The following is a 57,671-nucleotide window of genomic DNA, read 5'->3' as shown; positions in this document are numbered from 1 at the left end:
TTGATCGCCCATGACCATTAAGGAAATGGGAAATTTTTGACGTAGTGTCTCAATGGTAGCGATCGCTTCTTTTGCTAGCGCCACCTCATGATAATACAGTTGCCGATCCAGTCCCATCACCGCTAAACCACACTTATCTCGACCTGGATCAAACCCCAAAATCACTGGTTGCGTTGGTGAAAATTCACGAAAATTCATAAGAAATTAAAAATAAGAATTCTGACTTCTCTTTTAAGTACTAAAAATAATTTTTCCGTTGACTATTGCTACTAATTTTACTCTCAATGGCCCTGCTGTATAAGTGTCCTCTGCCGCGATCGCCTTGATCTCCAATGGTTGATTGTACTGTCTTAATTGGGTGATAAAGCGTAGAAAAGTCCCATCTACTTGCACATTTTCGACAATTCCCACGTTACGGGCACGAAATTGGGAAGCAGAAATCAGTATTTCTAGCCGCTGCTGTAACTGATAAGATGTCATAGTTTTGGAATCAGCAGTAGTCGTGGCTAGTACCGCGCCTTCGGAAAAAACTAGTTGATTCCTGGCTGTATCGGCAAAAAATTCTATCTGCTTTTCTCCTCTGACGTAATTACCAGCCGAGAAAATTCGCACCACGTATTCTTGACCATCGCCAATCTGTTTGCCTAATTGCTCAATCCTATCCTGAGTAACGCGCAGTAGCTCGACATTTGCCGGATTTGCACCAGGCTCGCTTAATTCCAGGCTGGCGTTGCGATTGGCTTCTTGTAAAAGTTGTATCACTGCCTGACGAGCAGCAGCAGGTTGGGTAACACGAATTACACTAGCAGACAGAACTTGACCACGAACTAAGGCTAGCTTACCCAGACGCAGGTCGCGGTAGGATTGATAATATTTTTCCAGCCTGGCAACTTCTAGTTCTAGTTGCTCTTGTTGTGCTTCCAATTCTTTGAGGCGCGATTCCCGTTTGGCAATCACTTGCTCTCGCGCGGTAATTTCGACATTACGCTTTTGAATTAGTTGATCCAGTTGAGAAATTTTTTGATCGCGCGCTTCTATAACTTCTTGACGGTTAGCGAGTTCGCGATCGCGTTTTGCGATCGCTGTTTTGGCTTCGTCAATGGCTTTTTTCGCTTCCGCATACAATCGTTGACGTTCTGTCTTCAGTAACTCAACTGCCGCCTGTAACTCCTTTCTCTGGTTATAAACGCTTTGCAATTCAGCTATGGCTTTTTGGTACTGAGTTACAACCTGATTTAGCTGACCTTGAGTGCGTTGGAGTTGAGTTTGGGTTTGAGCTTGTTGACTAATAGTGCGGTTCAGCTGGGCTTGTGTTTGCCTCTGTTTGGCATTGGCCGCCTGCAAGGATTGATTAATTGCCTGCAAGTCTTGTTGTGCCTTTGCTTGGGCAATTCTAGCTTGGTTTAGCTCACCCTCTACCTGACTTTTCTGAGTTTCTGCGGTTTTTAACTGTTCCCGCTTCTGTCTGAGGTCTGTTTGAATATCCTCTAACTCAAAGACTCCCTTTCGTAAGCCTTCGTCGGCAGCAAATAAAATCCCTAAAGTTGATGCGGAAATTAAGCCGCCCGTAAAAATTGTTACCAGTACGGCGGTATTTTTTGGACGTAGATTAAAAAGTGAGAGGCGGGCTTTGCCAACTCGTGTGCCGATGCGATCGCCCACGGTTGCAATTACGCCTCCCAGAATTAAAATTGCAGCGATGAGGATGTATCCGGTGGTCATCTTTAGCTACCGAAATCCTTCCAGATACAGCCTACTACTTTTAAGCATTGTCTGGAAAGAAGTGGAAATTGGCAATAGCTGAAATTATTCAATTTTAGATTTACCTCTAGCTATTAGTGTCATTTTTCAAAACACAACACGCGCCGACTCCCCTTCCTCCAATTGTTTTTATGTGAATTGCCTACTTAAGGTAACAGGTTTATGCACAGTAATCTTCTTTTTGTGGATAGAAATCATCTTTTTCTCACGCAAGTCTCCCAGTAGCCTGGTAACGGTAACACGAGTTGAACCAATTGCTTCTGCGATCGCTTGATGAGATAACTTCAAATCAATAGTGATCCCATCTGCACAAGGAACGCCAAAATCTCGACAAAGAATTAATAAAAAACTCACCAACCGAGAACCCATATCTCGGTGAGCGAGAGTTTCAATCATCATCTCCGTTTGTAAAATTCGCGAAGACAGACCTCGCAGCATTAACATTGATAATTCGGGATTTTCCTTGAGTGCTACCTCTACCTGTTCAATTGGTGCCGACAGTAATTCCACAGGAGTAAATGCAACCGCATGGTAAAACCGATCCGATTTATTTCCTGTCAGCAATGACAATACACCAAAAACACTATTTTCTCGCAGCAGCGCTACCGTTATTTCCTCTCCTGCCTCGTACACCCTGGAAAGTTTAACAGCACCTTTCAAAAGAAAATAAACTCGTTCGGCAGGATCGCCAGGAAAAAAGATCGTTTTATTGCGTTCAAACGTTTCCACAACTGGCGGAAACGCCCCGGTCGCCATCTGACGAAAAACATTTGCTAGGGCTTTATCTTGTGTCACGATCATCTCCCTTCCCCTACCCAATGCCGGAAAAACAAAAACTCATTACCTAAGAATACACCTGAAAAATGAATAAAGCACCGTCAACCTTTCTGTACTTTCCTATACTCCAACTAATCTCTTCATAACTCTTTGTTTATAATGATACATAATTGTTGATCCTTTCAGCTACTAATTGTTGATAAGTAGTTCCAATAGCTGTATTTAAAAGGTTTTTTGAAGAACAAATAAAGATATCTTGAGAATATCTTTATAAAAAATCAAGATTTTTACACGCAGCAAACACTCTTACCAATATTCATTTTTACAAATCCTGTATAAAACAAAGATAAATTAGCCTCAGATTCTAGTATGCTCCTAATGATCGATCGCATTAACAATTTATATGCTAAATCTGACTGGAAAAAATGCCCTTGTTACAGGTATTGCCAATAACCGCTCGATCGCCTGGGGCATCGCCCAACAACTGCACAAAGCTGGAGCAAATCTGGGTATTACCTACCTGCCGGATGAACGCGGCAAAATGGAGAAAAAAGTTGCGGAATTGGTAGAACCTCTCAACCCGAGCTTATTTCTTCCCTGTAATGTCCAAGATGAAGACCAAATTAAATCTACTTTTGAGACAATCCGCGAACAGTGGGGAAAGTTAGATATCCTTATCCATTGCCTAGCCTTTGCCAGCAAAGACGATTTAACTGGAGATTTTAGCCAAACCTCTCGTTCTGGCTTCAACACCGCCTTAGAAATCAGTACCTATTCGCTGGTGCAGCTAAGTGGTGCAGCCAAACCTTTGATGACAGAGGGAGGTAGTATCGTCACCCTGACATATTTAGGTGGTGTCAGAGCAATCCCCAACTACAACGTCATGGGAATTGCCAAGGCGGGTTTAGAAATGAGTGTGCGCTACCTAGCTGCCGAACTAGGACCACAAAATATCCGTGTGAATGCCATCTCCGCCGGCCCCATCCGCACTTTGGCATCTTCAGCAGTGGGTGGGATTTTGGATATGATTCATCATGTAGAAGAAGTAGCTCCCCTACGACGCACCGTCACTCAGTTAGAAGTCGGCAACGCTGCGGCTTTCTTGTGTAGTGATTTGTCCAGCGGCATTACCGGACAAATTCTATATGTAGATGCAGGATATGAAATTATGGGAATGTAGTTAGGGACTGGGGATTGGGTATTGGGTATTGGGAAGAATTCAGTCCCCAGTCCCCATTCCTCATTCCCCAGTCCCCATTCCCCAGTCCCCAGTCCCTAATACTTATGCAAACAACCAATCGCCAACTTAATTCAAACTACGATCGCTTAACTGAAACTCCTCGGATTGCCACTGTTCACCGTACCACTGGTGAAACTGATGTCCAAGTTACCATCAACCTGGATGGTAGAGGAACTTGCAAAGCAGCAACAGGCATTCCGTTTTTAGATCACATGTTGCATCAAATTGCCTCCCACGGGCTGATTGATATAGATGTCCAAGCCAAGGGAGACTGGGAAATTGATGACCATCACACCAACGAAGATGTAGGCATTACTTTAGGCCAAGCTTTGAATCAAGCATTAGGCGACAGAAAAGGTATTGTCCGCTTTGGTAATTTTCTTGCACCATTGGATGAAGCCTTAGTTCAGGTAGCGCTAGACTTTTCTGGACGACCTCACCTTAGCTACGGCTTGCAAATTCCTACTCAACGGGTAGGAACCTATGATACCCAACTGGTGCGAGAATTTTTTGTAGCTTTAGTCAACCATAGCCAAATGACATTGCACATCCGGCAACTGGATGGTATTAATTCCCACCACATCATTGAAGCGACATTTAAAGCCTTTGCAAGAGCAACCCGGCTAGCTGTAGAAATAGACCCCCGTCGTGCTGGCGTAATTCCCAGTTCTAAGGGCGTTTTATGAAATGGGCATTGAAAAGAGGCAGAGGGGCGGGGTGCGGGGGGCGGAGGAGAAAACTCTTCTCCCTTGCTCCCTCATCCCCCTATTCCCCAGTCCCCAGTCCCTAGTCCCCAGTCCCTAGTCCCCAGTCCCCAATAAATTGACACACCAGCAGTTGATGGTTATTATCAGCCTACCGGGTAACTTCTAATTAATCTTAAGCTGATAAATAGTGATTTAACCGAGATGAAGTCTGTTGCAGATGACTCTAATTCTCAACTTAATCCGATAGACATTCCACCAGTAGTCCTAACTTCTGAGTTGCGAAAAGTCTATCGCACTGGTTTTTGGCTAAATCAAAAAGTCGTATCTCTCAAAAACTGTTCTTTAACGGTTTACAAAGGTGAAACCTTTGGGTTGCTAGGGCCAAATGGTGCGGGTAAAACCACCCTTTTAAAATTGTTGCTGGGAATTATTCATCCCACCTCTGGACGGGGATCGTTGTTGGGTAAGCCAATAGGCGATCGCACTGTTAAGCAATATATCGGCTATCTACCGGAAAATCCCTATTTGTATGACTATCTCACTGGCTGGGAATTTTTGCAGCTGGCCGCTGGGCTATTCCAAATTCCCCAAAGTGTCCAACGCCAACGCATTCCCCAACTGCTGGAATTAGTCGGTTTATCTCAAGCTGATGCCCGTAAAAAGCTCCTGCGTCGTTATTCCAAAGGAATGCTACAGCGTGTTGGCATGGCACAGGCGCTAATTAACGAGCCAGATTTAGTTTTTCTGGATGAACCTATGTCTGGGCTTGATCCGGTGGGACGCTACCAAATGCGGGAAATTATTCTGGCACTCAAAGCCGCTGGTAAGACAATTTTTTTTAATAGTCATGTTCTTAGTGAAGTAGAACAGATTTGCGATCGCATTGCCATCCTCGCTCAAGGTGAACTCATTTGCTCTGGTTCCCTCCATGAACTCTTAGGCGGAAAAGACACCTATCAAATCAAAGGTCAAGGTGGGGACTGGGAAATTCTCAAAAAATGGATACCCACTCTCATCTTTGAGCCTGATGGTTCCTGGCACGGTACACTACAAGATGATTACTATGATTTTCTTGCTAGTCTCCGTCTTATGGAGGGCAAAATTATTGCCATGAACTTGTCGCGTCACTCTCTAGAAGAATTTTTTATTCAACAAATCCAAAGAAAAAATGACTCGCTTAATTAGTTAGTCTTGTTGACAAATACTAAATTATCGGATGACTTGAAGAACTAAACTCCAAATTTCTGCTTTTTTGAGTTGATCTTTGCTCAATCCAACCCACAAAAAATAAAATTACGACCTCTTTCTAAGTCTATTTGGACTTAATTAATGAAGTTATTCATAATTTTACTACTCCCTGGGTACTGATAGTAGATTTAAAATCACAGTTTCAATGTCATATAATTGACTTATGGCAATAAATATTGTTCGTAAGTGCTTGATTGGAGAAAAGATAATTGTTTCTATAAACTGGCTTTAGTTGCGTAAGTTTTATACTTTTTGAGAATTGCTCTATTCAAACAGCATTAACTTTAAGTTAACTTCACTAAAAATTCAAATTCAATGAACAAATTTATTCCGGAAAATCACACTTTTCTAGGAAAATAAGAGTGTTGGGGAACTTGAATACTTAGGTATAGTCAAGATAAAAATGTTTAGACAGTACTTTATTGATTGTAGTTTCAGAGTCTCAGGTAAATATGCTTAACAAAAGTTTGTCTAAATTCATAATTAAGCCATCTGTGGGTATGGCTTTGTTAACTGCTTTCAATGCCGCTGTGTCATCTGCCAGTCTCGCTCAGGGACAACCATTACCACCAACTACACCATCACCAAGCATACAAACACAAATAGATACTAACTATTTATTAGGTGGTGGCGATCTCGTCCGTGTAAATGTATTTGAAGTACCTGAATATACAGGTGAATACCAAGTCCCCCCAGGTGGAGCAATTAACCTACCTTTAATTGGTAGTGTGTCAGTCCTTGGGCTAACAACTGAACAAGCTTCTGACGAAATTGCTAGAAGATATGCTCGCTTCCTCAAACGTCCCTTGATCTCAGTTAATCTGTTATCACCTCGTCCCATCAATATTTTCGTTGCCGGAGAGGTGACACGTCCCGGAGCTTACACTCTGAGCTTGAGTGGAGGCGCCGGCAACAATCCAGGGGTACAATACCCTACAGTTTTAGCCGCATTAACAACAGCGCAAGGAGTGACTTTAGCTGCGGATGTCACTCAAGTTCAATTACGGCGTAAAACAGGACGTTCCTCAGAGCAAACCGTCACCGTTAATTTGAAGGAACTCATTCAAACAGGCACGTCATCACAGGATATTACTTTGCGGGATGGAGACACCATAGTTGTGCCAACAGCAACCAACTTCAACATTGCAGAATCCCGCAATCTATTTGCAGCTAACTTTGCCGCCAGCCAAACCACGCCCCGCACAGTAACAATTATTGGTGAAGTTAACCGTCCCGGTTCGTATCTTGTCACTCCAGGCAACACAGATGCTCAGGCTCAGGCAGGTGCAACTGCTGGCACTGCCACTGCCAGTCCTACAGGTCTACCAAATGTGACGCGGGTAATTCAACTAGCTGGGGGAATTACAGCACAGGCTGACGTTCGTCATCTCAGGCTACGCCGACCGACAAGAAATGGCTCAGAACAAGCTATAGATATAAATCTTTGGCAATTATTGCAAAGCGGTGATGCCAATCAAGACATCATTGTACAAGACGGAGATACAATTGTTATTCCGACGGCCACTGAAATCAACCCCGCAGAAGCTACTCAATTAGCTACAACTACTTTGTCTCCTGCACGCATTCAAGTTGGTGTAGTAGGCGAAGTTAAAAGACCAGGGTTAACAGATGTTCAGCCAAATAGCTCTTTAAATCAAGCTATACTCGCTGCTGGCGGATTTAATGATGCTAGAGCTAGTAGTAGTGCTGTCGATTTGATTCGCCTCAATCCTAATGGTTCTGTCACTAAACGTATAGTAAAAGTGGATTTCTCCGCCGGGATTAATGAGCAAACTAATCCGATACTCCGCAATAATGATGTTGTAGTAGTTAACCGATCTGGTGCCGCTAAGACTGGTGATACCATCAACACCATAACTGGGCCTCTAGGTATTGTCCTTAATCTTCTGAATTTGTTCGGACTCTAGTTTAAGATATAGATGCAAGTTGGGGGCGTTGGTCAACCCTCTTTGTCCCTAAAGTTGCACTATCCTTGAATCAAAGCTCAATAGTCAAGAGTTAATATAGCCCTACTTAATCATTCGTGAGAGAGAAAAAAGCTAAAAAGCTTACTCAATAAGTATTTTTATCTCCGTATTTTCTCACGATTTATTTAATTTAAATACCTATAGAAAATAACTATAGACTCATCGTGGGAGCATTAAATTAACTCTTGTATTGCTTTTTGAAAGCAAGAATAAATGACCCCTAGAACCTACTCTTAGACAGAAGCAAGGTATACAAAGTATCTCTTATTCCAAAAAAACTTTTAGCCTAAAATAGGCACTCACTAAATATAGGCAAGCTAGTTACGCACTGTTTCGACTACAGAAGCAGATTAAGAGCAAAGTTAAGAACTGGCTTTCCCTTAATAGTAGTGTAGGCCGCCATACCCCAATACGCTTGGGTTAAGAGCTACTGGCAACAATTTCGGGTTTTCTAGACGCGATAAATCGCCGTCTCTACAAGTGTTTTGGGCTTATCTGAACTGTATTACGCCATACCCTTCTCTACGGAACGGGATCTTGCTATGCGTAGCGTCTCACAGAGAATGCATCTCTTCTTCCAAAATTGTATTTTCTATCCCCATTATAAGAAATCAAGTAATATTACTCATTGACAAATTGGTAGACTCTAAGAGTTTCACTAAAAATTCTTAATGTGCATTGATAGGCTTTTGCAAACCTTGTTATATATACCCAGATTGATTATGATAATGAGAATATTTAAGAAGGTATGAGCGACAAAATTCCTCTATAACTGACTTTTTAGCATTTCTTGATTCTCATTATCATAAGAATTATTTAAGTAAATTAACTAATTGATGACAGATATACTATCTTAACCACAGATACTGCGTATACACAGTAGAATGATGTGCAATTGGAAATGACGCTATTTGTACGGTTGCTTAGTGCCCATTAATAGAGTAGCTCTGGATACTGATAATTCTTTTTCAGTACTTTTACTAGATACTTAATTTTTTTGGAACACAAGCTAAAAAGGCAGTTCAGCCATATTTACGCGAAAATCCGCAGGTGTAAACCTAGAAAACCGTGTATAAACTTACAAATAGCAGTTACACGACCGTATCCAATACTGAGTTACTGACTAAGGCTAGAGTTACTGACCGTTGACAATTGAGTTTTTGCAACATACCCTATTTTTCCCTATGATGATTCATGGTTTAGGTTTTCTCAGTTTGAGTGCATCTCTTGTACTTCCCTGGGCATTAACAGGTCTGGTTCAAGGCCAGAAAATAACAGAATCTTTAGTTAAAGATGTTCGTCAGTCATCCCCTGTTCAGCAAATGCCATTACCTAGCCGCAAGCTGATCAGCCAAGTTTCAACTGCGACAACATACTATGTGAGTGGTACTGGAAATGACAGAAATAGCGGACGCACTACCTCATCCGCTTTTAAGACAATTCAAAGGGCCGCAGACCTTACCAGACCTGGTGACACAGTACTGATTATGAACGGGGAATACAGGAATGCACCCGGACGTGGGGCTGTACTAGGTATTAGTCGTTCTGGAACTGCAAATGCCTGGATTAAATTTAAAGCGTATCCTGGTCATTCTCCAAAAATTCGCCACAATACATGGAATGGTATCGGGTTTGCAAAGCGAGTTGCATATATTGAGATCAGCGGGTTAGAGGTCGTAGGAAACAATGCCAATGTCACCCTTAGTTATGCATTAAGTCAGAAGAGTAACTCATCAAATGTGCTTACAAACGGAAACTGCATAAGCATTGACGGACGCAATGGTGGTGGTGTTCATCACATAAATATTCTGAACAACAAAGTGCATGACTGTGGAGGAGCTGGTATTTCAATAGCCGGAGCTGATTATGTGAGAGTGGATAATAACACTGTATATAATAACTCCTGGTACACTGTCTATGGTACTAGCGGCATTTCCTTCTTACAGAATTGGAATTCTGACGGCAACCAGGGATACAAGATGTTCATAACCAACAACAGAGTCTACAACAATCGTATGTACGTTCCCTGGATTCAACGTGGAACTATCACAGATGGTAATGGCATTATTGTAGATATTTCAAAACGTGGTACAAATGGTGCATATAAAGGACGGACTTTAATTGCAAACAATATTAGCTACAGGAATGGTGGTTCGGGTATTCATGCCCATGAAAGCGAGCATGTCGATATTGTCAACAACACGGCATATTTGAATCAGCAAAGTCCAGAGATTACAAGGAAGGGGGATATTTATGGTGGTTATTCATCTGATATCAAGATTTTAAACAACATTATATATCCTTCTCCTGGCAAAAATGCGAACACCAACGTGATGAATAGCAACGTCACCTATGACTACAATCTTTACCCCAATGGTGCCGTGGTCGTTGTGAGAGGTACTCACGATGTTGTTGGAGATCCACAGTTTGTGAATCCCTCAAGTGGTGACTTTAGAATCAGATCGAGCAGTCCAGCAATCAATAGAGGTTACTATTGGAGTGGTTTGACAACTGATTTTGAAGGTACTCCTCGTCCTAGTGGTAGTGGATATGATATTGGGGCAGACGAATATAGGTAACTGCAATCTCATATCCTGTTATCTGCTCATAGTGATGTCAAACTGAGGTCTACGATTACACAAAATAACAAGCCTGCTTCCACAGGCTTGTTATTTTGTAGCTAATTAAATAAACATGATATAGCGGTGTGCAGTTCAGTGAGATCCAAAAAATTTACTGAAATGATGTGACAGCAAGAACTTTGGTGTTTTCATACAATCGATAACCGTTATATACCAGTTATGATCTTCAGTTCACTAGTAAGACAAAATCCTACTTTATCAAGTCAGGATTCAGAAGCCAGAATTTAGTATGAATTTTGTGTAATTGGTAGATACATAACATACTTTTAAGACTCTCACTAAATCGGAGATTTAGTGGTAAAAAAGAAAGTTGCAGGTCTGAATCCCACACTAATTGATTCTGAATTCTTCAAACAGAGCTTTTGTTCGGAATACGTTTTTGTTTCTTAACCTCTCTTCTTAAATCTTGATCGGTAAAGTATTCTTTAGCATGGTTCAAATAACTACTAGATTCATTTTTATCAATGATACCGTTCACAACTAAACCTAAGATGTTGTGACTGGATCTCTCTAGCATTTCTTGAGCAGCAGCTGCACTGTTAGAATCAATTACTCCCGGTCGGGCTACTAACAAAATACCATCAGTCATTTGGCTTAAAGTCAAAGCATCGGCTGCTAAAAGTAGGGGAGGAGCATCAATGATGACAAAATCATAGTTGTATTGAGATGAGACATTTTCAATTAGTGATGCCATACGTTTCGAGTCAAGCAAAGCAAGTGGGTTGGGAGGTCTAACTCCAGCAGTTAAAACATCAAGGTTTTCCATTACCTTAGATACAGCAATGTCAAATTCAACCTGACCTACAAGAACTTCACTCAACCCAACTGCATTGGTTTGTTGCCAGAGATGATGCTGAGAAGGAATCCGCATATCTGCATCAATTAGTAAAACTTGACGTCCTAGTTGAGCGATCGCCGCTGCCAAATTAGCAGAAACCGTAGACTTGCCTTCTTTAGGAACTGCGCTAGTTACGACGATAGTTTTGAGTACCTTATCTGAACTCAGGAATTTCAGATTGGCTTGAATCATCCGGTACATTTCGCTCGTTAAAGAGTGAGGCGTATCTCTAACGGCAATTGTTTGAGATATTGATTCTGCATTGGAATAACGGGAGCGAACCTTTTTAACAGATAAAGGAATAATTCCCAGTAAGGTATATCGAAATACATCTCTAACTTCTTTAAGTGTTTTTAGAGATCTATCTCTCATAGCGAGGAAGAGTACGGTTGTAGTCGCAAAAAATAAACCGAACATCACTCCTAGCACCAAAACAATTATTTTTTTAGTTAATACTGGGTCTTTGGGAACGAAAGCCTGAGCAATAATTCGGGAAGTGGCTGTATTTGTATTCTCAACTAACTGTAATTCTTGAACCTTTTTCAATAGAGTTTGATAGGTAGATTCTGCGACTTCAACTTTCCGTTCTAACTCCCGCTGATTTTGTGCCAACTGGGGTATGATTTTCATCCGCTGTTCGTAGTTAGAACGAGAATTATATAGAGAGGAGAGTCTTTGAGTTAAACCCAAGCGCTGTATTTCTGACTGGACAAAATTTTGTATCAGACTTTGTCTGAGTTCTCCAATCTGTAATTGACCTTGGGGAACTTGTGTTTGATTGCCAACAGTCTGACCAATTTGCTGTTGCAGCAGAGATTTTAAACTAGCTTTTTTTGCTTCTAGGTTAACAACTACGGGGTTGTCATCTAGGAAACGGCTGCGTTCAATTGCTAACTGCCGCTCGGTCTCTTGAAGTTGTGTAAGGACTCCCTGTACTGCGGGTGACTGACTGAGGGCACTCACTGCGATCGCTTCCCGAGAATTTAGCTCTACTTTCTGTCGCAGTTCATTGGTTTGGGCGTTTACCTCATCCAATTGAGCCTTAACAGTATTCATCTCATTGTCTAAATTTCCAATAGTCGCAACGGCTGTCTTTGTCTCCTCTGTTAAATCTGCAATCTGATACTTTTGTTTAAATATACGTAGCGCTACTTCCGCATTATTAACAGCGGCTTGAGTTTTTGGCAGCTGCTTGGCCATAAATTGACGAGTTGCTCCTGCTTCAGAGCGATTTGTCAAAATATCATTTTCTAAATACGAATTCATAATTGTGTTGACCACTGCCGCTGCTTCTTCAGGGTCACGGCTGCTATAGCTAATTCGCAATACATCTGTCCCACCCACAATTTTGAGGTTCAGGGATTTTTGTAGCGCTTTTATTTGCAGAGGTTCACCTTTATTGTCTTTAAGTTGTAGTTTGTCTATTGTCCTCTGCAATATAGTAGGGGAAGAAATAACTTCTATTTGACTACTTATGGGATTTTGAGTTGCTACCAAGGGTTTCAAATCTCCTGAGTCTCCCCCTTCCGAGGAACCAGGCGAAAGATTAGTTCCTGCTACTTTAAAAGAGGGAAGTTTGAATAACAGTTTTCCTTCTGCTTCATAGGATGGCTTCATCAATTGTGTAGCTACAGCACTCAGCATAACTGTAGCTACAAATATCGCAGTGGCCGGTAACCACCATCGTTTCAATCTCAATAAGTAATGATTAAGGTCTAAATCAATAGATTCTCTAGATTCCATAGATTTTTCTGACATAAATCTTCCAAAGTATATGTTTTAAGCAAAAAACTAAAAATTGACTTAGATCACTCACAAATCAGTACAATTGACAAGCAAGACTGATACAATTTTACAATATAAGTTACAAATTTAGTTCACATTTGGGCACAATTGTACACAGTGTTCTATTTCCTTCTATTGAGCAAAAACTTTGGTATCTTTTGGATTCCAGGTGAGTTAAGGGTGTCCTAATCATACTGCACTAGGATAAATGAACACTTTAGCACTCACTTAATTTAATAGAGATTCTTAAATTTAAAGTAGCTAACTAGCTTTGCCAAATTTTATCATAAGCCTCTAACAGTTTCGGAGCTTGATATTGCCACTCAAGGATCTCCTCCATTCTGCGTCGCCCCTCGGCTCCTATCTTTTCTCTACGTTCAGGAGCATCTAGAAGCTCCAAAATTTTCTCCGCAAATTCGACCTCATCATTAGGCTTGGCATAAAGAGATGCCTCTTGTGCAGAACGTCTTCCCTCTCGTAAATCAAACTGGACAATTGCTTTTCCCATCGCCATGTATTCGAGGATTTTATTCATGGTGCAGTTTTCGTTATAAGCAGATGTTGGAGAGGGTTCTACACAGACGTCGCAACTTGAAAGCCGCTCTAGAAGTTCTTCCCCTTGCTTAAACCCTGTAAATTCTACAAACTCAGTCACTTCTAACTCTTTAGATAATGCCTTGAGTTTTTCAGCCGCAGGTCCACTACCGATTAGCATAAAGTGAATATCAGAGCGATTTTTTTTCTGGACAATATAATATACCATTCTCAGAAGATAATCGATTCCCTCTGGTTCCCCCATGACACCCATATACCCTATCAAATAGTTTCTACCTCTACGGTAATTAGGGTTCGGGGGCATTCGGTGGAAGCGCGAAAGGTCAGGCGCACTACGAACTACAAAAACCTTCTCTGCTTTCTTGTGCCCACGCTTAAGAGCGACTTCTCGGTGTGACTCGTTCGTTGAAATTACTATGTCTGCTGTGGCATAGGTCAAGCGTTCAGCCCAGCGTAATCCATGATAAAAAATATCGCGCCGTTGATACTTAGCTTCGTACATCTCCGGACTCAGGTCATGATGATCAAAGATAACCCATCTGCCATGAAATAATTTAAACCATCCTGCTACTAAGAAAAGTAAATCTGGCGGATTACAAATATGTATAACATCAAAACCACGCTCTCGCCATACCCTTTGAGCTAGACGAAATTGCCAGTTAATTGCCCAACTGTACTCTCGGAGATAGCCAATGACTGAACTTTCTTCTGGTGGTAGAGGATGACGGTAGATGTGAATCTGCTCAATAACTTCATAGTCTTTTTCAAAACCATTACCTGTCGGTGAAATTACGCTAACTTCATACCCAGCTTTTTGTAAAGTAGTTGCTTCCATCCATACCCGCCGATCAAACGGAACTGGCAGATTTTCAACGATAATTAGTACTTTCTTCGGTGATGCCATAATAATCCCAATTTTTAATTAGTTTAGTAAAACACTCACTTGTCAATTCTAAAATCTACCTTCTTTCGATAACTTCTAGTCATACCTGGTGAAACTGGGGTTAATAAGCTACATATCTGCATCTTTATAGCTTACAGTCTTGTAGTTATTGGCTGTTTACACTCACATTATCATCTCTATTTAAAACTGAACGATATAAATCAAGGAAAGAAACCCAATGATTTTTTATATCTAGAGGAAAAACACTTGTTCTAGCCTTCGTTCCTAGAGAAAGCCTCAAAGCCTCATTTTCAATCAAAGACTTAATAGCATTTGATAATTCCTCAATATTCCCTGGACTAACAATTAATCCATTTTCAGATTGAGTAACTATCTCAGGTATACCTCCCACTGGCGTAACGATGACTGGTAGCTCCCAAGCCATTGCTTCTAACATTGATAATGGAAGACCTTCATTGTAAGAAGGCAATACAAAAATATCTGCTTGAGTTAGAAGAATGTCACGTTCACGTGATCCTATCCAGCCAGGCAATTTTATATAATTCTCCAAATTTAGAGTTTTAACTAAATTACCTGCTTGCTCTACCTCTCCGTCTCCTGCCATAATGAGAGTTAATCTAGTTTGATCTTCAAGAGGCAAAAGAGAGAAGGCTTTAATCAAATCAAATGCTCCTTTCCGCTGACCAATTCGCCCTAAAAAAAGTAAGTTTACTTGATTAGAAACTGAACGCTGTGGAACTTCATCAGGAACTTTTACTGGGTTATAAAAAACTACAACTTGTTCGGTTTTAAGACCAAGATTTTCTATGTAAAAAGTTTTCCAACTTTCTGATAAGACAATTAATCTTTGACACTTGCAAAATAGCCAACTTAGCAAATTCTGTAACCATTTTGGAAGATCAGTATAGAAAACATGAAATTGACTACCATGAGCATGTAGAATTATTGGCTTGTGAAATATCCAAGCTAAAAATATCATAATTCCTTGTCGTAAAACGCTGCCGCGCTGTGAAATTTCCAGTTGAATAATATCAACTTCTTCCCTTAGCAGCAGCCAAACAAATCTCCATATAGCTTTCAAAAATACCATGACTTTGATTGCTATATCTCCTTCTTCGTGAGTAATAATATGACATATATTAACTTCAGAAGGAGCATACTCCAAAAAAAGCTTCTCGTAATTAGAAATGCCACCCTGCTGTAGTAAGCTAGGACCCAACAGAATAATATTGAGATTTTTAGGTTTAGACATCGGCTGTACTGTTTCTATAATTGTTCTATCCTTATAGTTAGAGTTGCTCATTTTATTTTTTTCAATGAATGAAAATAAGCGCATAGAATCTTAAACTGAAAATATTTATTATTTTTCAATCTTATTGGGCTGAAATATTTTTTTCAAGAATGTGTTTACACAATTCATATTGTTTTTAGCATGTTTTGAATGACGACTTCAAAAAAACTACTTTAGAACGTTTTTATATTTTATAAAATCTATGCTGTAACTTGTTTTTTTGCATTTATTATTCTTGTTTCATGTGTCATTCTCACTGAGAAAGATAACGCTACATAGAGAATCCAATTCAAGCTATTAGATTCAAGCAAAGCAGATTCAGTAAGGCTAGCTAAGGCTATATATGTCATATGTATCAGTGGCCAAATATCTAATGCTGTTTTACTACCACGCATCCAAGTCAATGCTTGCAGATAAGTACGCCAAAATCCTAATAAGAATACCCCCAACCCTAAAAAACCCAAATCAAGGCAAAGAGCAAGATAACCATTGTGGGGATGAGGTGCCAGCCATCCTGCATTAAGCCAAATATATGCAGACTCACCATTCCATCCTTGCCAGAATCCACCATAACCATAACCAAGCCAAGGACGTTTCCAAATCATATCCATCACTAGTGGCCACAAGTCTGTTCGACCCGTTAGTGTTGAATCTTTACCAAGTGCAGTAAACACGACATCAGCACCATTAGACAACCAAAAATATAAAATTTGACTTATTGTTGCCATTATTATTAGGGTTGGTATCATGATGGAGTACGACCATCGCCAAACTTGAAAAGCAAAAAATGCAAATATTAAAATTACTAGATTTACTAATGATGCAGTTGAACCAGCAAGTATTAATAGCAGTATTGACAAGCTAACCCCACACCAGAAAAGCCAACCATGTCTTTTACTTTGATAACCAAGGATTAAAAAAACTATAGTACTAGTAACCATCCTTGCCCCTAAACCGTTTTTGTGAGTGAATACTCCACGCCACTTTCCTGCATCAGATTGTATTCCGTACTGAGGCAAAGCTATAGCAAAAAAGAAACTCAGTATTACAATAATTCCAAAAACCCAAGCTAATAGATCGAATTGCTGTTTTAAGCTGTATCGCGAGGCAAAATAAACGCCAAACAAGCTGGAGTTAATGAGAGTAAAACTATTTTTTAATGTTGTTGAGGGTTCAGCAGACCAAATAATAGAAACAGCTGCTAATATGAATATTGGATAAAACCAGAGTCCTTTGCTCAATATATAGAGAGTTTTCTTCCAACGCAAAACCAGTAGTAAGAATGTAACTGCGTAGATTAAAGAAAAAATAATCCGAATCGAGGAGCTATCATATTCTACCTGTTCCTGCTGTAATGCTCCTCCTGAAAGGATAAGGGTGAAGATAGCGCCTGAATAAATCAGCAACGTTACAACAGTGAATGCCTGCTCTCCAAAAATTAGTAGTTTTCTCATAAATTAGCTAATATTTCTTTTGGATATTCATTTCTTTATAATAAACTTGGGCTGTTTGAGCAGCAATATTTGACCAATTTAAATCTTCTTGACAACGAGCTAATGCCGCAGCTTGCATACGTTGTTGCAATTCACGATCACTTAGCAAATAAATAATGGCATCAGCTAGAGCTTGGACATCACCAGGTGGAACTAACAACCCATCTTTTTTATGCTGAATTATTTCACTCAATCCCCCTACCTCAGAAGCTACAACCAAGGTTCCCATCCCATAAGATAAAGCTGCCACACCACTTTGAGACGCTTCGATGTATGGTAGAACTGTTACTGTACTGCGCTGAAATAGATTACCTACTTTTTCGAGGGGGATAAAGTTATTGATAATCTCGTAGCGTTTCTCATCATAATCATCAGGAAAATATTGTCTGATGTTTTCTCCACGTCCAGCAATAATCAGCTTGACTTCAGGTACGCGTTCAGCAATTAAAGGCATAGCCTCAAGCAAATATTTCAATCCTTTATAGGGCCAGATACGTCCAAAAAATAGCAATGTATTTGGGTCGCGAGTTTGACTATTGTGATTACCCCGACGCTGATACAAACTACCAAGTTCACCATGCGGCAAAACATTAACTCGCTCTTGAGGTATAGAGAATTGTTCAATTAGAATCTTTTTGAGTTGATGAGTATGGACAATCAATTGTTGGGAACGGTAAAAGGCAAGACGCCTGGTATACTCTGAACCAAATGCAGCCATCCTATCGCCTGGGTGGCGGAATACATCGTGAATTGTTGTCACCAGTGGTGGCATCTTATTGAGTAACAAAGTCCAATCGTACCAAAAATCGTTAGTTTCTTGCACATGTAAAACATCTGGCTGTATGTCTTTGATAATACGCATCATAGCGTACATAGATAACAGGTTGCGCGGGTCACGCATTCGTGGTTTTTTAAAGCTAATGACGCGGATACTTGAATCAAGAGAATTTCTACAAAATTCTGAGACTTTTTCCGGCTGAATTAGCGTTAAATCAACATATTTAGCCAGACTATTTGCTAATTCGATAGTGTAGTCTTCAAAGCAAAAATGTAATAGGGCAACTTTGATCATAATTAAATATTCTCGCTTGAATTACTTATTTTATAAATATAGAAACAGCAAGATTTTATTTTATATTTATTAAAATTATTAAACAATTATTGCTCTCTTAAAAACTTTCCCCACAAAAAACGGAAACCGCCAAACGCACGAATACCCAGATAACTCATAAATAAACTATATGCACAAGTTGCAATAATTAGGGTTAGCATAAAGTCTAATTGAATTCTTTGGAGTAACACGAATATAGGTAACATCGAAATAGTTATTACTAAAGGGCGGCGTACAATTCGCCATAGATTTAATGAGAATAGGCGAACATAGGTGAAGTAAGCATACTGGCTAAAACCAAGAATAGTCATTAATAATGACATTAAAGCTGCACCTAACAAATGATAATGCGAAACTAATGCCACACCAACTAAACTCCCTAATGTAGTGGTAATAACCACTTCACGTAGGTTGACTATCTCAAGACCATTAGCTACAAGTAGATAGGATAATGAGCGGATGAATGGCAAGAAAAGGAGGGTTGCAGCAGTTAACTGAAGGGCTATATCTGCTTCAGCAAAGCTTTTATTATAGATAAAAATTAGTAAATCTTTGCCAAAGAATAACAGTCCAACAAATAATGGTAATGCTATCATTAGTAGCACTTCGATAATACTTTCACTAATCTGCTTCTGCTTGTCTCGTCCTTGCCCTACTGCCTTTGAAAACCTGGGAAATATTGCTAAAGTTATGCTGTTAGCAATAATCAAAAACGGTTGTAGCAATTGTGTTATCCCACCAAAAAGACCAACTAAAACCTCATTTCCTAACAATGAAAGAATTAGGATTTGAATTCTACCACTGATTACAGCCATTGCTTCAATAGCAAAAAATGTGCGCGCACTTTTGATTGTCTTGAATACGAAATTTCTATCAATTTCCCATCGTATTTCGACTAACAGTGTAATAAAAATCCACTCAATTAGCCAAATTAGTGTTTCTGAAAAAACTAGGATTGCCCCCAAATATTCAATTCCGTATTTCAGTCGCATCGCCCAAATCATTACTATCAGGCGTAAGATATAAACTGGCACTGTAGCGATTGCAATCAGATGCATCTTTTCTTTAGCTTGAAAAATTGCCTCTGTGATGTTGGAAAGAGCAAAGGGAATGACCGTCAAGCCTATTATATAGCAGAGAGTCGATGTTTTAGAACTGTAGGGAAGTAAATATACTACAATTACTAATGCTCCATAACTGAATGAACTAAATATTAACTGCAGCCAAGTACCGCTCATTAAATAAATTGGTGTTTTTTCTGGCTCACGAGCTAGTTCTCTAGTAAACAATGTTTTTAGTCCCTGTGAAGCAATGCCCACAAATATAAAGTAATAACTATAAGCTAGTAAATACTGGCCTAAAGCCTCAGTTCCTAGAGTACGAGCAATAGCAGCGGTTAATACAAAACCTGTAATGCTTTGTGCTAACCGATTGACTATCATTGAAAGGGAATTACTTATTAATTTATACTTTTCTACCATTCTTAATTATTAATTAGCCTATCTAGTTAGTTTTAAATTATCAATACTCATAACATAATGACTTAATTTTTCTACCTATACATTTTTTTGGTTTCTATCAATTGCAACCTTGAATGTGGAATTCTTCACAATATTTTCTGAAGTTAAAAAATAGTTTAGGTCTTGAATACGAAAGCTTTTATTACTCTTAAGCAAATAGTTCACTACTGAAAGTATAAAAATATATATAAATTTAATGAGTTAAAAAATTGACTTTACTGTAAACTGCAATAGTTACATCAATATATAAACACTATAATTATTACTGTCTGCTATGAATTTTTTCATCAGCTTAGTAGGCACCTTCTTTTTTCAAAACTACCATCACTGTTTTGAGCAGAATTTCAAAGTCTAACCCAAGAGACCAATTTTCAATGTAGTTAAGATCAAGATTGATAACTTGTTCAAAATCTACAATATCTGAGCGACCTGAGACTTGCCAAAGACCTGTAATGCCAGGTAAAACTTCATGTCTAATAAAATGATGTTCAGCAAACTTATCTACATCTCTCGTAGGTAAAGGTCGAGGTCCTACTATACTCATTTCCCCAAGAATAACATTAAAAAGTTGGGGTAACTCATCCAAGCTGTAACGACGGAGAAATTTACCAACACTGGTAATACGAGGATCATCTTTAATTTTAAAGATAATCCCATCTTTTGTTTCATTTAAAGCTTCTAATTCTTTCTGTAATTTTTCCGCATCAGACCTCATGGTTCTGAATTTCCATACTTTAAACTGTTGCCCATGTAAACCTATACGTGTTTGTCTATAAAACACTGTGCCGGGAGAGTCCAGTTTTATAGCTATAGCTATAGCTATGTAGATAGGGAATGATAACATTACGAATAAAGTCGCGAAACAAAAGTCACAACTACGCTTTATCCAAAAATCTTTACCTGTAATTATCGGGCAATCTAAACTCAGGCAAGGCATTCCCCCAATTTTGTTAAATTCTACGTTTCTATAAATTGGTTTTAATTCCATCGGTAAAATATGTACTTGGATGCCAGATGCTTGAAATAACCAGCACAAAAACATTCTATTTTTTAGAGCATCCCAGGATATAAAAACTTCTGTTACACCTAATTCATTAAGTTGATTTAATGTTTTTTGACGTTGATATCTGTCTAAGGAATTAGCATTCGCAGTTCCAGATATTATGTAATGTTTCTCCTTTTTGATAAAGCTAGCAATCTGCTCATGATCTTGAAGATCAGAAATAATAAATACAGAAGAACGAACTATTTTTTTTTGCTTGCGGAGATATTCAAGAGTAACATTTACAGTATATCTACCAGTGCAAATAAATAGTATACTTAGCAACCAAGATAATAATATTAATCTTGGTTGTGTAATATCAACAACTGGTTCATACAAAAAACAAACAAGGAGTATTAATCCATGAGCAAAAGTTAGCGATTTGATAATATTTAAGTAGTCATAGCGTTTTTGACCTTCTCGATAAATACCTTGGACAGCTAGTGAGCCTATTTGAATCCCAATAGTTATTAAGATTGGTAAATAATCACTAGGTATATACCAAGTCAAATGCTCATAATATTGATATCCAGCTAAAATCCAAGCTAATGATAAAAGAGCATAGTCTACCAAAAATAATGTTGTTAATCTCAACCACCATGAACCTTTACGTACCGTTACAAATGCAGACGCACGTAAATCTAAAGGCACTTCACTCAATTTATTTGTTGCAATGCTTTGATTACTCATACTTAATAAAATTTGGTGTAGTTAAAATTTAATGGAAACCTATACAAGTGGGGTATCTCACATTTTTCTCTCGAAGAAACCTGTCCTTTATAGTTTACTATTAACGATTTTCTTCAGAGTAACTTTAATTTCTTGATCAAAAGCATATTTCAGGGTTGGTCTTTCTTCTTGTGGCTACTACCCGAATGCTTAACTTTTTTTGATAATTAGCTCCTGGTTTAGCCCGTAAACATGAGCTTTGATGCCAAGGAAAGAATTTATTATTGAATTAACTTATAGCTCAATAAAACTCCTGACATTAACTTAGTAATCAAACAAGTCAGGTAGAAATACAAACTAGAATTTTTAAGGCGTTGTAATAAATAGCTGGACTTGCTTACTAGACTTTTATTGCAGATTAATGTTTCTATTTAGAGATACAATTCATATCTCCTCACAAATCACTGTAGCATGTTTAGCTAGACTAATTCGGTTTTGCTTAGAAATTTTCTTGTTTGCTTACGCATAATTACTGATTTACAAAACTTACATGGATAACATATAACGAAAAGCATCAAAAATTTGATTTTCGTAACAAAAATTTACATAATGTGAATATTATCCTTAAACTTGGGTTATCTTCATGGGGATCTCTAGATAATTGGTAACAGAATTAATGAAAAAAATTCTAATGAATAACTGATTTATTATATCTACGAGCGTTGTCATATATGCCTTGTAGTCATTTTACATCCTGAGAGAGAGTTGATTTTTTTGATACATTTTTTTGTCCCTAGATTAAATTTTAGATTTGCTCCAAGAAAGGACTTGTTGCTGGGTGCTAAGTAAAAAATTACTGATATCTAATCACCAATGCCAGTAGCTATCTGATGTTTTTTAGTGTCTCCAGTCTATTATACCTATTGGCTACTTACTTAATTGCTTAAGTAGAATTATAATCATGACTTTACATAATTTTTACATAGGAACAAACACAATGAAGATTTGGTAATAATTAATTTTTTCTTCAGCGATTTTTCCTAGAAAAGGATAGAGTCTTGTTGGTTGTATACCTATTTAAATTAATGAAAATAACGAAAAAAACTTGTTATCATAAGTATCAAGCTGTAGGCAAATTGCTGTTTTCTGGCTGTCAGTCAACAATGTGATAATACAAAATTAGGAATTTTATTTGAGTATGTATATTTATTAACCTGGGTATCGCAACTCATAATTCATGTCCTTGATGGAACTCAAGGTATTGGTAGCATAACGTTTTAAGGTTAGCTAGGTTTTGTTTGTAATAGATAAAACTTGCTCCCTGAGGATGTTAATTTGCAGAGCTATATATAATTTTCTATAAGCACAACTATACAATAAATAATAAATTAAATAAAAAATGCAATTTCCTGATGGAGTTGATATATAGAAAATGCAGATAAATAGCCAGACTTCAGATTGTAAGCAAAATATTCCGTTAAATACCTTAACTAAAACTAACATCATCAGTACTCAAATTCTACAAGAATGGAATGATAATCAAGTAGTTCATCGTCAGGATCTGTGCATCCATCAAATGTTTGAGATGCAGGTAGAGCGATCGCCCCAAGCAATTGCTGTAGTATGTGAAAATACACAACTTACTTATCGGCAATTAAATCAACGGGCAAATCAACTAGCGCACCACTTACGTGCTTTAGGCGTTGGGCCTGAAGTACTTGTAGGCATTTGCCTGGAGCGCTCCTTAGAGATGATCATAGGTCTACTAGGCATTCTCAAAGCTGGAGGCGCTTATGTGCCTTTAGACCCAGCATATCCCTCAGAACGTTTAGCCTTTATCTTGGAAGACACGCAGACACCAGTATTGTTAACCCAAGAAAAATTTCTCAATAATCTACCACCGCATCAGGCGCAAGTGGTTTGTCTAGACTCAAACTGGCAAGGGGATATCCAAAACAGTCAAGAAAATCCTGTAAATGAGACGACGGCTGATAATCTCATCTACGTCATCTACACATCTGGCTCTACAGGACAGCCCAAGGGTGTAATGATTCCTCACCGTGGTATCTGCAATCAACTCCACTGGAAACAAACAACCTTTGGATTAACTCAGGCAGACAAAGTTTTACTGACTATTTCTTTTAGTTTCGACCCCTCCGTGTGGCAGATATTTTGGCCATTGTGCTTTGGAGGGCAATTGTTCATGGCTCGCCCTGCTGGACATCAGGACACTGCCTACCTTGTAAAAGTGATTACTGAGCAGCAAATTACCGTCCTGGCCTTAGTACCCTCTATACTGCGCGTCTTATTAGAAGAGAAGGGAATTGAGAATTGCCGATTCCTCAGACATATTGTTTGTGGTGGTGAAGCTTTACCTGGCGAACTCCTAGAACGCTTTTTCGCCCAACTGAATTTAGACAATGTTCTGCATAATTGTTATGGGCCAACGGAAGCTTCTATTGATACCACTTTCTGGACTTGCCAGCGCGGAACTAATTATGCAATTGCTCCCATTGGTCGCCCCATTACGAATGCAGAGATTCACATCCTCGATGAAAACTTGCAACCTGTAGCTGTTGGTGAATCAGGCGAACTGCATATTGGCGGTATTGGTCTAGCGCGAGGCTATCTCAACCGTCCAGAATTAACCATAGATAAGTTCATTCTCGACCCTTTTAGCTCTGAAACTGGGGCACGCCTCTACAAAACAGGGGATTTGGCACGTTATTTGAGCGATGGTAATATCGAGTTTCTTGGTCGCATTGACCACCAAGTAAAAATACGTGGCTTCCGAATTGAATTAGGAGAGATTGAAACTATATTAGGTCAACATCCGGCACTGACGCAGACTTTAGTTATAGCTAGAGAGGATGTGAATGGGGATAAGCAACTTGTGGCATATATTGTTGCCAGTCCAGAGCAAATCCCTATTCAGGTAGAATTGCGGCGCTTTTTGCAAGGACGGCTACCTGAATATATGGTGCCTAGTTTCTTTGTATTTTTGGACACCCTACCACTAAATCCTAACGGTAAAATAGACCGCCGCGCATTGCCTGCACCGGATACATCTGATATTAAGCTGTCAACTAACTTTGTTTCACCTCAGAATTCCACAGAAGAAGTCTTAGCTACCATCTGGGCGAAAGTTTTGCGTCGGGAACAAGTAGGCATATACGACAATTTTTTTGAATTGGGAGGTCATTCACTGCTGGCCACTCAAGTGATGTCTAGAGTTCGCCAAGCCTTTCAAATAGAAATACCGTTGCAACTCTTATTTGAAAATCCAACGATCGCTACTTTAGCTGAAGCAATTGCCCAAAACCAGACTCAAAAAAATAATCTTCAAAATCAGACTATTCCCCAAATAGCCAACCGAGAGTCAGCCCCTTTATCATTTGCCCAGCAGCGAGTGTGGTTTTTGCAACAGTTGCAACCCGACAGCCGCGCATATATTGTTTCCAATGCACAGAGGTTAAAGGGTAACTTAAATACAAGTGTATTGCAACAGTCACTAGATGCGATCGCTATCCATCACGAGGCACTGCGAACCAACTTTATTACATCACTTGATGGTAGCCCCATACAAGTAATTCGCACGCCTCGGTCAGTGGAACTGAAGGTAATTAAGGTAACACAAAAGCAAGTAGAATATCTCCTTAAGCAAGAGGCGCAACGCCCCTTTAACTTAGAAACCGACTTGATGCTGCGAGCTACCTTGCTCCAAATAGACCAAGAGGAGCATATACTTCTGTTGGTCATGCATCACATCGCCTCAGATGGCTGGTCAATAGGCATTCTCTGGCAGCAGCTAGCAGCCGTTTATCAAGCCTTTTTGAGCGGTAGGCCTTCGCCCCTAGCAAAATTGCCCATCCAGTATGCTGATTTTGCTGTTTGGCAACACCAATGGCTATCGGGTGAAATACTCTCAGACCAAATCAACTACTGGAAAACCCAGTTAGCAGATGCCAAGACTGTATTAGAATTACCAACCGACCGACCACGACCACCAGTCCAAACTTACCAGGGAGCAGTGCAATCCCTGATTATACCGCAATCTTTGAGTGCAGCACTCAAAGAACTCTCTCGTCGGGAGGGTGTCACTTTATTCATGACATTACTGGCGGCTTTTGGGACAACACTGCACCGCTACACTGGACAAGAAGATATTCTCATCGGTTCTCCCATTGCTGGCCGCAACCAAGTTGAAACCGAAGGGTTGATTGGGTTCTTTGTCAATACCCTAGCCATACGCACTAACCTTTCCGGCAATCCAAGTTTCCGGCAGTTACTTAGTCAAGTTCGAGAAGCAACACTAGGAGCATACTCCCACCAACACCTACCCTTTGAAAAGCTAGTAGAAGTACTACAGCCAGAACGAAATCTGAGCCATTCACCGTTGTTTCAGGTAATGTTTGCCTTCCACAATACCCCAAGGGAACTTTGGGAACTTCCGGGATTGAACATTACCCCACTAGAAGTCCATAGCGGTGCAGCCAAGTTTGAGCTTACCCTCGATTTAGAAGAAACTTCAGAGGGGATCAAAGGTGGAATTGAGTACAACACAGATTTATTTGATGCGACAACGATCGCTAGAATGGTAGGGCATTTCCAAACTTTACTTGAAGGTATTGTTGCCAACACAGAACAGCATATTGCCGATTTGCCTCTGTTAACAGCAGCCGAACAGCATCAGCTACTAGTAGAGTGGAATGATACCCAAACTAACTACGATTTATCTGAATGTCTGCACCAATTATTGGAAGCGCAGGTAGAGAGAACACCAGATGCGATCGCTGTAAAATTTGCAGACAAGCATCTTACCTACAGTGAACTAAATAGTCGTGCCAACCAACTAGCACACTACTTGCAAACTTGTGGAGTCCAGCCAAATGTTTTAGTAGCCATTTGTATTGAGCGTTCCTTAGAAATGGTTGTCGGACTGTTAGGGATTCTTAAGGCTGGTGGCGCTTATGTACCGATTGATCCCGAATATCCTCAAGATCGCATAGCATATATGCTAGAGGATTGTCAACCGGCGGTGCTGTTAACCCAAAGGGATTTAGTCGATCGTCTACCTACAAGTAGCCAGAAAGTTTCTCTGGATACCGACTGGGAAACAATCTCACAACAAAGCAATTGCAATCCCAATTCCAGCGTCCTGCCTCTAGATTTAGCTTATGTAATTTACACCTCCGGTTCTACTGGCAAACCCAAGGGCGCGATGAACACCCATCGGGGAATTTGCAATCGCTTAATATGGATGCAAGATGCTTACAAGCTAACTGGAAGCGATCGCGTTCTGCAAAAAACGCCTTTTAGTTTCGACGTTTCAGTTTGGGAGTTTTTCTGGCCCCTATTGACAGGGGCACGTTTAGTGATGGCTCAACCTGGTGGACAGCGAGACGCAACTTACTTAATCAACACCATCGCCCAAGAAGAAATTACAACACTGCATTTTGTACCCTCCATGTTGCAGATATTTCTAGAAACCAAAGGTCTAGAAGGTTGCAAATCTCTAAAACGGGTGTTTTGTAGTGGAGAAGCCTTACCAGTTGACCTCCAGGAGCGGTTTTTTGAACCGATGGGATGTGAACTACACAACCTCTATGGCCCTACCGAAGCCGCAATTGATGTCACATTTTGGCAGTGTCAAAGAGAGAGTAACTTAAAAAGTGTACCGATTGGCAGAGCGATCGCCAACACTCAGCTTTATATTCTCGACTCCCATCTCCAACCAGTTCCCTTGGGTGCGATCGGCGAACTTTATATTGGTGGTATCGGAGTTGCCAAAGGCTATCTGAACCGTCCAGACTTAACAGCCGAGCGATTTATTTCCCATCCCTTTAATGAAGGTGAAAAACTTTACAAAACTGGAGACTTAGCCCGTTACCTTGCCGATGGCAATATTGAATACATCGGTAGAATCGATCATCAGGTAAAAATTCGTGGTTTCCGGATCGAGCTTGGAGAAATCGAAGCTTTACTAGCACAGCACCCTAGCATACAGCAAACTGTCGTGACAGCGAGAGTCGATCATCCCGAAAACCAGCGACTAGTCGCCTACATCGTTCCTCACCCAGAACAGACACCAAATATAGAGGAACTGCGCCATTTCCTCAAAGAGCAACTACCAGAATATATGGTTCCTAGTGCTTTCGTTTTACTAGAAACCTTACCCCTAACCCCCAACGGCAAAATCGACCGCCGCGCTTTACCAGCACCAGACTCAACCAGGCTTGATTCTGAAAACACCTACGTTGCTCCCCGTGATGAATTAGAATTGCAACTAACCAAAATTTGGGAACAAATTTTAGGTGTCCAGCCTATCGGTGTCAAAGATAACTTCTTTGAGCTAGGAGGACATTCCATACTAGCAGTAAAACTGTTTTGGCAAATTGAGAAGACGTTTAGTAAAAATCTGCCTCTTGCCATTCTGTTCCAATCAAGTACTGTAGAGGCTCTAGCCAAAATAATCTCCCAAGAAGAAGAAATAGCAGTAACAAACAAGGCTTTAGCAAATACCTTAGACAAATCAAAATCTAGCTGGTCATCTCTAGTAGAAATTCAACCCAACGGTTCTCAGCCACCTTTTTACTGTATCCACGGACTGGGCGGGGAAGTCTTGTGTTTCCGTGAACTGGCACTGCATCTGGGTTCAGAGCAACCATTTTACGGACTACAGCCACAAGGGCTAGATGAAAAATACCCTTTCCATACGCGAGTTGAAGACATGGCAACTCACTATATTCAAGAAATTAAGACTCTTCAGCCCAATGGGCCTTATTTTCTGGGAGGTTATTCTTTTGGAGGTATAGTTGCTTTCGAGATGGCTCGACAACTCCAAGAGCAAGGCGAACAAGTTGGTATTCTAGTTCTGTTTGATAGTTGTCGTTTAGGTTATAGCTGGCGAGCGCCATTTCTTAAACGAGTCTTTTTGCACTTAAATAATATAGTTAAACAAGGGCCTATCTACCTTTGGCAAAAAATTGTGAGATGGAGCTATTGGCGTAAACGGCATCTCCAAAATACATATAACCGTTACTTAGAAGGGGTACTTAATTTACCTGAAACTGACAAGCATTTAAAAAGCATAGATGCTAATATCCAAGCGGGCAATGAATATACATTTTCATCTTATGTTGGTCAAGCTATCCTCTTGCGGACAGAAGATCAAAATCGGGACGAAGCGATAGGTACACAATACGACCCACAATTTGGCTGGGGCGAACTGGTGGCTGGAGGATTAGATATCCATTATATTCCCGGATCTCATCTTGACCTACTTAATGAACCCAACGTACAGGTGTTGGCCGAAATATTGAAAAATTGCTTAACCCAGGCGCAGTCCCCAAAGAATTAAGAAGGGTATCTGACAACCGGCCACCTCCTCAAAACTCAAAACTGCTGGGATGCTCAACTTTTTAGAGAAGTCGAGCATCCCAGCCTTGCAATTTTTATAAATCAGATAAGATTGCTATAGGGTGAGATAATTACTCTCTGGAACTGGAATACTGGTCACAGTCTAATAACCAAAAGGCTTGACCGATTTAATAATGGGAAGAATCTTGCTAGTGTCACAAATTGAACAGAGGAAATGATTGTGGCACTGAAAGCTCGAATGACTGTCGTTTTCAAATTTTAAGTTGCTAAACAATCCACAATCCACTGATGTTATATAGACGATTTGGACGCACCGAATTACAGATGCCAGTGTTTTCCTGCGGTGGCATGAGATATCAGTTCAAATGGGAGGATGTTCCCAATCATGAAATTCCTGCTGATAACCAGGCGAATCTAGAAGCGACGATTAAAAGGGCAGTTGAGGTTGGAATTAATCATATTGAAACTGCTCGTGGCTATGGCACTTCCGAAATGCAATTGGGGAGAATATTACCCAAGTTTCCTCGTGAAAAATTGATTGTTCAAACCAAAATCAGTCCAAAGGCAGATGCGAAAGAATTCCGTGAGACGTTTGAACAATCATTGCGAAATCTCCAACTAGATTATGTTGACCTTTTAGGGTTGCACGGTATCAATCATTCTGAGTCGTTAGATGATAGTATCCGTCCCGGTGGTTGTTTGGAAGTAGCGCAGCAATTGCAAGCAGAGGGAAAAGTTAGATTTATTGGCTTTTCCACACACGGTTCAACAGAGTTAATTGTACAAACAATTAATACCAATCAATTTGATTATGTAAATTTGCATTGGTACTACATTAATCAATGGAATTGGGCAGCAATTGAAGCAGCTAAACGTCACGACATGGGTGTGTTTATTATTAGTCCATCTAATAAAGGTGGTTTGTTGTATGAACCTCCACAAAAATTAGTAAATCTTTGCGCCCCGTTGAGTCCAATGGTGTTTAATGATTTATTTTGTTTGAGTCATCAAGAGGTTCATACCCTAAGCATAGGAGCAGCAAAACCACAAGATTTTGATGAACACCTGAAGACTTTAGAATTAATCGATCGGTCATCAGAAATTTTGCCACCAATTTTAGCAAGGTTGGAAGAAGAAGCGATCGCGATTTTGGGAGAAGATTGGGTAAAATCCTGGGAAACAAATCTACCAACCTTTGACCAAACCCCTGGTCAGGTAAATATTCGGGTAATTTTGTGGCTGCGGAATTTAGCGATCGCCTACGATCTGGTAGACTACGCTAAAATGCGCTACAACCTCCTTGGCAATGGCGGTCACTGGTTCCCCGGCAACAAAGCCGATCGGCTAGAGGAATTAGACTTGCGGCAATCTCTCGCCCACAATCCCCACGCCGATAAGATTCCCCAATTTCTAGAACAAGCTCATCATTTGTTGGCGGGTGAAGCGGTTAAACGTCTATCTCGCACTTGACAAATTACATAAATAACGCGCCGTGCAACTTTCTCTCAGACCTAACCCCCAATCCCTTCCCTACTAGCGTTGAGGAGCAAGAATCAAAGCCTATCGACCTTTCGGGGAGAGGAATGGAAGTGGGGTTCCAAGGATAAGTTGCACATCGCGTTAAATAGGCATTGGTTATTATGGCGTATGGGAAATAGTAAACAATGATTATCAATCAATCCCTAATCCCTAATCCCCAATCCCCAATCCCGAATCCTAATCAGATTTTTTCGTATCTGCTGATTTAGCTGCCTTCGGTATAACTAGCACCTTATCAACGCGATTACCATCCATATCCATCACTTCAATTCGCATACTGTGCCATTCAAAATAATCTGCGGCGGCAGGAATACGACCTAAATGGGTGATGACAAAACCGCCTAATGTCTGATAGCTACCTCGTTCCTCAGATTCCCACTCTTCCATACCGAAAAGTTCCAAAAACTCCTCCACAGGCAACATCCCATCTAAAAGCCAGGAACCATCTTCGCGTTGGACAGCTTGTGGTTGATCCTGTCCATCTGTGGAGGGAACATCACCGACAATTTCACTCATAATGTCATTGAGAGTGACTAATCCTTGAATCACACCGTATTCATCCACTACTAGTGCCATGTGAGTGATGGTTTGCTTGAACAATTCCAAAACTTTTAAGCCACGGGTGCTTTCTGGCACAAATACGGGCTGTCGCAATCCGATGGTTAAGTCTAATGGTTCTCCTCGGAAACTCCTAGCTAATAAATCGGTGACAGGGATAACACCCAGCACATTGTCAAGTCCTCCCTGACAAATTGGATACCGAGAATAGGCACTATCAACCATTTTTTGGCGATTTTCTTCAGCAGAGTCGTCTAAATCTAGCCAGACAATATCGGGGCGGGGTGTCATTAAGTAGCTGACAGGGCGATCGCCTAAACGAAAGACTCGCTCTACCATATCCTGTTCAGCTTCCTCAAAGGTTCCCGCCTCAGTCCCTTGCTCAATTAAAATTTTAATTTCTTCTTCGGTGACTTGCGGCTCGGTAGAAGCTGTAATTCCCAGTAATCGCAGGATCAAATCTGTAGAAGCGCTTAAGAGAAAGACTACAGGAGAAGCGATCGCCGCCAAGGCTTGCATCGGAATAGCTACAATCGAGGCAATCCTTTCTGGGTTGTTTAATGCCAAACGCTTCGGTACTAATTCGCCAACAATGAGTGAGAAATAGGTAATGAGCAAAACCACTATTCCAAAGGATATCGGTTCACTATAAGGTGCTAATAAGGGAATAAGTCGCACATAGATTGCTACTCGGCTAGCAATTGTTGCTCCTCCAAAAGCACCAGTCAGGATACCGATCAGGGAAATACCCACTTGAACGGTTGACAAAAAGTGATTTGGAGACTCAGCTAGTTTCAATGCTGCCTTTGCTTTGGCATCTCCTTGATTGGCAAGCTGCTGTAGCCTAACTTTCCGTGCTGAGACAATCGCCATCTCAGACATCGAAAACACGCCATTGGCAATAATTAGCACCAAAATGATTAAAATTTCAAAAGTTATGGAGGACATGTTTAAAATTGCGGTTTATCAGAGCGAACGTAGCTCAATCCCTAGTATCTAGTATTAAAGGTGCTTCAATAAATGCTTTGACTATACATAAAGTCATAATTATAGTTCTTAAGTTTATTAGTGGCTGTGCATTATTTTTCCACCGAAGCAATAAGAAAGCTGTTAACACTTTTAAAATGGTTGACATAAACTGCCTCAAGATTTTCTGACCCACAAAGACTTCCATCGCTAAGTAGTACTTATGTCATTTTCTTCTATTGTGCGTGCCTTAGGCCGATCGTCGCTCACTACTGAATTTATTTCTAAGCTGAATCGACAACAAGAATTGCGGTTAAATGGCATTTCTCGGCTGCCCAAGACTCTGGTAGCTTCAGCATTAGCACAGGCTCAGGGCAAGGATTTGTTCGTGGTTTGCGCCACTCTGGAGGAGGCTGGACGCGTTTATGCACAACTGGAGGCAATGGGATGGCAAACAGTACATTTTTATCCCACCTCCGAGGCTTCTCCCTACGAACCCTTTGACCCGGAAACTGAGATGAGTTGGGGGCAAATGCAGGTATTGGCGGATTTGGGAATGGGGGATAGGGGACTGGGTACTGGGGACTGGGGACTGGGGGGACAAGAAGGCATTAGTGAAAAAGTTACTCCCTTGTCTCTTCCCAATTCCCAATCCCCAACCCCCAATACCGGAGCGAAGCGACCTTTGGCGATTGTCGCTACTCAAGGGGCGTTGCAACCTCATTTGCCTCCACCAGAAGCTTTTGGTCAATTCTGTCTTACCCTGAAAAAGGGGATGGAATTAGATTTGAATGCCTTCAGTGAGAAAATAACTATTTTGGGGTACGAAAGAGTGCCTTTGGTGGAAATGGAAGGGCAATGGAGTCGGCGGGGCGATATTGTTGATGTATTCCCGGTTTCCTCTGAGTTTCCAGTCCGGTTGGAATGGTTTGGCGATGAAATTGAGCAAATGCGGGAATTTGATCCCGCAACCCAACGTTCCGCCCTCGACAAAGTTGATCAGATAATTCTTACCCCCACTAGCTTCACTCCTGTGGTGATGGCAGCACTCAACAAGAGTGCCCAGTTCCGAGTGCTGAGTGCTGAGTCAGAATTTAACTCAGAACTCAACACTCAGCACTCAGCACTCATTGAGGGTAGCCGTCGCTTTTTGGGGTTGGCGTTTGAGCAACCAGCATCTCTGCTAAACTACTTAGCAGAAAATACCCTAATTGCCATTGATGAGCCAGAACAATGCCATGCTCATAGCGATCGCTGGGTAGAAAATGCGGAAGAACAATGGGAAATGGGAAATAGGGAATGGGAAATAGGGAATGGGGTAGATTCTTCCCCTACTCCCCATTCATTACCGAAAATTCACCGTTCGTTTGATGAGTGTTTGGCTGACGTTGCCAAATTTAAAACATTATATTTATCGGAACTGTCAGAGGAGAATAGTGGGATCAATCTTGCCAGCCGTCCTATTCCAGCTACACCACACCAGTTTGCTAAACTAGCTGAAACCATCCGCCAAGAACGCGATCGCAATTTCTCGATCTGGCTGCTTTCTGCTCAACCTTCGCGTTCTGTCTCACTGTTGCAAGAACATGATTGTCCGGCTCAGTTTATCCCCAATCCCCGCGATTACCAAGCAATTGATAAGCTGCAAATTAACCATATTCCCATAGCCCTAAAATATTCTGGTCTTGCCGAACTCGAAGGTTTTATCCTGCCTACCTATCGAGTAGTAATCGTTACAGATCGAGAATTTTTTGGGCAGCATTCCTTGGCGACTCCCGGCTATATCCGCAAGCGCCACAAAGCTACTTCTAAACAAGTTGATCCCAATAAGCTGCGTCCTGGTGATTATGTAGTTCACAGAAATCATGGTGTTGGTAAATTTGTCAAGCTGGAAAGTTTGACGATTAATGACGAAACCCGTGATTATTTGGTGGTGCAATATGCTGATGGGTTACTTAGAGTCGCAGCCGATCAAGTAGGGGCTTTATCCCGGTTCCGCGCCGGAGGTGATAAAGCACCGGAACTCAACAGAATGACTGGTAAAGCTTGGGAAAATACGAAGAATAAAGTCCGTAAAGCCATCAAAAAATTGGCGGTGGACTTGTTGAAACTGTATGCAGCGCGATCGCAACAACAAGGTTTTAGCTTTCCCAGTGATATGCCTTGGCAAGAGGAATTGGAAGATTCTTTCCCCTACCAACCCACGACGGATCAGCTTAAAGCTGTTCAAGATGTAAAACGCGACATGGAAAGCGATCGCCCAATGGATCGCTTAGTTTGTGGCGATGTCGGTTTTGGGAAGACGGAAGTGGCGATTCGTGCTGTTTTTAAAGCAGTCATCGCCGGTAAACAAGTGGCACTCCTTGCGCCAACGACTATTTTAACACAGCAGCATTACCATACACTCAAAGAACGTTTTGCACCTTATCCCGTAAATGTCGGTTTGCTCAACCGTTTTCGCTCTGCTGAAGAACGCCGCGATATTCAAAAACGATTGGCAACTGGTGAATTAGATGTAGTTGTTGGCACACAGCAACTTTTGGGTAAAGGTGTGGCATTCAAAGATTTAGGACTATTGGTGGTGGATGAAGAACAACGATTTGGGGTAAACCAGAAAGAGAAAATTAAAAGCTTGAAAACTCAAGTGGACGTGCTTACCCTCTCTGCCACTCCCATTCCCCGAACCTTATATATGTCCTTGTCGGGAATTCGGGAAATGAGTTTGATTACCACGCCACCCCCAACCAGACGACCAATTAAAACCCATTTGTCACCGATTAATTCCGAAAGTATCCGCACTGCAATTCGTCAAGAATTAGACAGAGGCGGACAGGTATTTTATGTAGTTCCACGAGTGGACGGCATTGAAGAGACAACAGCCAATTTACGAGAAGTGATACCGGGAGCTAGATTTGCGATCGCTCACGGTCAAATGGATGAAAGCGAGTTAGAATCAACCATGCTCACTTTCAGCAATGGCGATGCAGATATCCTGGTTTGTACGACAATTATTGAATCTGGCTTAGATATTCCACGAGTCAACACGATTTTAATTGAAGATGCTCACCGCTTTGGATTAGCACAGTTGTATCAATTACGCGGTCGTGTGGGACGTGCAGGTATCCAAGCTCATGCTTGGTTATTTTATCCGAAGCAACGGACGTTATCTGATGCAGCACGGCAACGTTTACGAGCAATTCAGGAATTTACTCAGCTAGGTTCTGGGTATCAACTGGCGATGCGCGATATGGAAATCAGAGGTGTGGGTAACTTACTAGGTGCTGAACAATCCGGTCAAATGGATGCCATCGGTTTTGATTTATACATGGAAATGCTGGAAGAAGCAATTCGGGAAATCCGAGGACAAGAAATTCCGAAAGTGGAGGATACCCAAATTGATCTCAACCTGACGGCATTTATCCCAGCAGATTACATTACCGATTTGGATCAAAAGATGAGTGCTTACCGAGCGGTAGCTACAGCCAAATCTAAATCAGAATTAAAGCTAATTGCAGCCGAGTGGAGCGATCGCTATGGTACTTTACCTGTCCCTGCAAATCAACTTTTGCGAGTCATGGAACTCAAACAGCTAGCGAAAAAACTCGGATTTAGCCGGATAAAACCAGAACAAAAGCAGCACGTCGTTTTAGAAACGCCGATGGAGGAACCTGCTTGGAATTTGTTAGCGGCGAACTTACCAGACAATCTCAAGACGCGGTTTGTCTATTCTCCAGGCAAAGTGACGGTGCGTGGATTAGGAGTTTTTAAAGCAGATCAACAATTGCAAAATTTGATTGATGCTTTCGGGAGAATGCAAGGTGCGATTCCAGAGGCCGCTGTTCTTTGATCAGTAGAAAAAGATTAGTCATCAAGTGAAAACACATCTCAGACTTACTGAGAAGTATTTTAGAGTAAAATAAGGTGTTCAAAGAATAGACAATGACGAGCAGTTAAAAAGAGTGAAAACATGGAAACTCCAACTAAAAGGCAAGCGTTAATCAAGGCTATTAATGAACAATTAGAACTGGCTTATGACGATACATTGCAAGAGATTTTATCCCTGTTGAAAATTCGTAAACAGGAAGATGAGTCCGACGAAATAGACTTTGAAGAGGGATTAAAAGATATAGCAGAAAATGGTACTTTAACTTGGTCAGAACATCAGCAAAAAACTGCATGAGCTACCAAGTAGAAATTTCCAAAAGTGCATCTAAATAACTCAAAAATTTACCCGTAGATATTCAAGAAAGACTAGAGAGCAAAATTCAACAATTAGCTCTTGATCCTCGCCCTGATGGTGTCGGCAAATTAAAAAATGGTGAAAATCGTTATCGCATTAGAGTAGGCGATTATCGGATTTTGTATCATATTTATGATGATGTCCTAGTCGTAACTGTTGTCAGAGTAGGGCATCGTAGAGAAATTTATAAAGATGATTGACGCTGGAGCAAGCCGTAATTCCAAGTTAAACATAAAGACAACGACACCAGCAATTTGAGTTTAAGGTATTCTGTTAGCAGTGGCTAGTTTCGTCCTGACAATTTGTACTGTCAATGGACTGTTGATTCAATGATTTTCCTATATGATTATAAAGTTCTCTCAGTTGATCAACATCTAAAGATTTAATTAGTTCCTCTGCCGCTTTTTTGGAATTGCAGCGAGGAATCGTTAGCCATAATTTATAGTTTGTATCATTGGATGGCTCTTTTTCTAACCAATTTTGTACCAGTCTTCTTCCTTCCTGCGTGATCTGGTAATAGCCATCTCTTTTACTTGATACTGGTTCAATCCACCCTAGATCGAGCCATCGCTTCCTCCAGATGTGAGCTTTGCTAGAAACAATATGCAACACTTCGCCGATTTTACTTACATTAATAGGTTGATTATCTGCACAATTTTTAGCCAGTTTAGAAAACCTTTGCAAATAACCCTCTAAATTGCCCCAACTATTAGGTTGCTGTTCTTCTCCCTGAATCTGCTTTGCTTGAACTGATTCCAGTTCCTTGAGAATCTGGTCAATTACTTCTGGAGGGTAGCCAAGACCCCAAGGTGGTTTAGCATTGCAGAATGAACCATAAGAAGGGAATGGTTGACCGTTCTCATCTATCAGCTGACGATATCCAGCGTGTTCCTCTATGCCCTTGAGCCAAGTTCGTAGATGTTTGACACTGCTTGCATTGTCCTTCAACAGAGATTGTATTTGCAATCGCACTGCGATCGCCCAAGGTTGAGAGCCTGGAGGAGCTGCAAGATTTCCAGGGTCGCCAACCGTTACTGTTCTTACCTTGGAAACATTAGATTTCACAGGTGTTCTATAAATCATCACATTTCTAGGTTAGCTAGATTAGCAAAGTCCCTGCATCACAGTCACTTTCTCTAGAGTTAGGAGAAGGGAAAATGCAAAATTATATAGTACTATAGTACTATATAATTTTTTTAGTCATGTTACGCTGTTGGGTCAATAGAATAATTTTGCTGAATCCATGCCCAGACCCGCTTTAATTCCTCTATAGTCATTTCCTCGCGGGGCCTGCCGAATCTTTTCTTAATTTCTTTATTAATGCTTCCATACGGTTGCTGATTTTGATATTCATACTTCCGATTGTGGTTCTCAATGGACTGCCTGAGTTTCTCTTCAATTCCACTAGAAGTCAAAACGTTTGACTCAGTAATACCATAAGGATCACCCACTGGTTGAGAAGACTGATAAATTTCCATTGCCTTTTTGAACTGGATTGGACTAATACCAACACATCCAACTCCTGCCATTGCTGCCATAAGACGCTGAGTTTCTTGGTAGTCCAGAGCTTCCCCATTGATACCACTTGCTCTTTCACGAGTTGCGGCAGAAGCTAAAGGGATGATGTCATTAATAGTTAACTTAGATTCGTTTTGTTCATTACCAGAGTCAGATGATTGATTCCTAAGTTTTTCTTGTTGTTCTCTTAAAAACGGTTCTTGTTCCACCTGAATACTAGCAATACAATCTTGAAATAATTGATCGTCTGGAGCGTAAATATATCCCAACTGGTGTTCATAGATTAGAGAGCCTGAACCACGATCAACACGTGCAGTCCGCGTTACCATTTGCTCAATCCAAGGAGTACTTCTAATATGGGTCAAACAAGCAATATGGGTTACAGCAGGTACATCTAAACCCTCGTATGCCATTGCCACTGTTACTAAAATATCTACAGAATTTTTACCGTGAGTTTTGAAACGTTCAATTGCTTTCTTTGCTTCTTTGGTATCAGAACTCGTAGCGATAGCAGCCATAACATTCATGTCTTTAAGCCACTCCAGGAAACGCTTTGCATTGGAAATGTTGGCGGCTACTACTAGCATCCTGGCTCGTCCATTTAACTGTCTATGAGCTTGCCAGTCATCAAGACAGCGCCTCAATAACTCAAAAGCATACTCAGTATTTAAAGCGGTATGCAAACCATCCCCACTGTCATCTCCAGCTTCTGCCAAACTGTCGATTGTCCGAGCTTCTCCTTCCTTATCTATCCATTCAGCGCGACAATCAAGAAGTTGGAAATGCAAAGGAATAATAGCATGTTCAACCAAAGCATCTCGGCGGGTATACCGAATTACAGCAATTTTAGGATCGCTCAAATTTTCAAGGTTGAGAGTGATTCCACCCTGAACTTTTTGATAAGGTAAAAATGCAATAGGCTGGCTGTTACCACGTTCATAAGTGCCACTTCCTAAAATTACAACTTCTGCCCGATCTACCAGAGGTTGAATTGCTTCATGGGTGGCGCTATCCAGTTCAGCATGATGAACTTCATCTAAAAATAAAATATATCGCTTAGTAGCAAATTCTTGAGCGTTAATGCGAGTACCTCGATCAAAACTCAAGGCTTGATAAGTTGTAACATAGCCAGAAAGACCACGACATGGGTTATGTTCATTAGTAGCAGAGCGAATAATATGATTGTGCTTCAAAAAATTCCTCAATCTACCATCTGCAAAAGCCTCTTCAGCCTGTTTCTGTAGTGACTGACGCGGCGCAATCCAACAGATGGCATCAGCTACAGTTGGAATTAAACGGGCGGCAGCAATTACTGGTAAAAAACTTTTCCCACCTCCTGGAGTGACGCTGACAATAATTGTCCTAACGCTGCTGACTTCAGCTTTAATTTGTTCACAAATTTGCAGCATATCAGTTTGGTGTTTTCTCAATTGCATCGCACCTTTCTCCCTATTACATTTGTGACATAATGCTTGCATTTGGTGAAAATTAGTTTGCTTGCTGATAGAGTAAGGAATCACATGGTCAGCAGCAAAGTCGTCTAGCAACTGGCAGCCGCATCTTGGACATTTACCACCAGCGCCATACCATAATAGGGCGCGAAGACGCTTAGAGCGGAGGAATCGGTTTTGTTTAGGCATATACTTATCTCCTAAAGTTCTATATAAAAGAACAATTACAGAATTTCCTCAGCGTACCTGCCAGATGCTAAGTAAGTAGTATCTTAAAAGACTACCATTTTTAATTTAGTTTTATAAGACAATACAATTGCTTTTTACCTTACAACACAAAAAGCAATCGCCTGACTGTGCAAGAATAGTAAACTGATAGCAAAGTTATGCTAAAGGAAGACAAAAGATTACATTTTAGATTGCCAGAACAGAAGTTAAAAATATTGGAGTCTTTATTGTTCTGCAACACACATAAAGAAATTGGCTTTAGCTTAGGAAATTAAACATTGCTACTTAAACCCTATGAATTCTGCTATTGAGAGCGATCGCGCTTTGCTCTTACCCCAAGAGATCGCACCCTAACCACCCCAACAGAGTGCAAGCATAGATAATTTTATAGTATGACTTTTGTAACGATTGACAGCTATGACAGAGCTACTTGAACAAGCGATCGCTAAACTAAAAAACTTGCCTGCCAATGAACAAGATGCGTAGGCGTAGCCCGCCGCAGGCATCGCGGCAATGATTTTAGAAGAACTAGAAGATGAGCGCTTACCATGAAGTTGAAATTTTCAAATGATTTATAAATATTCAAAAAATACTTCAGGTACTAATTTGAATTCTCCTGATTTCAAGCGAGAAATATCTATCCATAACGCTTTATGTTTATGATGTGGTGATTCGGAAAAAATTAAACTTTCCAGTTGATAAAATTTTGAATCAGCAAAGTCACATTGATAAAGCTGAATAATTTCATGACCTTGCCTGCCATTAAATATAAACAGGTTCTCTATACAACCTAAATATTTAATATTCGTTAATTCTGCCTGAATTTCCTCTTGAAATTCCCGTTTTAAGGCGGCGTGGCTGGTTTCACCAAAATTAACACCACCGCCTAAAGCCCGATAAAATGTTTCTTGTTTTGCGGGATCGTAGCCTTCAGAAAGAAATATGCGTTCGCCATTCCTAATTAGCCCCAAGGCTATTACCCTAATTTCACCTGCTTTACTCATTTTTATAACTAATTATCATAAATAGACTGAGGACGACTTTCACTATCCTCAATAGGCCAATCGGGATTTTCGCCACCGATGTACAATTCTTCAATGGTCACATATTCCTGACTTAGCTGGGTGAGAGCGTTGATTAAAATATCCAATGCGATCGCATCACTGGTTCCTAAGTCAAACCAACAACGCCCCCACTGTCCCTCATATTCAAACTCACCGATGTTGTGCATCAGTGCTAGTAGGCTTTTGTCATAACCTTGTTCATCATAATTCATGTAGCTGATATCGAGTCCAGTGTCCTGCACCTGAAGATTCTCTGCATTAAATGCACCTAATTTACCCAAATAAAACCAGGAATTGAAAACTTCTTCTACATACTGCTTTTCACGCGCAGAAGGATTTGTGCTGAATTTCAGCCAAATCCACATATCAAAAGGATTAATTTCGCGGAACTGAATCTCCATTTTGGTCTAATCTCTCAATTACTCGTCTGCAAATAAGCATATCAAAGTAGGGAGTGGGGAATGGAGAATGGGGGTTAAGGATTCTTCAGGCTCACAGCATTTTTGCGTTCACCCTCAATTTGTTTGACTAAATCGCCTGGGAGTTGGGATTTTTTAGTCAGTGCTTTGTCAAAATTTGCGATCGCTTCCTGGATTATCTGCTGGCTTTTTTCTTTTTGCCCTAATTCTTTCAGGATTTGAGCTTTGAGATAATAAATTTCTGGATTATCGGATGTGGTTTTAATTGCTCGGTTGACATACTCTAGTGCTTGTGGATACCTTTTTAAATCCCGGTAAGCAAGAGCAACACCCCGCTCTACTAGATATTGAGGAGCAGCATTTTGTTCTAAGCGTCGAATTGCCTGATCTGGGCTAGCAAAAGGCAAATTAACCGCCAATAATAAATCCATATAACCCTTGATTAAATTCAGTTCTGGATCGTTGGCAGAGATTGTCTCGGCTTTATCTAAATATTCATAAACTTGTCGCAACCGACTAAAGGCTTGCGGTACACCCTTGACTGTACCCTCACGGGTGATAACTACTGCACCCTCTAAAAAATGACCAACAGCAGTGTATAAATTACCACGCAACGGATCGCTAGAAATTAGTTTTTGTCCAGTTTCTAAAGTTTTCTGGCTGTAGGTATCGAGTTTAGCCCAATCCTTATTTCCGTATGCTAAAGATGCCTTTATGGCATAAGCTAGAGGTTCGTTTGGCTCTTTGGATATTGCTTGTTGCAGGTAACGATCTGCTGCTGGATAATTGCCCTGTTGGAAAATTGCTTTAAAAGCTGCTTCTGTTAGGTCGCCAATTTGATGAGGTTCGCGATCGCGAAAGGGATCACCAGCTAGAGAAGGACTTACCCACAAATTAAGTGCGATTGCCCAAGGGGCAACGCCAAAGGCGAACGCAGCTGCAAAAGCAGTCTGAACAAGGGTAATGAGTTGAGCAGACACTATTAATCGAGGAGAAGAAAACCTTTTAGTCATTTTAACCCTCAGAATAATTGCGGTTGAAATAGTTGTATGTGTTACTTAGAATACAAAAAATGGTTAAGTTTAATTTTACTGAAGAAAGGCAGGGGGCAGGAGGCAGGAGTTATTTGTCCTTCATTACTCAGCACTCAGCACTCTTTCAGGGTGAGTCTGCCACAATAGAGAAAATGTAAATGATTCTTGCTGCGATATTAAGGTGTTAAGGCAGATAATACGCTATAAATTTTTCCAGAATTTTCTAGATACCTCAGTGTAGTTAATCAGTAATTTGCTGACTTTTTGGTAATCTTAACAAATGCTCTATCTCCGAAATGTAAATTATCACCCTACAGCGTGCCCAACAGCGATTCTCAAATCGGTCAACTTGGAATTAGCACCCCAGCAGCTAGGTCTGATTATTGGCCCAAGTGGTTCAGGTAAAAGTACCTTACTAGAAATTTTGTCGGGACTAGCCGAACCCACAACTGGCGCACTCTTCTGGCGGGAACAAGAACTAATAGCCGAACAGCTACAACAATTGGCTGGGTTGGTATTTCAGTTTCCAGAGCGGCACTTTTGCGGCGGTTCGATTTTAGAAGAATTGCGTTTAGGACATCCTGAGTTAGGGTCAGAACGAGTCAGACAAGCGCTGAGTGAAGTGGGATTAGAGCATTTATCGCTTTCCGTTGCCCCTCATGCTTTGAGTGGTGGTCAGCAGCGACGTTTAGCTTTGGCAGTGCAATTGATTCGCCAGCCAAATTTACTGTTATTAGATGAACCCACCGCTGGGTTAGATTGGTCAATGCGTCGGCAACTGGTAAATTTATTAGCGAAACTGAAACAAGATTGGACACTGTTAATAGTGACACACGATGCTGGGGATTTGCTAGCGATCGCAGATCGTTGCTGGACACTCAACCACGGTGAACTAGAATCAGTAGACCCAAAGACACTAGAAGCCAAAGCTAAAGAACCTCTACCAGCAGTATAAATAGGGAGTGGGGAAATGAGAGGGCAAGAATTTTAGATTTTAGATTTTGGATTTTAAATTGAAGGTTCTTGCGCCCCTTTTATGGTGATTGAGGATTGATTGTGACAAAACCCTTGCGGGGTAAGGGTTATAAGAAATTATGGTACTGTTTTAAATGAAATGCTTACAGGGTAAGGCTTTTAATGGTTTTGAACCAGGTTTTCCATAAAAATAACCGAAGAACCAAATTGAATAATCCAAAATTTAAAATCCAAAATCCAAAATTGAATTGCCCAATTCCCAATTCCCAATGACTAACTTATTGCCTGAGATGGCAGAAATCTGGCAGCAAACTCTCAATTGGCAACCAACTGTCCAACAGCAAGCGCAATTTCAAAAGCTTTATGAGTTAATTCTAGAAGGTAATCGCCAACTAAATTTAACTCGCATCACTGACCCCCAAGAGTTTTGGGAAAAACATCTCTGGGATTCTCTGCGAGGAATTGCACCCCTATTATCAGCAAATTTCTCTACTGCTTCCCCTGCTCTCATCGATATTGGTACAGGTGCAGGTTTTCCAGGTATTCCAGTAACAATTACAGTACCTAATTGCACAATTACTCTTCTCGATTCCACTGGGAAAAAAATTGCTTTTATCGACAATATATTAACTGAACTTGCCCTTAGCAATGCTAAAACTCTGGTTGGTAGAGCGGAAGAAATCGGTCATCATCCCCAGCATCGATTAGCTTACGATATTGCATTGATTCGTGCTGTAGGTGCAGCCTCGGTATGTGCAGAATATACCCTACCACTGCTCAAACAGGGCGGTTTAGCCATAATTTATCGCGGTAATTGGACAGAAGATGAAACAACTGCTTTGCAGAATGCTGTGAAGCAGTTGGGTGGCGTGATTGAATCAATCGAACAATTTACAACACCCCTGAGTCACAGCATCCGCCACTGTGTCTATTTGCGTAAGGTAGCCACCACACCAATTCAGTTTCCCCGTGCTATTGGTGTACCTACCCAAAAGCCTCTTTAACTAATTCGTAATTCGTAATTCGTAATTCGTAATTCGTAATTATAAAGCAATACAGTTCAGATAAGACCAAAACACTTGTAGAAACGGCGATTTATCGCGTCTCGAAAACCCAAAATTTTTGCCCGTCGCCCTTAAGTGAACCGTATTGAATTATAAAGGGTATAGCAGCCCACATTGATCGTAATTACAAATTATTTGGACAGGAGCGGAAGATCAAGTTTTTATTTTTTCTATCTCTTCCTGCTTTTCTCCTTGTCTCAATCTTTAAGCAAATTTACTTGCGGCTGCAAACCTCTTGTTAATCTCATCCCAATTAAGCACGTTCCACCAAGCATCTAAATAATCGGTGCGGCGATTCTGGTAATTGAGATAATATGCATGTTCCCATACGTCATTACCCAGGATAGGATATTTGCCTTCACTTAAAGGACTATCTTGATTAGCTGTAGTTGTCACTTCCAACTTGCCATTTTTGTTACGTACTAGCCAAACCCAACCACTACCAAAACGACCAGCACCAGCTTCGTTAAACTGTTTTTTGAAAGCTGCAAAAGAGCCAAAGTTTTGATTAATAGCAGACGCTATATCTCCTGTTGGTTCTCCCCCACCTTTTGGCTTCATAATTTTCCAGAACATTGAGTGGTTGACATGACCACCCCCATTATTGCGTACTGTTTTGCGAATATCTTGTGGTACTTTGTCAAGTTTCTGCAACAGTTCTTCAACAGTTTTACCTTTGAGTTCTGGGTGTTTGTCTAAGGCTGCATTCAGGTTTTTCACATAGGTTGCGTGGTGTTTATCGTGGTGAAATTGCATTGTTTTGGCATCGATGTGCGGTTCCAGTGCTTCGTAGGCGTAAGCTAAAGGGGGCAGTTGGATAGCACCTGTTGTATTTGGTGTTGTATCGGGAGTTGTAGTATTTGCCTCAGGAGATTTTTCTGCTAATGCACAAGCATCTAATGCAAAAGCACCCGCACCTACTGTGAATATGAACAAGAAATGGCGTCGATTAATAGTCATATAAGTTTTACAGCGAAATCGATTAAGTCTCTATTGCAGTTTTTATTTTCTTAGATTCTGGCTACAAAAAATTGGGAATTGGCGATTATTGCTGGCAGTTTAAGAAACTTTGTTTAGACTTGTAATATTAAGTACTAAAATTCAGAAACCGATTGAAAACTTTCAAATATTATCGCACCTTTAGTAACTTATAACTGCCTCGTGACGATTTTAGACAGTACTGGTGTGATTCTTTATTTTTTACAGGATTTTTAGAGCGTCTTTCAGTACGTTGCCTGTGGCGGTTACGGTCTAATTCATCAATAACGCACTGAAAAAATTTGTTCAACAGTTAGATTTAAATCTGGAAATGTTGGCGACTCTATACGGTCGTCTCCTCTAAACTGTTTACCACGATATTCACCCTCATCACTTAAAGAGTAAATTGTGATTGTTGGCTGTTTGGGGTCCCCTATCAATTCCTTGCTACCCAAAGCAGCATAATCCACAATCCAATATTCTTGAATACCCATTTCTTCATAATCGGCAAACTTTTTATGATAATCATCTCTCCAGTTAGTACTGACGACTTCAATCACTAATGGAATTGAAGCTGGTTTACTAAGGATAGATTGTTTCTCCCATAATGGTTCATTATCCAAGTTAGAAAAATTCATTAATAAAACATCAGGATAGTACCCTGACATTCTATTTTCTGGCTTCACTGTGGTGGTTTTAGGTATGCCGTAATAAAGTTTAAGACGAAGACACTCATACCCTAACATCATTGTTAAAAATGCTACTATTTGCTCGTGTTTACCTGATGGTGGAGGCATTTGAATAATATCTCCATCGTGTAATTCATAACGAATGTTTTCCGGTTGTGTTTCTAAAAACTCAATATATTCATCAAATGTAAATAGTTTTTGTAGTGATTGAATCATTATTTCATCCTGATTATGGATATAAACACTTCTCACTGCTGTAACCTGAAAATTAAAAGTTAACGGGGTGTAGCGGTGAAAGGTGAAAGTAAATCGGCATGGACGCGCCAAGGTTCTTACTCAGCAAGAGATACAGCAAATTTTCGCTATTTGATTAACAAATGACCGCGATGGCTACGCCCGCCGCAGGCATCGCACGACGCAAGGGCAAGGTCAGAGTTACGGTCAAAAATTGGATTAACGGCGGTGTGGTGATGATTCTGGATGCGATCGCTAACCTATCCCTCGTCACCAATTACAACAATCGCACACAAAACAATTATATTTTACACTCCGAAGCGCTTATAATATTCTGTCCCCAGTTTTGGGATCAAATATAAACAACTGATTTAAATCTAGTTGCAGAGCAAGGCGATCGCCTGGACGCAAACGCGCATCCCCACCCACCTGAATATTCAACACCACCGCCGAACCAGGTAAACCAGCACGAATCAAAGTTTCCCTGCCCAAAGGTTCCACCACTTTAACTTCTACAATCAGCTGGCTCTCATTTTCTTCTTGGCGTCTTGGCAGTTCCTTAATAAAAATATGCTCTGGACGAATCCCCAAATCAAAACTATATCCCTGACGCAAATTTAATTTTTCCTTCACATCTGCTGGAATTGCTAATAACTGTCCACTCACATCAAAACCATTATCTTGATAGATTGCAGGCAGAATATTCATTGGTGGACTACCTAAAAAACTTGCCACCATCTGATTAGCCGGATTTGCATAAATAGTTTGAGGATCGCCGATTTGTTGAATCCGTCCGCGATTGAGTACGACAATCTTATCAGCCAAAGTCATGGCTTCAACTTGATCGTGAGTGACGTAAATTGTTGTAATGCCTAATTCTTGATGTAACTGTTTCAATTCTGCCCTGGTATCATCGCGCAATTGGGCATCTAAATTAGATAAAGGTTCATCAAGTAAAAACACTTGAGGTTCACGAGCGATCGCTCTTCCTAATGCTACCCGTTGTTGCTGTCCCCCAGAAAGTTGTTTGGGTTTACGATCCAGCAGGTGATCCAGAGAAAGCGATCGCGCCACATTCATCACCCGTTCTTGAATGATTTTCCGGTCAACCTTCCGCATTTGCAAGCCAAAGCCGATGTTTTGGGCCACACTCATGTGAGGATAGAGAGCGTAGTTTTGGAACACCATTGCCACATCCCGTTGTCTGGCGGGGATATTGTTCACCAAGCGATCGCCAATAAAGAGTTTGCCAGATGTAGCGGTTTCTAAACCTGCGATCGTTCGCAAAATCGTAGACTTACCACAACCCGATGGCCCAACTAAAACCCAAAATTCGCCATCAGGAATTTCAAAGGAAATGTCCTCAATAGCGGTGACATTGTTAAATCTACGCTTAATATCTTCTAGACGAACGTTTGCCATGATCTGATTTGATATTTTCAGTTTGGGATCGGCGGCACTTTCAACTAAGCACTAGGAGGTTTGATCTGCACCCTTCGAGGAACTGTGAGGCTGCTTTGCAAGTGCAGAAACTTGGTTGTTATGCACAACTCTAATCATAAATATTAAAGCTTTTTTGACAGCATCGGCATTAGGAAAAACCTCTGCAACATCAGGTTCTAAACGAATTTTTGTTTTACCGAAGCTCTTTCGTTCAGAACCAAACTTTCTGACTTTTAGGCTCTTTAAGTCATACTCTGCTTGCAGATTACAACATGATATTTTTGACTTCTCAGACATCCTTTAAACAAAGTTCAATTACTTCTTTCATATTAGCCATCAACTCATCAACATTTCTCCTTGACTGTAACAAGCTTGTAGCTGAGGAACTTCTCCAACATAGTAGCCATCTTCATCCCGTTCAATGATGACGTAGAATTCTCGGTAAGTGGGATTGATCATAATCTCTTTATACACAGGCTCAAAATCATTTTTCTAGATTCTTCGACCAAGCTGGGTGAGAGAGTAAAGAAGCAAAGACTCGTACTCCCCGGAGTTGATTAGAGAGGGGTAAATGACCTCTAGGCGCACTCAAATCCCAGGTGAACTCGTTGGGGTATCGCGTCCAGTTATTACCTGCTTTCCAGCCAATTTTCGGCCAGAAATTCTCCCAATTTTTAGCCAAACTCAACCAGATTTCTCGCTGCACTGAAAAGCCAAATTTACCTTCTGAGTGGACTAACCAGAGGTTGTTAATGGTTTGCAAGTCAACAGCCGAGGTATTTTCTACCTCAGTAAAATACAACCATTTTCGTTGTACAGCCGTTGGCCCTGATAGTTCACACATTTTTTCGATGGTGACGCGATCGGCTGCTTGAAAGTCTTGAGCAGCAAGTAGCTGTTGCAAAGAATTGTAGTTAATCCCGCACTCTGATTTTAGAGGTACAATTCCCTCAGGAAAAGAGGAGCGCAGAAATTCTTTGACTTGAGGTGCATCAGAGTTATAGAGGACTTGGTAAGCTTTGCCATCAATCCAAGTCGCTGGGTTTTCACGTCGTTTCAGTAAAAATTCCATCAACACGTCTAATCCCTCATTACCCAACTCAGCTAACTGTGGGATTATCTGTTGTTGGACTTTTTCAGACCCAGCGATTAACGGTCGTCGGAGGGAGTCGATGTCATTTGCCGGGTCTGATAAAATCATTGGGTCTGTCATGCCATTCTCGTTTTAGCGGTCAGTGAAAGAGCGGTAAGCTATCGAGGATTCTCCAAGGTGAAGTACTGATAGCGAAAAGTAGTTTACTATTTTTGATCGTACAAAATTGCGATCGCTTCACTGAAATCCCACACTTAATCCCCAAATAATGTACAAGGGGAATAGGGGGAAAATCTGTGCCTTCTGGCTTGGTGAACAAAAGACATAGCAAAATATACAAGCCTGCCACATAAGGATTTTTTGACTAGCAGCGTATCGATTAGGAGTGTGTGAACGATGTACGACAAGATTACCCCCCCCGCAGCCGGAGCAAAAATCACCTTCAAAAATGGTGAACCAATCGTACCGGACAATCCAATTATCCCCTTTATTCGCGGCGACGGCACAGGTATAGACATCTGGCCTGCTACCCAAAAAGTTCTCGATGCTGCTGTAGCCAAAGCATATAAGGGTCAGCGTCAAATTAGCTGGTTTAAGGTTTACGCTGGAGATGAAGCTTGTGATTTATACGGGACTTATCAGTATTTACCTCAGGACACTCTCACAGCAATTGAAGAATATGGTGTAGCTATTAAAGGGCCTTTGACTACTCCTATTGGGGGAGGAATTCGTTCTTTAAATGTGGCGCTGCGGCAAATTTTTGACTTGTATGCCTGCGTGCGTCCTTGCCGTTACTATGCAGGTACGCCCTCACCGCACAAAAATCCTGAAAAGCTGGATGTAATTGTTTATCGGGAAAATACAGAAGATATTTATTTAGGGATTGAGTGGCGACAAGGTAGCGAAATCGGCGATCGCTTAATTAAGATTCTTAACGAAGAACTAATCCCCGCCACCCCAGAACACGGGAAAAAACGTATTCCTCTTGATTCTGGTATTGGCATCAAACCCATCAGCAAAACTGGTTCTCAGCGCCTAGTCAGACGTGCCATTAAACACGCTTTGCTATTGCCCAAAAATAAGCAACAAGTGACTTTGGTGCATAAAGGCAACATCATGAAGTACACCGAAGGCGCTTTCCGCGACTGGGGTTATGAACTAGCAACCAGTGAATTTCGCCAAGAAACTGTTACAGAACAAGAATCTTGGATTTTGAGTAACAAGGAAAAAAATCCGAATATTTCCTTGGAAGAAAATGCCCGCCAGATTGAACCTGGGTTTGATAATCTTACCGAAGACAAGAAAGCGCAAGTTGTCAAGGAAGTTGAAACTGTTCTTAACACAATTTGGGCAACCCACGGCGAGGGTAAATGGAAAGATAAAGTTTTGGTGAATGACCGGATTGCTGACAGTATTTTTCAACAAATCCAAACCAGACCGGATGAGTATTCGATTTTGGCGACGATGAACTTGAACGGCGATTACTTGTCTGATGCTGCTGCTGCCATTGTTGGGGGATTGGGAATGGGCCCAGGGGCAAATATTGGCGATTCTAGTGCCATATTTGAGGCTACCCACGGCACCGCACCCAAACACGCCGGTTTAGATCGGATTAATCCTGGTTCAGTGATTTTGTCTGGCGTGATGATGCTGGAATTTTTGGGTTGGCAAGAAGCCGCAGACCTAATTAAGAAAGGTTTAAGCGATGCGATCGCAAATAGTCAAGTCACCTACGATTTAGCCCGATTGCTAGAACCACCAGTTGAACCCTTAAAATGTTCTGAATTTGCCGACGCAATTATTCAGCATTTTGGTTAAGTATATTAGGGCTAATTAGTTGCTTGTTCTCGCTTACGAGTCTTGAGTTCGTGAGTCAAGAGATTTTGCTGCCACTGAAGTTCAAATTTTTGACAAAAGTCATCAATCTGCCAAAACAGAGCATCTAAAGTGAACATAGAATGGGGGGTAGCTGAATGCTTCTACATATTTTCGGCTTACTTGCCCCCTTCCTTTCTTAAACACTTATTTAGAAATAACTGCCGTAAATCACCAACACCCTGAGACTTTTAGCTAATCTCTTCAATAAGTTTCATGACTTCTAGGTAAGCCTTAGTTTTCTGATCCCGAACTGATGTTATTTAGCAACTATCTATTGTTGAGTTTGTCAAATTTTAGGAGTTAAGTAGCTGTGCAAAAAATGACAGTCTCGCTGCTTCTACCCATTTTTAGCTTTCACAGGAATCTTAATTACAAATTCTGTCCCTTGACCTGGAACAGAAATACAGCCAATTTGTCCGCTATGTTTTTCGACTATAATCTGATAACAAATAGATAGACCTAAACCCGTGCCTTTACCCACTGGTTTAGTAGTAAAAAAAGGATCAAATATTCTTGTACGTACCCTCTCATCCATTCCAGAAGCATTATCAGCAATTCTTATTGCTACCCATTCTTGATCAATTACCTCAGTGCGAATGCTAATTGTTGGTAATAGACAATTGGGTTTTTCTAATTTATTATTACCTACGAACCTTGTTTTACTACTATCTTTTAATGCATCAATGGCATTAATAAGCATATTCATAAAAACCTGATTAAGTTGAGCAGGGTAGCATTCTACTAAAGGTAATTGACTATATTCTTTAAAAACTTGAATTTCTGGATATTTATCTCTAGCTTGTAACTGGTGTTCTAAAATCATTAAAGTACTATCGATGCCTTCATCAATATAAACTTGTTTAATTTCTGACTCATCCAAACGAGAGAAATTTCGCAGCGACTTAATAATTTCAGTAATTCGCTCCGTTCCCACTCTCATAGAACTAAAAGCTTTTGTAAGGTCTTGATCCAGGAAATCTAATTCATTTTCTTTGATTAGTTTTTGAATTTCTTGGGGAGTATTTGGATAATAATGTTGATATTTTCGGATTATTCTTAATATGGAATCGGTTGATTCCTTAGCATAGTTAAGATTACCATGAATAAAGTTAACAGGGTTGTTAATTTCATGAGCAATACCAGCAACAAGTTGTCCTAAACTAGACATTTTTTCGTTATGTACTAGTTGAATTTGAGTTGATTGAAGCTTTTTTAAAGTTTCCTGAAGGTAGGCATTTGTTTGTTCAAGACGATCCGATTGACTGATCGTAGATTGATCAGAAACATCTAATAACTGAGTTAGTGTTGCAATTTGTGAATTTAGATGTTGAAAGATTTCATCATTTTTTGTCATTACGATATTCTCAGCTTCAATAAGTTGCTCTTCTTCAATAAAAATTTTGTCATTTTCAAAAGGTAGTATTGTCATCTTGACGTTCAATGCTAAAGGACGTAATAAATCAACACTGCTCCGAGGAACTATAACTTTCAAGAACATTAAAACTACAAATATGTTGCCTGAAGGTAATAATCCTCCAAAGCCAACTACAGATTTGATATTATAAGGAATTACAAATGATATTTGTGAAGGAATATAAGGACTATCCAGGGCATCAGGAACATAAAAGACGTTATACATCCGCTGTTCTAAATCAGTTAATAAATTCGGGTCTGGTCGCACTACAGTATCAAGATTTAGCCCTAGTTGTTGGATAAGTTGAAAAATCATCGGTATGCGACCGATCATCTCTTTACTGAAGAGAGGAATTACCTTATGTCTCTCAGATTTATGCCGTGAGTTCCATTCTGGTAGTTGTCCAGCAGTTGCCAATAAGGTTAAACACTTGAGATTATCTTCTAGTACCTGATTAGTCAACAAACTATGTGTATATTCTTGTAAATCTGGTGTGAGTTTTCCATAGGAATGAGTTTTAAAAAAACGGACAAGCGCACAGGATTTTTCACCAGAGTTTAGATCAATTAAATTGTTATAAAGATATTGAACAATATAAGTGCTAGCTTCCTCCATATTATTAGCTTGGTTGCCTAAATTACGCAGAGATAAACCACATTCTGACATATCTCTCAAAGTAAATTTTTGCAAGTCATACATAATCTATATCTATCTGCTATAAATTGATAAAATAACGTTACTGTTATGAGTAGAAACTACCTTATAAGGAAATAAAATTTATTAAAATCAGAGTTTATGCAATATGCCTTCAAAAGGTCATAATAAAATACGTCTCCAAGGGAGAAGAAGTATGAATTCTATACATAGAATTAGTAAAATTCTTAATTCACGGCTTTTTGTTGAAGCAGCTATTTTCCGTGAACGATTATCTGAGAAGCAATTGTATTGTATACAATACTTAAGCTAGAGAATTGAGGAGCCAGCCTGACAAAAGCTTGTTGAAAGTGATTCACGTTATAAACTTTACGTAATGAAATATTCTTTTTACAATCTTTTATAAGATTAGCCTAGAATAGAAAAAAAATACAATCAGGAAAATCCTTAAATTATTTAAGGATTTTCCTAATTATCAGAAAAAAATGATAAATTAGACTTTTAAAAGCCCTAAGGTTCCCAGGCTCACCCAATATGCGATCGCGCACTATAAACCAGTGCAGGAGAAAGATTTAGAGTAGTCTTTTAGTTCCTCTGAGAAGGTAGGAACTACTGTATTTTCACGGATATGACTATGAAGGATTTGTGGGCACTAATTATATATGTAGAATCGGTCTACATTATCACAGTTAAGTTAGTAGTAATAACCAAGGCTTATGCCACTGCAACCCGATGAAATAACGAACACAATTCTAATTTGGATTTGATCAGTAGCAGTTGTAGAAATTTTGATCGGTTACAAAAGAAACATTGTATGAAAATCTATAAAAAACAAATAATCTATATATAGCAAGCCAATAGTCTCATGAACACCTCGATCGCTAACATTCATCGGATTCTTATTGTAGAAGATGAATTTATCCTTGCAATGAACTTAAAAGAAAATTTAGAGTGGCTAGGATACACTGTTGTAGATATTGTAGATGATGGAGAAACAGCAATTGATAAAGCAACTGAGCTTCGCCCAGATTTAGTTTTAATGGATATTAAACTGGCGGGTGAAATAGATGGCATTAAAGCGGCAGAAGAAATTTGGAATTGTCTTCAAATACCTTCTATTTATGTTACAGCATACTCTGATAAGAGTACTGTAGAAAGGGCAACATTAACATTTACTTTTGGTTATATTTTAAAACCTGTTAGTCAAGAAGACTTATATGTTGCTATTCAAACGGCACTCAATATTATTAAACATAAGCAAGCAGAAATAGTATTATACAAAGCGTATGAAGAATTAAAAATGAAGGTTAAAGACTATACTACAAAACTTGCTTTCGTTAACGATGAATTAAAATTAGAAATTACAAAGCCCCATCAACTAGAGTCAGAAATACTGACAAATGAGGAGTACATTTTTTCTAACAACAAGCCTACTTCTTCATTAACATCACGCCAGCTTGAAATCCTAAAGTTCATTGCAGAAGGTCATTCCACAAAAGAGATTGCAGAGTTGTTAAACATCAGTCCTAAAACAGTCGAAGCACACCGAGCGCATTTGATGAAACGGCTCAATATTTATGATGTTGTAGGTCTAGTACGCTACGCAGTTAGCATAAAATTAGTAACTTTTAATATCTAAAATTATGGAGGTTAGCTCAACAGAGTAGATCATGTTGACAGCTACTACCTCGTTCTAGTTAAGAGAGTTGTAGCAAGTGGCGTGGGAGTATAACCATTAGTGTCAACTTAAGGTTAAAACCCATTTGTCAACGATGGGTTTTGTTAGGAACGAAGTATAAAGGTGAACTTTTTTCTAACTTTTATAGGCAAGCTGGGAGTGATGCTAATAAACAAAGCATTAATAGTCCCTGAAAAAGTTCGTTTTTTGTCCCTTTCAAACCGAATTTATCAGCATAAATGCTTATTGACATAGGAAGTTTGAGCTTAACTTGACACCTATGGAGTATAACAGGGGTCTTGTTATGTGCATCTTCATAGAGGATTGATGTTAGGCTACTTGCTGTGGCTGAGATTTCACTAATTCCCCAGGAGTAAATACTCCATTCTCTGTAATGATGGCTGTAATCAAATCAGCCGGAGTGACATCAAAAGCTGGGTTGTAAAAATCAACACCCGCAGGTGTGAGAATGGTATCACCAACTTGATAGATTTCTGTTGAATCGCGTTCTTCAATGGGAATTTTGCTGCCATCAGCTAATTCAAAATCAACGGTGGAAAGGGGTGCAGCAACAAAGAAGGGGATATTATGGGCTTTAGCTGCGATCGCTACACTATAAGTACCAATTTTATTAGCAGTGTCGCCATTAGCCGCAATGCGATCAGCACCCACAACTACAGCATGAATCAAACCCTGTTTCATGCAATGGGCTGCCATATTATCAGTAATTAATGTTACTGGAATACCTTCTTGTACACATTCCCAAGTGGTGAGTTTTGCACCTTGTAAGCGGGGACGGGTTTCATCGGCAAATAAACGTTCTAAACGTCCTTCCCTCCAAGCGGAACGCACCACACCCAAAGCAGTGCCATATCCAGCAGTAGCTAGCGCCCCAGCGTTGCAGTGGGTAAGTAGTCTCAGCTTTTCTGGGGTAGTGGGCAACACTGCCAAACCATTGTCGCCGATCGCTTGACAGGTTTGCAAATCTTCCGCGTTGATTGCTTGGGCTGTTTGGAACAGGGTTTGCTTGATGTCTTCTACAGTTCCCAGAGTTTCGTAGGCGGCTTTGATCATTCGGCTAATTGCCCAAAATAAATTCACCGCTGTTGGACGAGTAGAACGCAACAACTGGGCTACTTTATCTAAGTGTTGCAAAAATTCGGTGCGATCGCTTGTTTGAATTTCCCTTGCACCAAGATACATACCATAACCAGCAGCCACACCGATTGCTGGCGCACCTCGCACAATCATCGTTGTAATTGCCCGCGCCATATCTTCACTGCGGTGAATTTCCACAAAGATATATTCGTTAGGTAAGCGCGTTTGATCAATTAGTGACACTGAGTCGTTGTGCCAAATAACGGGATAAACCTGGTTTGTGGAAAGTGTCAACATAATTAGTAATTGATAATGACGCTCGTGGACTCGCTAACGCTACGCTAACGTAATTCGTAATTGTAAGACACTTATTCATTCGGTAGGCGAGTTTTGGCTCAAAATCTGATGTGCTAAACAAATCAGCGTAAATATTTATGCGTTAGACTAGTTTACCCTAGCGATCACTTTAATCAAGGAAGGCGTAGCGCGTAGCCCAACTTAGGCATCGCTAACAAGTCTTTAACTCCCTTGATTGCCTCACCTTAAATAGCGGACTTCTTCTAATAAAATATTAAATCTCTGATCATTTTCTTCTTGTCGTTGCTTTATTAATTCCATATCTCGCTGACTTTGAGCAGCCACTTGTAACAAAGCTTGAACAGTTACCCTCATACCATCAATACTATCACGCACCTCGGTAACGCTTTCCCGCAGATTTTCCCGCAGTTCAGTAACGCTTGAAGCCAATCCATCCACCATTTCATCCGTCCATCTCTCAACCGTCATTTGATTTTTCCAAATTTAATCCAGTTTATTTTTATTTTAATTTATAAGAAGAATTCAGAATTCAGGAGTCATAATAGGCTAAACGCCCCGCTACCGCTAACAGTATGAATTCTGTACGAATAGGTGATAGCGTAGTAGTGGTGAGTCTGAGATCGAGCGATCGCCACTAACTCTTTAACAATCCAAAATCCAAAATTGAAAATCCAAAATGGTATTAGAAGTTCCTTAGCATTTGGAATTTAGGATTGTGGCAAGGTGATACTAGTACTTTTTTAAGCTAGTTTTGAGGATTTGTAGTAAGGACTTTAGTCCTTACTACTAACTTGATTATCTATCAATTGAAAGTTGAGAGAGTACTAGGCAATCAGACTGAAGTTGCTACTACTGAGAGTAATATCAGAATTTCCTAAACGGGCAAATTCAAATACTGTTCCTGTACCCAGAACGTTGCCATCTTGGTTATAGAATAGGCTGCCACTACTTTGGCTAAAGACAATACGCGCATTACTAGCGTTGACGAATTGATTACCAGTGACAACTGCAAAGTCAGTTAAAGTCTGACCCGCACTATTGGTAATAGCATTAAAGGTGGTTTTACTCAGCACAATCTGGTCTTGTCCGGCTTGAAAATCGGTGATGTAATCAACACCTAAGCTTGTGTTAAAGACAGCATTGCTTTGGAACAGATATTTATCATTACCAACTCCACCTGTAAGAGTATCATTACCATTGCCTCCTCCAAGAGTGTCATTTCCGTCACCGCCAATTAGAGTGTTATTCAGTGTATTACCAGTGAGAATATCATTGCCTGTGCCACCCGTTGCATTTTCAATCACGTTGTTGGCAGAGAGAATGAGTTTGAAATTACTATTAACCGTTTGCGAGGTGGTTAAACCTAGATTTAGGTTGACGGCAACTGTAGTACCGCTAAAGTTAATAGTATCAGTACCACCCGTTGAGGTTTCTGTAATTGTGTCAGTTCCCAAGGCGCTATTAGCTATGAAAGAATAAGTATCATTTCCTGCTAACCCTTGGAGTTGGTCATTTCCGCCACCGCCAATTAAAGTGTTATTCAGTGTATTACCAGTGAGAGTGTCATTTCCTGTACCACCTGTTGCATTTTCAATAACGTTATTGGCAGAGAGAATGAGTTTGAGATTACTGTTAACCGTTTGCGTGGTAGTGACACCTAGATTTAGGTTGACAGCAGATGTAGTCCCGCCAAAGTTAATAGTATCAGTACCACCGGTTGAGGTTTCTGTAATTGTGTCGGTTCCCAAGGTACTATTAGCTATGAAAGAATAGGTATCATTTCCTGTTAACCCTTGGAGTTGGTCATTTCCGCCACCGCCAATCAAGGTGTTATTGAGTGTATTACCAGTAAGAGTGTCATTGCCTGTGCCACCTGTTGCATTTTCGATGACATTGTTGGCAGAGAGAATCAGTTTGAGATTACTATTAACCGTTTGCGTGGTAGTGACACCTAGATTTAGGTTGACAGCAGATGTAGTACCGCTCAAGTCAATAGTATCAGTATCATCTGTTGTGGTTTCTATAATTGTGTCAGTTCCCAAGGCAGTATTAGCGAGGAAAGAATAAGTATCATTCCCGGCACCACCATACAAGGTAAGCTATTCCACATTTAACTTGCAATAGTAATATTGCCCTTATTCTTAACTTTTCTTCCCCATTTAATAATTAACTCTCCTTGATTTAACA

General features: G+C 40.4%; 41 protein-coding genes and 1 pseudogene (1 of these 42 running past the window's edge). 15 read left to right on the top strand and 27 right to left on the bottom strand.

The annotated features are described in order from the left end of the window. From V7L07_RS10445 to ntcA, 3 genes are all read right to left on the bottom strand, one after another. Window positions 1-198: the start of a resolvase gene (locus V7L07_RS10445; protein ID WP_334697721.1), read on the bottom strand. It extends 255 nt beyond the left edge of the window; the window shows 198 of its 453 coding nt (coding positions 1-198); its start codon is at window positions 196-198; its stop codon lies off the left edge, out of view. A gap of 33 nt (window positions 199-231) precedes the next feature. Further along, a complete protein-coding gene (locus tag V7L07_RS10440) occupies window positions 232-1,722 on the bottom strand; it encodes a DUF3084 domain-containing protein (RefSeq protein ID WP_335057493.1) in 1,491 nt (496 codons plus the stop codon). A gap of 168 nt (window positions 1,723-1,890) precedes the next feature. Then, window positions 1,891-2,562: a global nitrogen regulator NtcA gene (gene ntcA, locus V7L07_RS10435; protein ID WP_292854711.1), complete on the bottom strand. Its 672-nt coding sequence runs from the start codon at window positions 2,560-2,562 to the stop codon at window positions 1,891-1,893. Between the two features lie 379 nt (window positions 2,563-2,941). Between ntcA and fabI the strand changes: the two genes are divergently transcribed. The 5 genes from fabI (at window position 2,942) to V7L07_RS10410 (ending at window position 10,300) form a co-directional block, all read left to right on the top strand. Beyond that, window positions 2,942-3,718, top strand: coding sequence for an enoyl-ACP reductase FabI (fabI, locus tag V7L07_RS10430; RefSeq protein WP_094347372.1), 777 nt, complete (start codon window positions 2,942-2,944; stop codon window positions 3,716-3,718). 104 nt (window positions 3,719-3,822) lie between these two features. Further along, window positions 3,823-4,464, top strand: a complete 642-nt coding sequence (gene hisB, locus V7L07_RS10425) for an imidazoleglycerol-phosphate dehydratase HisB (protein WP_335057491.1) — start codon at window positions 3,823-3,825, stop codon at window positions 4,462-4,464. 222 nt (window positions 4,465-4,686) lie between these two features. Then, window positions 4,687-5,670 (top strand): ABC transporter ATP-binding protein, encoded by a 984-nt coding sequence (locus tag V7L07_RS10420; RefSeq protein ID WP_335057489.1) that lies wholly within the window; start codon window positions 4,687-4,689, stop codon window positions 5,668-5,670. Between the two features lie 515 nt (window positions 5,671-6,185). Then, on the top strand, window positions 6,186-7,661 hold the full coding sequence (locus V7L07_RS10415) for an SLBB domain-containing protein (RefSeq protein WP_335057487.1): 1,476 nt from the start codon (window positions 6,186-6,188) through the stop codon (window positions 7,659-7,661). Between the two features lie 1,244 nt (window positions 7,662-8,905). Beyond that, entirely contained in the window at window positions 8,906-10,300 is a 1,395-nt protein-coding gene (locus V7L07_RS10410; RefSeq protein ID WP_335057485.1) for a choice-of-anchor Q domain-containing protein, read from the top strand. Window positions 10,301-10,712: 412 nt separating this feature from the next. Here the strand turns inward: V7L07_RS10410 and V7L07_RS10405 are convergent, their stop codons facing one another. From V7L07_RS10405 to V7L07_RS10375, 7 genes are all read right to left on the bottom strand, one after another. After that, window positions 10,713-12,959 (bottom strand): GumC family protein, encoded by a 2,247-nt coding sequence (locus tag V7L07_RS10405; protein WP_335057483.1) that lies wholly within the window; start codon window positions 12,957-12,959, stop codon window positions 10,713-10,715. Between the two features lie 292 nt (window positions 12,960-13,251). Continuing rightward, a complete protein-coding gene (locus tag V7L07_RS10400; RefSeq protein ID WP_334803019.1) occupies window positions 13,252-14,445 on the bottom strand; it encodes a glycosyltransferase family 4 protein in 1,194 nt (397 codons plus the stop codon). 145 nt (window positions 14,446-14,590) lie between these two features. Further along, window positions 14,591-15,697, bottom strand: coding sequence for a glycosyltransferase family 4 protein (locus V7L07_RS10395; RefSeq protein WP_335057481.1), 1,107 nt, complete (start codon window positions 15,695-15,697; stop codon window positions 14,591-14,593). Between the two features lie 239 nt (window positions 15,698-15,936). After that, on the bottom strand, window positions 15,937-17,190 hold the full coding sequence (locus V7L07_RS10390) for an O-antigen ligase family protein (protein WP_335057479.1): 1,254 nt from the start codon (window positions 17,188-17,190) through the stop codon (window positions 15,937-15,939). Between the two features lie 7 nt (window positions 17,191-17,197). Continuing rightward, window positions 17,198-18,301 carry a glycosyltransferase family 4 protein gene (locus V7L07_RS10385; RefSeq protein ID WP_335057477.1) on the bottom strand — a complete coding sequence of 368 codons (1,104 nt, stop codon included), beginning with the start codon at window positions 18,299-18,301 and terminating at the stop codon, window positions 17,198-17,200. Window positions 18,302-18,387: 86 nt separating this feature from the next. Further along, window positions 18,388-19,821, bottom strand: coding sequence for an oligosaccharide flippase family protein (locus V7L07_RS10380; protein WP_335057475.1), 1,434 nt, complete (start codon window positions 19,819-19,821; stop codon window positions 18,388-18,390). A gap of 331 nt (window positions 19,822-20,152) precedes the next feature. After that, window positions 20,153-21,592, bottom strand: a complete 1,440-nt coding sequence (locus tag V7L07_RS10375) for a sugar transferase (protein WP_335057473.1) — start codon at window positions 21,590-21,592, stop codon at window positions 20,153-20,155. A 1,411-nt stretch (window positions 21,593-23,003) separates the two neighbouring features. On the opposite strand from V7L07_RS10375, the gene V7L07_RS10370 reads away from it, so the two are divergent. Further along, a complete protein-coding gene (locus V7L07_RS10370) occupies window positions 23,004-28,931 on the top strand; it encodes an amino acid adenylation domain-containing protein (RefSeq protein ID WP_335057471.1) in 5,928 nt (1,975 codons plus the stop codon). Window positions 28,932-29,239: 308 nt separating this feature from the next. Continuing rightward, entirely contained in the window at window positions 29,240-30,421 is a 1,182-nt protein-coding gene (locus V7L07_RS10365; protein WP_335057469.1) for an aldo/keto reductase, read from the top strand. A gap of 246 nt (window positions 30,422-30,667) precedes the next feature. Here V7L07_RS10365 and V7L07_RS10360 read toward each other — a convergent pair whose 3' ends face one another. Beyond that, on the bottom strand, window positions 30,668-31,996 hold the full coding sequence (locus V7L07_RS10360) for a hemolysin family protein (protein ID WP_335057467.1): 1,329 nt from the start codon (window positions 31,994-31,996) through the stop codon (window positions 30,668-30,670). 241 nt (window positions 31,997-32,237) lie between these two features. On the opposite strand from V7L07_RS10360, the gene mfd reads away from it, so the two are divergent. From mfd to V7L07_RS10345, 3 genes are all read left to right on the top strand, one after another. Beyond that, complete coding sequence (mfd, locus tag V7L07_RS10355; RefSeq protein ID WP_335057465.1) at window positions 32,238-35,861, top strand: transcription-repair coupling factor; 3,624 nt, start codon at window positions 32,238-32,240, stop codon at window positions 35,859-35,861. A gap of 120 nt (window positions 35,862-35,981) precedes the next feature. Continuing rightward, window positions 35,982-36,194 (top strand): hypothetical protein, encoded by a 213-nt coding sequence (locus tag V7L07_RS10350; protein ID WP_335057463.1) that lies wholly within the window; start codon window positions 35,982-35,984, stop codon window positions 36,192-36,194. Between the two features lie 59 nt (window positions 36,195-36,253). Beyond that, window positions 36,254-36,454, top strand: coding sequence for a type II toxin-antitoxin system RelE family toxin (locus V7L07_RS10345; protein ID WP_442936045.1), 201 nt, complete (start codon window positions 36,254-36,256; stop codon window positions 36,452-36,454). A gap of 73 nt (window positions 36,455-36,527) precedes the next feature. On the opposite strand, the gene V7L07_RS10340 is transcribed toward V7L07_RS10345, so the two are convergent. From V7L07_RS10340 to V7L07_RS10320, 5 genes are all read right to left on the bottom strand, one after another. Beyond that, window positions 36,528-37,340, bottom strand: coding sequence for a hypothetical protein (locus V7L07_RS10340; protein ID WP_335057461.1), 813 nt, complete (start codon window positions 37,338-37,340; stop codon window positions 36,528-36,530). A 119-nt stretch (window positions 37,341-37,459) separates the two neighbouring features. Continuing rightward, on the bottom strand, window positions 37,460-39,412 hold the full coding sequence (locus tag V7L07_RS10335; protein WP_335057459.1) for a DEAD/DEAH box helicase family protein: 1,953 nt from the start codon (window positions 39,410-39,412) through the stop codon (window positions 37,460-37,462). Between the two features lie 611 nt (window positions 39,413-40,023). Beyond that, on the bottom strand, window positions 40,024-40,455 hold the full coding sequence (locus V7L07_RS10330; RefSeq protein ID WP_335057457.1) for an NUDIX hydrolase: 432 nt from the start codon (window positions 40,453-40,455) through the stop codon (window positions 40,024-40,026). An 8-nt stretch (window positions 40,456-40,463) separates the two neighbouring features. Then, on the bottom strand, window positions 40,464-40,916 hold the full coding sequence (locus V7L07_RS10325; protein WP_069070833.1) for a DUF3531 family protein: 453 nt from the start codon (window positions 40,914-40,916) through the stop codon (window positions 40,464-40,466). A gap of 74 nt (window positions 40,917-40,990) precedes the next feature. Further along, window positions 40,991-41,947, bottom strand: a complete 957-nt coding sequence (locus tag V7L07_RS10320) for a Sll0314/Alr1548 family TPR repeat-containing protein (RefSeq protein WP_335057455.1) — start codon at window positions 41,945-41,947, stop codon at window positions 40,991-40,993. A 301-nt stretch (window positions 41,948-42,248) separates the two neighbouring features. On the opposite strand from V7L07_RS10320, the gene V7L07_RS10315 reads away from it, so the two are divergent. Together V7L07_RS10315 and rsmG are read left to right on the top strand one after the other, a co-directional pair. Further along, window positions 42,249-42,923 carry an ABC transporter ATP-binding protein gene (locus V7L07_RS10315; protein WP_335057453.1) on the top strand — a complete coding sequence of 225 codons (675 nt, stop codon included), beginning with the start codon at window positions 42,249-42,251 and terminating at the stop codon, window positions 42,921-42,923. A gap of 289 nt (window positions 42,924-43,212) precedes the next feature. Further along, window positions 43,213-43,947 (top strand): 16S rRNA (guanine(527)-N(7))-methyltransferase RsmG, encoded by a 735-nt coding sequence (gene rsmG, locus V7L07_RS10310; RefSeq protein ID WP_335057451.1) that lies wholly within the window; start codon window positions 43,213-43,215, stop codon window positions 43,945-43,947. 264 nt (window positions 43,948-44,211) lie between these two features. Here the strand turns inward: rsmG and V7L07_RS10305 are convergent, their stop codons facing one another. Together V7L07_RS10305 and V7L07_RS10300 are read right to left on the bottom strand one after the other, a co-directional pair. After that, a complete protein-coding gene (locus V7L07_RS10305) occupies window positions 44,212-44,967 on the bottom strand; it encodes a superoxide dismutase (RefSeq protein WP_335057450.1) in 756 nt (251 codons plus the stop codon). A 299-nt stretch (window positions 44,968-45,266) separates the two neighbouring features. Next, on the bottom strand, window positions 45,267-45,890 hold the full coding sequence (locus tag V7L07_RS10300) for a Uma2 family endonuclease (RefSeq protein ID WP_335057448.1): 624 nt from the start codon (window positions 45,888-45,890) through the stop codon (window positions 45,267-45,269). Between the two features lie 161 nt (window positions 45,891-46,051). Here V7L07_RS10300 and V7L07_RS10295 point away from each other — a divergent pair, with 161 nt between their 5' ends. Continuing rightward, a complete protein-coding gene (locus V7L07_RS10295; RefSeq protein WP_335057447.1) occupies window positions 46,052-46,270 on the top strand; it encodes a hypothetical protein in 219 nt (72 codons plus the stop codon). On the opposite strand, the gene V7L07_RS10290 is transcribed toward V7L07_RS10295, so the two are convergent. From V7L07_RS10290 to V7L07_RS10275, 4 genes and pseudogenes are all read right to left on the bottom strand, one after another. Next, complete coding sequence (locus tag V7L07_RS10290) at window positions 46,233-47,330, bottom strand: ABC transporter ATP-binding protein (protein WP_335057445.1); 1,098 nt, start codon at window positions 47,328-47,330, stop codon at window positions 46,233-46,235. The two genes, V7L07_RS10295 and V7L07_RS10290, sit on opposite strands and share 38 nt — an antisense overlap. A 51-nt stretch (window positions 47,331-47,381) precedes the next feature. Beyond that, complete coding sequence (locus tag V7L07_RS10285; RefSeq protein ID WP_335057443.1) at window positions 47,382-47,648, bottom strand: hypothetical protein; 267 nt, start codon at window positions 47,646-47,648, stop codon at window positions 47,382-47,384. Next, window positions 47,641-47,810 (bottom strand): annotated as a pseudogene (locus V7L07_RS10280) (type II toxin-antitoxin system HicB family antitoxin). The gene V7L07_RS10285 and the pseudogene V7L07_RS10280 overlap by 8 nt, the downstream one beginning before the upstream one ends. A 25-nt stretch (window positions 47,811-47,835) precedes the next feature. Next, on the bottom strand, window positions 47,836-48,564 hold the full coding sequence (locus V7L07_RS10275) for a GUN4 domain-containing protein (protein WP_335057440.1): 729 nt from the start codon (window positions 48,562-48,564) through the stop codon (window positions 47,836-47,838). 276 nt (window positions 48,565-48,840) lie between these two features. Here V7L07_RS10275 and V7L07_RS10270 point away from each other — a divergent pair, with 276 nt between their 5' ends. Then, the gene (locus V7L07_RS10270; RefSeq protein WP_335057438.1) at window positions 48,841-50,262 is read left to right on the top strand and encodes an NADP-dependent isocitrate dehydrogenase; all 1,422 of its coding nucleotides are present in this window, start codon (window positions 48,841-48,843) and stop codon (window positions 50,260-50,262) included. A gap of 11 nt (window positions 50,263-50,273) precedes the next feature. Here V7L07_RS10270 and V7L07_RS10265 read toward each other — a convergent pair whose 3' ends face one another. Then, the gene (locus V7L07_RS10265; protein ID WP_335057436.1) at window positions 50,274-50,399 is read right to left on the bottom strand and encodes a hypothetical protein; all 126 of its coding nucleotides are present in this window, start codon (window positions 50,397-50,399) and stop codon (window positions 50,274-50,276) included. Between the two features lie 260 nt (window positions 50,400-50,659). Then, a complete protein-coding gene (locus V7L07_RS10260) occupies window positions 50,660-52,435 on the bottom strand; it encodes a sensor histidine kinase (protein WP_335057434.1) in 1,776 nt (591 codons plus the stop codon). Between the two features lie 820 nt (window positions 52,436-53,255). Here V7L07_RS10260 and V7L07_RS10255 point away from each other — a divergent pair. Further along, a complete protein-coding gene (locus V7L07_RS10255) occupies window positions 53,256-54,029 on the top strand; it encodes a response regulator (RefSeq protein ID WP_335057432.1) in 774 nt (257 codons plus the stop codon). Window positions 54,030-54,398: 369 nt separating this feature from the next. Here V7L07_RS10255 and mtnA read toward each other — a convergent pair whose 3' ends face one another. The 3 genes from mtnA to V7L07_RS10240 all read right to left on the bottom strand — a co-directional run bounded on the left by mtnA (window position 54,399) and on the right by V7L07_RS10240 (window position 57,577). Next, complete coding sequence (gene mtnA / locus V7L07_RS10250) at window positions 54,399-55,463, bottom strand: S-methyl-5-thioribose-1-phosphate isomerase (RefSeq protein ID WP_335057430.1); 1,065 nt, start codon at window positions 55,461-55,463, stop codon at window positions 54,399-54,401. Window positions 55,464-55,703: 240 nt separating this feature from the next. Continuing rightward, window positions 55,704-55,952, bottom strand: coding sequence for a hypothetical protein (locus V7L07_RS10245; RefSeq protein WP_335057428.1), 249 nt, complete (start codon window positions 55,950-55,952; stop codon window positions 55,704-55,706). Window positions 55,953-56,308: 356 nt separating this feature from the next. Beyond that, complete coding sequence (locus V7L07_RS10240) at window positions 56,309-57,577, bottom strand: calcium-binding protein (RefSeq protein WP_335057426.1); 1,269 nt, start codon at window positions 57,575-57,577, stop codon at window positions 56,309-56,311. Between the last annotated feature and the right edge of the window lie 94 nt (window positions 57,578-57,671).

The organism is Nostoc sp. (genome assembly GCF_036916985.1).
Classification (GTDB): domain Bacteria; phylum Cyanobacteriota; class Cyanobacteriia; order Cyanobacteriales; family Nostocaceae; genus Nostoc.
This window is presented reverse-complemented; position numbering and strand designations above follow the sequence as displayed.

Excerpts from the sequence above, each read along its gene's own strand:
- V7L07_RS10370 (WP_335057471.1), top strand. The coding sequence starts at position 23,004 with ATGCAGATAAATAGCCAGACTTCAGATTGTAAGCAAAATATTCCGTTA.
- V7L07_RS10305 (WP_335057450.1), bottom strand. The coding sequence starts at position 44,967 with ATGACTATTAATCGACGCCATTTCTTGTTCATATTCACAGTAGGTGCG.
- rsmG (WP_335057451.1), top strand. The coding sequence starts at position 43,213 with ATGACTAACTTATTGCCTGAGATGGCAGAAATCTGGCAGCAAACTCTC.
- V7L07_RS10315 (WP_335057453.1), top strand. The coding sequence starts at position 42,249 with ATGCTCTATCTCCGAAATGTAAATTATCACCCTACAGCGTGCCCAACA.
- V7L07_RS10275 (WP_335057440.1), bottom strand. The coding sequence starts at position 48,564 with ATGACAGACCCAATGATTTTATCAGACCCGGCAAATGACATCGACTCC.
- V7L07_RS10400 (WP_334803019.1), bottom strand. The coding sequence starts at position 14,445 with ATGGCATCACCGAAGAAAGTACTAATTATCGTTGAAAATCTGCCAGTT.
- V7L07_RS10290 (WP_335057445.1), bottom strand. The coding sequence starts at position 47,330 with ATGGCAAACGTTCGTCTAGAAGATATTAAGCGTAGATTTAACAATGTC.
- V7L07_RS10295 (WP_335057447.1), top strand. The coding sequence starts at position 46,052 with ATGACCGCGATGGCTACGCCCGCCGCAGGCATCGCACGACGCAAGGGC.
- V7L07_RS10285 (WP_335057443.1), bottom strand. The coding sequence starts at position 47,648 with ATGTCTGAGAAGTCAAAAATATCATGTTGTAATCTGCAAGCAGAGTAT.
- fabI (WP_094347372.1), top strand. The coding sequence starts at position 2,942 with ATGCTAAATCTGACTGGAAAAAATGCCCTTGTTACAGGTATTGCCAAT.
- V7L07_RS10405 (WP_335057483.1), bottom strand. The coding sequence starts at position 12,959 with ATGTCAGAAAAATCTATGGAATCTAGAGAATCTATTGATTTAGACCTT.
- V7L07_RS10245 (WP_335057428.1), bottom strand. The coding sequence starts at position 55,952 with ATGACGGTTGAGAGATGGACGGATGAAATGGTGGATGGATTGGCTTCA.
- V7L07_RS10360 (WP_335057467.1), bottom strand. The coding sequence starts at position 31,996 with ATGTCCTCCATAACTTTTGAAATTTTAATCATTTTGGTGCTAATTATT.
- V7L07_RS10410 (WP_335057485.1), top strand. The coding sequence starts at position 8,906 with ATGATGATTCATGGTTTAGGTTTTCTCAGTTTGAGTGCATCTCTTGTA.
- V7L07_RS10300 (WP_335057448.1), bottom strand. The coding sequence starts at position 45,890 with ATGATTCAATCACTACAAAAACTATTTACATTTGATGAATATATTGAG.
- V7L07_RS10320 (WP_335057455.1), bottom strand. The coding sequence starts at position 41,947 with ATGACTAAAAGGTTTTCTTCTCCTCGATTAATAGTGTCTGCTCAACTC.
- V7L07_RS10325 (WP_069070833.1), bottom strand. The coding sequence starts at position 40,916 with ATGGAGATTCAGTTCCGCGAAATTAATCCTTTTGATATGTGGATTTGG.
- mfd (WP_335057465.1), top strand. The coding sequence starts at position 32,238 with ATGTCATTTTCTTCTATTGTGCGTGCCTTAGGCCGATCGTCGCTCACT.
- V7L07_RS10395 (WP_335057481.1), bottom strand. The coding sequence starts at position 15,697 with ATGTCTAAACCTAAAAATCTCAATATTATTCTGTTGGGTCCTAGCTTA.
- V7L07_RS10415 (WP_335057487.1), top strand. The coding sequence starts at position 6,186 with ATGCTTAACAAAAGTTTGTCTAAATTCATAATTAAGCCATCTGTGGGT.
- V7L07_RS10265 (WP_335057436.1), bottom strand. The coding sequence starts at position 50,399 with ATGTTCACTTTAGATGCTCTGTTTTGGCAGATTGATGACTTTTGTCAA.
- hisB (WP_335057491.1), top strand. The coding sequence starts at position 3,823 with ATGCAAACAACCAATCGCCAACTTAATTCAAACTACGATCGCTTAACT.
- V7L07_RS10255 (WP_335057432.1), top strand. The coding sequence starts at position 53,256 with ATGAACACCTCGATCGCTAACATTCATCGGATTCTTATTGTAGAAGAT.
- V7L07_RS10335 (WP_335057459.1), bottom strand. The coding sequence starts at position 39,412 with ATGCCTAAACAAAACCGATTCCTCCGCTCTAAGCGTCTTCGCGCCCTA.
- V7L07_RS10350 (WP_335057463.1), top strand. The coding sequence starts at position 35,982 with ATGGAAACTCCAACTAAAAGGCAAGCGTTAATCAAGGCTATTAATGAA.
- V7L07_RS10385 (WP_335057477.1), bottom strand. The coding sequence starts at position 18,301 with ATGATCAAAGTTGCCCTATTACATTTTTGCTTTGAAGACTACACTATC.
- V7L07_RS10440 (WP_335057493.1), bottom strand. The coding sequence starts at position 1,722 with ATGACCACCGGATACATCCTCATCGCTGCAATTTTAATTCTGGGAGGC.
- V7L07_RS10390 (WP_335057479.1), bottom strand. The coding sequence starts at position 17,190 with ATGAGAAAACTACTAATTTTTGGAGAGCAGGCATTCACTGTTGTAACG.
- V7L07_RS10380 (WP_335057475.1), bottom strand. The coding sequence starts at position 19,821 with ATGGTAGAAAAGTATAAATTAATAAGTAATTCCCTTTCAATGATAGTC.
- V7L07_RS10375 (WP_335057473.1), bottom strand. The coding sequence starts at position 21,592 with ATGAGTAATCAAAGCATTGCAACAAATAAATTGAGTGAAGTGCCTTTA.
- ntcA (WP_292854711.1), bottom strand. The coding sequence starts at position 2,562 with ATGATCGTGACACAAGATAAAGCCCTAGCAAATGTTTTTCGTCAGATG.
- V7L07_RS10330 (WP_335057457.1), bottom strand. The coding sequence starts at position 40,455 with ATGAGTAAAGCAGGTGAAATTAGGGTAATAGCCTTGGGGCTAATTAGG.
- V7L07_RS10260 (WP_335057434.1), bottom strand. The coding sequence starts at position 52,435 with ATGTATGACTTGCAAAAATTTACTTTGAGAGATATGTCAGAATGTGGT.
- mtnA (WP_335057430.1), bottom strand. The coding sequence starts at position 55,463 with ATGTTGACACTTTCCACAAACCAGGTTTATCCCGTTATTTGGCACAAC.
- V7L07_RS10270 (WP_335057438.1), top strand. The coding sequence starts at position 48,841 with ATGTACGACAAGATTACCCCCCCCGCAGCCGGAGCAAAAATCACCTTC.
- V7L07_RS10420 (WP_335057489.1), top strand. The coding sequence starts at position 4,687 with ATGAAGTCTGTTGCAGATGACTCTAATTCTCAACTTAATCCGATAGAC.
- V7L07_RS10365 (WP_335057469.1), top strand. The coding sequence starts at position 29,240 with ATGTTATATAGACGATTTGGACGCACCGAATTACAGATGCCAGTGTTT.